Here is a 57,671-nt window from a genome sequence, read left to right as displayed (position 1 = left end):
CACGCACGCCATGCAGCGGGCGCTGCACCGTTCCCACCCAGGCGCGCTCAGGCCCCTCCGCGCCAAAGGCCATGTGGAGCAAAGGCTCCGTCTGGACGGCGCGCCCCTGCGGATGGGACGACCATTCGTCCAGGCTTCGCATGGCCGCGGCACAACCGCCCTGCTCCACGATGGAGGACTCCAGATCGCTCGCACGCCAGCCAGCGACCGCCTGGGCCGCCGACTCCCGGTCCGTCACCCCGCCGAGCACCGCCAGCGCCGCGGCCCGGTGGTGCGGCGCATTGGTGTGCAAGCGGATCCATCCATCCGCAGCTTGGTAGTCGCCTGCGACGGTATCCCACAGCGGTGCCAGGGCCCAGCCGATCGGACGCAACGATCCACCGAACCAGAAGGACGCCAGCCGCCGATCCACCCGAACCTGCGGCACCAGTGCGCGGGAAGGTGCCGCGACCTCCGCCAATGCGAGACCGGCCACCGCCATCGAGGCACTGGCCAGGTCGGTCACGGGAAAGACCGATGGCAATTGCCCAGCGCCCGTGAAAGACAGCACATCCATCGGATCCGTTGTGCCGCCCAAGCCCTTCCACAGCGTGCGCGCGAAATGGGTGAATGACGCAGAAGGGGGCAAAGGAGCGGAGGAATGGGTGGACATGGCAGGCCTCAAAAACGATGCATCAGCCTAGATCAACCCATTAAATTGTCAATATTGATTTATATTTTCAACATCAACCTATTTCTACCCGGGAGCCGTGATGCCCGTCTATCTGTCCGCCCCTGATGCTGCCGCCCGCCTTGGTGTTTCCCGACAGACGCTCTACGCCTATGTGAGCCGGGGCCTGCTGCCAGCCCACGCGGGAGACAGCACCCGGGAGAGCCGATACCTGCAGCAGGACGTGGAACGGCTTGCCGGCCAGCGCACGCGGGGCCGCAAGCCGAAGGAGGTGGTCAAGGCGGCGCTGGACTGGGGCTTGCCGGTGCTGGAGTCCTCCATCACATTGATTGAGGATGGGCAGCTTTACTACCGTGGAGAAAACGCAATCTCACTGGCAGCCGCCTGCACCGTGGAAGATCTCGCAGCCCGGCTGTGGCGCTGGCCCACCGCATCCGCTTTCGGCTCCGACACGCCTGCTTGGCCCCGGGCCATGGCGGCATTGCAGCCCTGTCTGGCCGGGCTGCGGCCCGAAGAAACGCTGCTGCCGCTCTTTACCGCGGGCAGCGAAGACGCCAGCACCGCTGTGTGGCAGACGTCGCCAGAGCGGCTGGCGCAAGGATGCGGTGCGCTGGTGCGGCTGCTGGCCGCGTGCCTGCTGGGCACGGCACCCCTAACGGCCCCCATCCATCGACAATGCGCCGCGGCATGGGGGCTGGACCACCACGGGGCGGACCTCGTGCGCCAGGCGCTCGTGCTTTGCGCCGACCACGAACTCAACGCTTCCAGCTTCACCGCCCGGTGTGTGGCCTCCACCGGCGCGAGCCTGCGGGCCGCGGTGATCGGCGGTCTGGCCGCGCTCACGGGTGGCAAACACGGCGGCACCACCGCACGCGTGGAAGCCCTCTGGGACGAGTTGGACAACGCCGCGCCGGAGCAACGCCTGCGCCAGCGCCTGGCACGGGGAGAGGACCTGCCAGGCTTCGGCCACCACCTTTATCCGCAAGGGGATGTGCGCGCCGAATGCCTGCTGCGCCCCCTGCTGCCGCACAACGAACGCTTGCAGCGCTGGATCGCGGAGGCCCAGGCCTTGACGGGCCAACGGCCTTCGATCGATTTTGCGCTGGTCGCCCTTCGGCGCCATCTGGCGCTTCCGGAAGGAGCGGCCTTCGGCCTGTTCGCCCTGGGGCGGTCCATCGGCTGGGTGGCCCATGCGTTGGAGCAGCGCGACAGCGGACAGCTCATCCGGCCGCGCGCTGCGTACAACGGACCGCGGCCCGCTCAGCCCACGGAGAATCGCCGCTCCAACGCGCTGTAGCCCAGGCCCACGCCCTTGTGCACGCGAATCTGCACGGGGATGCGTTCCTTGAGGGCCTCCACGTGGCTGATGATGCCGATGGTCTTTCCGCTGGCGTTGAGGGTGTCGAGCGCATCCAGGGCGGTCTCCAGTGTTTCGCCATCCAGCGTGCCGAATCCCTCGTCGAGAAAGAGCGAGTCGATGCTGGCCTTGTGGCTCACCAGGTCGGAAAGCGCCAGCGCCAACGCCAGGCTCACCAGAAAGCTCTCGCCGCCTGACAGGGTGCGGGTGTCGCGCGCCGCATCGGCCTGCCAGGTGTCGATCACCTCCAGTTCCAGTTCGCCGGCCGAGCGGCGGCCCAGCCGGTAGCGCCCGTGCAGCCGCCCCAGTTGGCGATTCGCCAGATGCACCAGGTGGTCCAAGGTGAGGCCCTGCGCGAACTTCCGGTATTTAGCGCCGTCTGCGGAGCCGATCAGGCCATTGAGGTGCTGCCACAGATCGTGGTCGGCCTCCTGGGCCTGGATCTGTGCCAACAGCGCCTGCAGGCCATCGCGGCGCTGCGCGTCGTCTTGCAGCCGGCTCGCGATGGCGCCCTGCTGCTGCTGCGCCAAGGTGAGCTCGGCCTCCCACTGCGCCATCACCGCGGCCAGATCCTCTGCACTCCGTTCGGTGAGCGGCTGGGATTGCAACTCCGCCAAGGCCGCATCTGCGGCGGCCTGCAGGGCGTTCGCCTCGGCCAGCGCCTGCTGCCGCTGCGCCAGCCGTGCGCGCAGCGCTTCGCGCTCCGGCTCGCCCATGCCTGCCGCGTGAAAAGCGGTTTCATCGGCGAAGGGGCTGAGCGACAGCGCCTGCACCCAATCCTGCTCGGCCCGGACCTGGGCCGCCTGCACCTCGGCATGCCGGCGCTGCAAGGACTCCAGCATGCCTTGCAGCGTGGCCAGTTCGTTCTCTGCCGCACGCCAGAGCGCCTCGGCTTGTTCGACCGCCTGTACCAAGTCTTCGGACCCGGATTCGGGATCTTCCCGCAGCAGGGCATCGACTTCGGCCCGCGTGCCAGGCGCTCCCACGGCCGCCCAACGCTGGGCGGCATCCCCCGCCATGTCGGCCACCTGTTTCAATGCCGATTCACTGGACGTCAATGCCTGAAGGCGCGCCTGCGCCGATTGCCACGCGCGATGTTCTTGCGCACGCTGCTGCAGCCAGTCCGCCCCATCGCTGGGCAGCGTGTAGCCCAACGTTCGCAATTGGTCCGCCAGCGCCGCTTCGGCCTCGGCGTGCTGGCTCTGCTGCTGTTGGAGGTGCCGCGCCAACTCATCCGCCCGCTCTCGGGCAGCCTGCAGATCCTTGTCCGACAGGGCCCGCTGCTGCAGGGCCGCGCGCTCGGCCTGTTCGGCCTGTTGCAATGCGGACAGCGTCTCATCGAGCCGCGTTCGTGCCTGGGCGATCTCCACCCATTGCTGTTGTGCGGCTTCCAGCGCTGCCGCGTGCCGGGCCTGGGCGTCGGCGATGACCTGGGCGTCCACGACATCCACCGGCCAGTCGCTGGCCGCGCAGCACGCCTGCCACTGCGCCAGCCACTGTGCCAAGGCCTGCTCTCCCTCGGCGATCTGCTGCGCCACCTGATCGCTCTGCGCCTGCAGCGCGGCCAGGCGGGAGCGCCGCGCCTGCCCTTGCTCGGTCACCTCGTCGCGCTGCGCGCACAGCATCTCCAGTGCGGATTGGGTCGCGGAAACGTCCAGCGCCTCGTAGGCTTCGATAGCGGGATGGGTGGTCGATCCGCACAGCGGACAGGCCTCGCCCGGCTGCAAATGGCTGCGATGCGCCTCCAGGGCCTGAATGCGTTGCTCTTGCGCCAGGAGCTTTTCCTGGTCCTGCACTTGCCGGTGCAGGCTGGCATAGCGATCGCGCAGCGACTGCACGGCCTGCGCCTCGTCCGCCTCCTGCCGCTGCCGCTCCGTCTGGGCCGCCAGCCATTGCGCTTGCCGCGATCGGGCTTGCTGCCATGCGCTCAGGCTCTGGCCCAGGCGCTCCCAGGCATGGCTGCGCTCCAGCAGTTGCAACGGGGCATCGCGCCATGCGGATTCTTCACGCCCCAACGTCAGGCGCTCATGGGCCTGGCGCACTGCCACGGCCGCCTGTTGCGCCTGGTTCAAGGCCGCAGCGGCATGTTGGCAGGCCTGCTCATACCCGGCGCGTTGTGCCTCCAGCGCCTGACACTCACTGTCTTGTTTTTCCTGGCGCGCCCGGGTTTCGGCCATCGCCTGCAACCGGTGCGCACGGGCGCCGAATTGCTCGCGCCATCCGCTCAACCATTCCCCCAATTGGGCGTGCTGGGGCACCGCTGCAAGTTCTTGGGACAGCGTCTCGCGGGCCTGCACGACATCCTGCCATTCGTTTTCGCGCAACCGGGCCAGGCGCTGGCTTTCGCGTTGCACCTGGCGAAGCGCTCGGGCGCAGCGATCCACCGCCTGACCATGCCGCGCCTGCGCGTCATCCCGTTGCCGAACCACGGCCAACGCATCGTGCCGCGCGGCCTGCCATGCGGCATGGACCGGCTGCAGCCGCGCAGCGGGCTCGCTGGCGGCAAGGCGCAGGCGTTCTTCGGCACCGGCATCCCATTCGGCCTGGGCTTGCTCCCGATGCCGCACCGCCTCGTCACGCCGCATCTGGGCGCGGTCCTTGTCCGCCAGCCACTGGCGCTCGCGGGCGGCGGCCTCTCGCTGCGCCTGCAGTGCCCGCGCATGCAAGGCAAGGCGGCCAGCTTCGTCCACCAGCGTGGCGCGCGTGGCCTCGTCCAGCAACTCCACGCCGCCGGCACGGGCCCGCAGTTGCTCCAGCACCGCGCGCGCGTCCCGCGCACTCTCGAACACCCGCTGCGAAATCTGCCCGTAGATATCGGTCCCCGTCAACTCCTCCAGCAACTCCGCACGCTTGCCAGCGCTGGCTTCGAGGAAGGCCGCAAAGCCGCCCTGCGCGAGCAGCATGGACCGGGTGAAACGCTCGAAATTGAGCCCGGTGAGCACTTCCGTCTGGCGCAGCTTGTCCTGCACCCTGGTGGTCAAGATTTCGCCTTCGCGTTCGCCGCGGACCTGGGCCACCAATTCCACCTGCACTTGCTGCAAGGCCCCGTCGGGCTTGCCGTGTGCCCTGCGCTGGCTCCAGAACGACCGGTAGCGGGCGCCGCGAACTTCAAACTCCACTTCCGCCAGGCATTCCGCGGTGTGCCGGGTCATGACTTCGTTGCCCCCTTGGGACACGCCAGCGATCCGCGGCGTCTGGTGGTACAGCGCCAGGCAGATCGCATCGAGGATGGTGGTCTTGCCCGCCCCGGTGGGGCCCGTGATGGCGAACAGGCCGTTGCCCGCAAAGGGTGCCGCGGTGAAGTCGATGCGCCATTCGCCTTTGAGCGAATTCAGGTTCTTCAGGCGCAGGCTCAAGATTCTCATGGCGCAGGCCTTTCCTGCAGGTCGGCCAGGACGGTCCGATACAGCGCCGAAAGCCGCTCCTCCAGTGCCGGTTCGAGCGATTGGGCCGCCAGCCGGCGGGCAAAGACTTCTGCGGGGCCCAGTTCATCGAGGGTTTCTCCCGCAGCGGCATCCAGCATGGTAGGAAGCACATTGCGGGCCCTGCGCACACGCAGGATCTGGATCGGCAGGCCTTCCGCCATCTGGGCCACGCGCACCTGCAGATCGGCAAGGTAGTCGTCATGGGCCACTTCCACCTCAACCCACACCGGCAATGAATCGCTTGCGCGGCTGGCGGCTTCGGCAAATGCCGCCGGCAGTTCCCCCAGGCGGCCGCGCACACTGGCCAGCGGCTGAAAGCAGGGGACCGGCAGCGGCGTCACGGACTTCAGGCCCGCCAAGTCGAAATCGACCAGCAGCACCTCCTTGCGCTGGCGTGCCTCGTCGAAGCTCAGCGGTATCGGCGATCCGCTATAGCGCACATGCTCCAGCCCTCCGACCTTTTGCGGCTGGTGGATGTGGCCCAGGGCGATGTAGTCGGCCGGTGGAAATGCGTTGGTGGGAAAGGCTTCCAGCGTGCCCACATAGATTTCGCGCACCGATTCGCTGGCGCTGGCGCCAACGGTGGTGAGGTGCCCCGTCGCCACGATGGGCAAGCCGCCCAGTGCGGCGCTGCGCTCGACGGCCAGGGCATGCAAGGCCTCGTAATGGGCACGGATGGATGCCTGCAACGCCAATTGCTTATCGGCCGCGCTTTGCCCGGGCTGGCTCAGCAGCAGGTCCCGCGGGCGCAAGAACGGCACGGCGCACAGCACGGCTCCCGGCACGCCAGCCCGGGTATGAAGCACCAGCACCTGGTCCTCGGGCCGCTCCGCCATGCCCGGCACCACCCGGGTATTGAGATGCGCGAGCAAGCTGCGGCTTTCGCCGAGCACGGAAACGGAGTCATGGTTGCCGCCCAGCACGACGAATTGCGCCCCGGCGTCGCGCAACGCCAGCACGCAGCGGTTGTACAGTTCGCGCGCATAGCTCGGAGGGGCGCCGGTATCGAAGACGTCGCCTGCCACGATCACGGCGTCCACCGCTTGCGCGCGAACCTGCTGCGCCAGCCAGTCGATGAAAGCCAGGTGTTCGGCTTGTCGTGTCTGGCCCATGAAGTGTTGGCCCAGATGCCAGTCGGAGGTATGCAGGAGGCGCAATTCGTGGCTTTTGGAGAAGTTCTGGAGTGGCAATGGTCTCACTTTGGCGGGCCTATGCAATAATCGAAGGCTAATTTCCGCGGAAAGTGCGACGCAATGGGTGCGGCGTGGCTACCGCAGCAGCCCCTGAAAGGACCATGCCATGAAAGAAGGCATTCACCCCAATTACCGCGAAGTGTTGTTCGTGGACCTGTCCAACGGTTTCAAGTTCGTGACCCGCTCCTGCGTGAACACGAAGGAAATGGGCAAGACCGATGACGGACGCGAACTGCCTCTGTTCAAGCTGGACACCTCCAGCGAATCGCATCCCTTCTACACCGGTACGCAAAAGTCCGTGGACAACATGGGCGGCCGCGTGGAGAAGTTCCGCAACCGCTTCGGCAAGACGACCGCAGCGAAGTAATCGGCGGACAACGATGTGTGCAGGCCCTGGCCTGCGGTGCCGCAAGGCAGCCGGCCTGCTACCGCAAGCCGACAACACCGTTTGAAGAAAGGCAGCCCGGCTCGACCGCGCTGCCTTTTTCTTTGTCTTTTTGCCCGTATTCTCGGGCGTCCTTTTCCGCCACCAGAACGAGCCGAGTGATCCACCCCACCCCTGCCATCGTCACCCAAGGCGCAGTCCGCCCGCTGCCGCGCTGGGCGCTCTTGCTGCTGTGCCTGGCGTATGTGGTGCCCGGGTTCGTTATGCGAGACCCCTGGAAGAACGCCGACGTCACCGCGTTCGGCTACATGCTCGAGCTGGCGCACGGCACAACGGCGTGGCTGTCACCTTCGCTGGCCGGAATGCCCCCCGAAACGGAAGGCCTGCTGCCGTACTGGCTGGGGGCGCTGGCCCTGCAGATCGCTCCCTCCTGGCTCTCACAGGAAATGGCGGCGCGGCTGCCTTTCATTGCCCTGCTGGCGGCCACCCTCGTGGCCACCTGGTACGGCGTTTACTACCTGGCAAAAAGTCCGGGGGCCCAGCCGGTGGCTTTTGCATTCGGCGGCGAGGCCCTGCCCGCCGACTACGCCCGCGCCATGGCCGACGGCGGTTTGCTGGCCCTGCTGGCCTGCCTGGGACTGGCGCAACTGTCGCACGAGATCACCAGCTATCTCACCCAACTGGCCTGCACCGCCCTGCTGTTCTTTGCAGCATCGGCCCTGCCCTATCGCACCGCAATGCCCACGGCGGCCGCCGCGCTCGGGCTGATCGGACTGGTGTTGAGCGGGGCGCCCACCATGGCCGCCCTGCTCGGCGCGGGCAGCGCCTTGCTGGTGCTGCGCACAGCCGACCACGAACCGCGTTCGAGCCGCACCTGGGCGCTGGCCTTGCTGGGCCTGACGGTGGTGGCCGCCTTGCTGGCCTGGAAGCTGAACCTATGGCGTTGGCGCATCGTGGGCAGCGCAGAGGGCGCGAAGGATTGGCAAAGCCTGCTGCGCCTGCTGACCTGGTTCGCGTGGCCAGCCTGGCCGTTGGCGTTGTGGACCCTGTGGCGCTGGCGCCACCAGATCACCAGCCGCGCCATGCACCGCCATCTGTTGCTGCCGTTGTGGTTCACCGTGGTCACGCTGGGCGCCACCATCACCACCCAGCCCGCCGACCGCGCCTTGCTGCTGGGGCTGCCGGCCCTCGCGGCGTTGGCGGCGTTCGCGCTGCCCACACTGCGCCGCGCCATCGCGTCGCTGATCGACTGGTTCACTTTGCTTTTCTTCAGTGCCTCCGCCATCACGATCTGGGTGATCTGGCTGTCGCTGCAGACGGGCGTGCCGTCCAAACCGGCGGCCAACGTGGCCCGTTTGGCTCCCGCGTTCGTGCCGCACTTTTCGGCGATTGCTTTCACCCTCGCGCTGATCGCCACCGCTGCATGGTGCGCTCTCGTGTGGTGGCGTGCATCGCGCGACCGGGCCGTGATCTGGAAGAGCCTGGTGCTGCCTGCCAGCGGTGCCACGCTGGGCTGGCTGCTGCTCATGACGCTGTGGCTGCCGCTACTCGACTATGGACGCAGCTACCGCCCGCAGATCAACAACCTGATGGCCGTGCTGGGTCCGCAGCCGGGCTGCATCATCACCCATGGCCTGAGCCGCGCCCAGGTGGCGGCGCTCCAGTACCACGGAGGCCTTTCGCTGCGGCCGACCGACGGCCGCCGGCTGCCGGCCACGTCCGATTGCCAGTGGCTGGTGGCTGACAGCGAAGCCCAGCCACCCGGCGGCGATATCGCCTCGCCGCCAGAGTGGTCGCGAGTGACGCAGCTCCCCCGGCCCACCGACAAGAACGACCAACTGTTGGTGCTGCGGCGCGCGGCCACGCTGCGGTAATGTCCGAACGCGCCACCATCGCGCGGCATGCCGGCACCGTGCTGGCCGGGCAGCTGGCGGTCATGGCGTTCGGCGTCACGGACACCATCGTGGCCGGCCGGCATTCCGCCGCCGCCCTGGCGGCCCTGTCGATCGGGTCGGCGATCTACGTCAGCATCTATGTGGCGCTCATGGGCGCGCTGCAGGCCCTCCTGCCGGTCTGGGCCGAGCAGCGCGGAGCGGGAGAACGGGAAGGCATCGGCCGAACGGTGAGGCAGGCGCTGTACCTGTGCGCCATGGCCTGCGCGATGGGCATCGTGGTGCTGGTGTCGCCCGGCGCCATCCTGCGGTGGACCCAGGTGCCCGAAGCGCTGCGCGCCGTGGTGGGCAGCTACCTGGGCGTGCTGGCGCTGGCACTCCCCCCGGCCCTTCTGTTCCGGATCTACAGCACGCTCAACCAGGCGCTGGGACGCCCCCAGCTGGTCACCTGGCTGCAGGTAGGCTCGCTGCTGGTCAAGATTCCCTTGTCGATCTGGTTCACCTTCGGCGGTGCCGGGCTTGCAGCGCAGGGCGCAGTGGGCTGCGCTTGGGCCACCCTGGTGGTCAACTACGCGTTGCTCGTTGTGGCGGCTTGGCTGCTGAACACCCAGCCGCTGTACATGCCGCTCGACCTGTGGCGGCGGCTGGAAAAACCGGACTGGGCTCAGATCGGCCGCTTCGCCCAATTGGGCGTCCCGGCGGGGCTGGCCATTCTGGTGGAGGTGACGTCATTCACGCTGATGGCGCTCTTCATCGCCCGGCAAGGCAACATCGCGGCGGCGGCGCACCAGATCGCCTCCAACCTCACCGCCGTGCTGTACATGGTGCCGTTGTCGTTGTCCATTGCCACCAGCGCACGGGTGAGCTTCTGGCGCGGGTCGGGCGACGAATCCCGCGCCCGTGCGGCAGCCTGGATGGGTTTTCGCCTCTCTGCCGGGATAAGTATTGCCTTGGCAGCTATGCTTTTCATAGCAAAAGGGCATATCGCACCGTTCTACACGTCTTCGGTCCAAGTCGCCTGGCTCACAGCCTCGCTGCTGGTCTGGGTATCGATCTATCACGTCGCCGATGCGCTGCAAACGGTCTGCGTTTTCATCCTGCGCTGCTACCGCATCACGCTCGCGCCGCTGGTCGTCTATTGCGTGCTGCTGTGGGGCGGCGGACTGACCGGAGGTTACCTGCTGGCCTACGAAGGTGCCCTGGGATGGGAGGCCCTTCGATCACCGTCGGCATTCTGGGGGGCCAGTGCCGCGGCCCTCATCACGACCGCCATGGTGTTCGTCACGATGCTGGCCAGGGCGCTCAGGCCTGGGCAACCGCTCCCGCCTCCAGCACAGTGACCGGGCGACGGCTCTGCACCCGGCCCGCAGGAAAGGTGACGGAAAAAACCGAGCCCTTTCCCACCGTGCTCGAAATGTCGAGCGATGCCGAATGGCGCTGCAGGACATGCTTGACGATGGCCAGCCCCAGGCCCGTGCCTCCGGTCTCGCGCGAGCGACTGCGGTCCACGCGGTAAAAGCGCTCCGTCAAACGGGGTAGATGCACCGCCTCGATCCCCGGGCCCGTGTCGCGCACCGTAAAGCGTGCGCTGCCATCCTCCAGAGGCAGCCATTCGACGGTGATGGAGCCGCCGGCAGGGGTGTACCGGACCGCGTTGCCGATGAGGTTGGACAAAGCGCTTTGCAACTCGGCCGGCACCCCACCCAGTTGGCCTGCCGCGCGCATGGTTTCCAGCGAAGGGAACTGGATCGTGTGCGGCCGGGGCTGGTTCTGGGTGAGCAAGGCGGACAGGCCACGGGCCTCGTCCTCACAGCGACGCAGCAGCACCTCCACCGGTGTCCATTCGGTGATGCCGGGCAACGGGCTCCCTTCCAGCCGCGACAAGGTCAGCAGGTCCTGCACCACGCTTTGCATGCGTGCCGCCTGCTGCGACATCATGCCCAGGTAGCGCGAACGCTCTTCGGTGGAGAGCGGCAGCGTTTGCAGCGTCTCGACAAAGCCGGTCAAGACGGTAAGAGGCGTGCGGATTTCATGCGACACGTTGGCGACGAAATCCCGGCGCATGGCCTCTGCCTGCTCAAGCGCCGTCACGTCGCGCGACAGCAGCAGTTTGCGCCCGTCGCCATAGGGGTGGAGATGCACCGAAATGCGCACCGGCCGGGAGGCCGTGCTGTCGCGGCCTTGCAGCACGACATCGTGTGAAAAATCCTGGCTGGAATAGTAGGCGCTGAAGTCCGGATCGCGCACCAGGTTGCCGATGGATTGCATGACGTCGCGCTGCGCGTCGAACCCGAACTGGCTGGCGGCGATGTGATTGCACCATTCGATGCGCCCGTCCCCGTCCAGCAGCACCACGCCGTTGGGCGTGGCCTGGAGCGCCGCCAGAATCTCCTGCAGCCGTGCGTCGCTTGCGGCCACCTCCGCCTGGCTTTGGCGCAGCAGTCGCCGCGCGCGGTCGGCCGCCTCGCCCCACAGGCCGCGCAGGCTGGGCGCCCTGGCCAGGTCACCTTCCCGCAGCCATGCCACGACGCGCGCGCCGCGCAGCAGGTCCCAGATGAACCACACCCAGGCCGCCAATGCCGCCGCCAGCATCGCACCCCACGGTCCGCCCTGCCACCATCCCACAGCCAGACCCGCCAACTGAAAGGAGAAAAAGAAGAAAAAGCGCCAGGCCATGTCGTGCAGTACGGGTCAGAAAGCGCGGCGCATCCGGCGCCGCAAAGCGAACGTCAAGCCCGCATTAATGCCGGCGGCTGCGCAGTGAGTCGATAGCCCGCGCCACGCACCGTTTCCACCATGGCGCCGGCCACGCCCAGGGCCTCCCGCAGGCGCTTGACATGCACATCGACGGTACGCTCTTCGATGAAGACGTGGTCGCCCCACACTTTGTCCAGCAACTGCGCGCGGCTGTGCACGCGCTCGGGGTGCTTCATCAGGTAGTGCAGCAGCTTGAACTCGGTCGGGCCGATCTTGAGTTGCTGCCCCTGGAAGGTCACGCGGTAGGTGGCGGCGTCCAGCGTCAATTCACCGATGGTCACGCTGTCGCTGACCTGTTCGGGCGCACGGCGGCGCAGCACGGCGCGGATGCGCGCCAGCAGCTCCTGGGTGGAAAACGGCTTGGTGATGTAGTCGTCGGCACCGGCATCCAGGCCGGCGACCTTGTCCGGCTCATCGCCGCGCGCAGTCAGCATGAGGATGGGGATGGGCTTGGTGCGCGCATCGGCGCGCCACTTGCGGGCGAGCGTGAGGCCGCTTTGGCCGGGAAGCATCCAGTCCAGCAGGATCACGTCGGGCAGCACCGCATCCAGCTCGCGCTGGGCGGATTCGCCGTCTTCCGACCAAATGGGCTGAAAGCCGTTGTGCCGCAGGTTGACCGCAATCAGTTCGGCGATCGCGGGTTCGTCTTCGACGATGAGTACACGGGGAAGTCTCTTCATGGCTATGCACCGCCTTTCAAAGCACGGCGGACTCGATCTGGTCCAGTGCAGTATGGCGCACGTCCTTGCCTTTGACGAGGTAGATGATCAGTTCGGCAACGTTCTTGGAATGGTCACCGATGCGTTCGATCGCCTTGGCGAGGAAGAGCAGGTCCAGACTGGCCGAAATGGTGCGCGGGTCTTCCATCATGTACGTGATGAGCTTGCGCACGAAGCCGTCGAACTCCTTGTCGATGAGGTCGTCCTCTTTGAGGATCGCCACGGCCGCCTTGGTGTCCAGGCGGGCAAAGGCATCCAGCGTCTTGCGCAGCAGGCCGGAGGCCAGATCCGCGGCCACCCGCAGATCGCTGGTGGGCAGCAGCCGGGCAGAGCCGCTTTCGATGATGGACTTCACCATGCGCGCCATCTTGTTGGCCTCGTCGCCCATGCGCTCGAGATTGGCAGTGGCCTTGGAGAACGCGATCAGCAGGCGCAGGTCACGCGCGGTCGGCTGGCGGCGCGCGATGATGGACGACAGCTCGTGGTCGATCTCCACTTCCATCGCGTTCACGCGGTGCTCGGTGGCAGCCACCTGGTCGGCGGCTTCCACGCTGAACTGCGAGAGTGCGTAGATGGCCTGGCGGATCTGCGATTCCACCAACCCGCCCAGTTCCATGACGCGGGCGGAAATGCTGTTGAGTTCGCTGTCGAACTGCGAAGAAAGGTGCTTGTCGGGCATGTTGTCGCTCCTCAGCCGAACCGGCCGGTGATGTAGTCCTCGGTTTCCTTGCGCTGCGGCTTGAAGAACATCTGTTCGGTTTCGCCGAACTCCATCAAGTCGCCGAGGTACATGTAGGCCGTGTAGTCGCTGCAGCGCGCAGCTTGTTGCATGTTGTGCGTCACGATCACCACGGTGTAATCGTTCTTGAGTTCTGCAATCAGCTCTTCCACCTTGGCGGTGGAAATGGGGTCCAGTGCCGAGCATGGCTCGTCCAGCAGCAGCACTTCGGGCTTGATGGCGATGCCACGCGCGATGCACAGCCGCTGCTGCTGCCCGCCGGACAGGCCGGAGCCGCTCTGGTGCAGCTTGTCTTTCACTTCATTCCACAGGGCCGCCTTGCGCAGCGCCCACTCCACCCGGTCGTCCATGTCGGTGGCGTTCAGGCTCTCGAAGAGCTTCACGCCGAACGCGATGTTGTCGTAGATCGACATGGGAAACGGCGTGGGCTTCTGGAACACCATGCCGACCTTGGCGCGGATCAGCGCCACGTCCTGCTTGCTGGTGAGCAGGTTCTCGCCGTCCAGCACGATCTGGCCTTCGGCGCGTTGCTCGGGATACAGCTCGAACATGCGGTTGAAGGTGCGCAGCAAGGTGGACTTGCCGCAGCCCGACGGACCGATGAAGGCAGTGACCTTCTTTTCCGGAATATCGAGGTTGATGCCCTTGAGAGCGTGGAACTTGCCGTAGTAGAAATTCAGGTCGCGGACCGTGATCTTCGGCGTCTCGGACACAGCGGGCGTTGGGGAGGGCATGGTGTCTTCCTTGTATTGCTTACTTCTGGCGCGTGAGCACGCGGGCCAGGATATTGAGGCCGAGGACGGCGACGGTGATCAGGAACACCCCTGCCCAGGCGAGCTGCTGCCAGTTCTCGTAAGGGCTCATGGCGAACTTGAAGATGGTGACCGGCAGGCTGGCCATGGGCTTGCCCAGGTCGGCATTCCAGAACTGGTTGTTGAGCGCCGTGAACAGCAGCGGTGCGGTCTCCCCAGCGATTCGGGCCACTGCCAGCAGCACACCGGTGATCACGCCGGCCCGGGCAGCACGCAACGTCACCATGGTGATCACCTTCCACTTCGGCGTTCCGAGCGCATAGGCCGCTTCGCGCAGGCTGGCAGGCACCAGCACCAGCATGTTCTCGGTGGTGCGGATGACCACGGGAATCACGATGAGCGCCAGCGCCAGGATACCGGCATAGGCGGAAAAGCTCTTGAACCGTGCCACGACCACCGCGTACACGAACAGGCCGATGACGATGCTGGGCGCAGAGAGCAGGATGTCGTTTACGAAGCGGGTCGTGGAGGCGAGCCAGCCGCGCGTGTCGTATTCGGCCAGGTACACACCGGCCATGATGCCGATGGGGGTGCCGACGAACGTGGCGAGCGACACCATCACGAGCGAGCCGAAGATGGCGTTGGAGATGCCGCCGACCTCGTTGGGAGGGGGTGTCATCTGGGTGAAGAGCGCCAGGCTGAGTCCGCCGATGCCCAGGCGGATGGTCTCCCACAGAATCCACACCAGCCAGAACACCCCGAACACCATCGCGGCGAGCGAGAGCGTCAGGGCGATGTTGTTCACACGCTTGCGGCTGTCGTAGCGGCGCTGGCGCACCTGCGCCATTTCAGCGGCCGTGATGAGGGTTTGCGACGTGCTCATGCGCGGGTTCCTTCGTTCTTTTGCAGTCGGGACAGCAGCACCTTGGACAGGGCCAAGACCACGAAGGTGATGAAGAACAGCACCAGGCCCAGGTAGATGAGCGAGGCCTGATGCAGGCCTTCGCCGGCTTCGGCGAACTCGTTGGCCAGCGCGGAGGTAATGCTGTTGGCGGCTTCGAAGACCGACAGCGAATTGAGTTGGTTCATGTTGCCGATCACGAAGGTCACGGCCATGGTCTCGCCCAGCGCGCGGCCGAGGCCCAGCATCACCCCTCCCAGAACACCCGTCTTGGTATAGGGCAGCACGACCTTCCAGACCACCTCCCAGGTGGTGGAGCCCAGCCCGTAGGCTGACTCCTTGAGCAGCGCGGGGGTGACCTCAAAAACATCCCGCATCACCGCTGCGATGAACGGAATGATCATGATGGCCAGGATGATCCCGGCCGAAAGGATGCCGATGCCGACCGGGGGGCCGGACACCAGGGCGCCCAGATAAGGAATACCGCTGAACAGCGACTGCAGCGGCTGCTGGACCCAGGTGGCCAGAATGGGGCCGAACACCATCAGGCCCCACATGCCATACACGATGGAAGGAACCGCCGCCAGCAACTCGATGGCCGTGCCCAAGGGACGCTTGAGCCAGGCGGGCGAGAGTTCCGTCAGGAACAGCGCAATGCCGAAGCTCACTGGAACGGCGATGAGCAACGCGATGAACGATGTAGCGAGCGTGCCATAGATCATCACCAGGCCGCCGTAGTCGTTCTGCACGGGGTCCCACACGCTGCGCGTGAGGAAGGTCAGGCCGTACTTCTCGATCGAAGGCCAGGCACCGACCACGAGCGACAACAAAATACCCACGAGAAGCGCCAGCGTGAGCAGGGCCGCACCGCGGGCGAGAAAGCCGAAAACCCGATCGGCCATCACGCCCGACAGGAGCGGCGACCGCGGGGGCGGCGTGGTACGGGGAGCCTCGGCGCGAACCGGCATCGAGGACGACTGACGTACTGGCATGGTGCTGGACACTGCTGTGCCTTCCATAAGAAAAAACGAACTGGTGGCCCGCGTCGGCGGGCCACCATGGGATCACTTCAGCGAAACGGCTTTGCCGGAAGTGTCCTTGATGTCACCCCAGGACTTGATGATGACGTTCTTCACGGAGTCGGGCATGGGCACGTAGTCCAGGTCCGCCGCCGTCTTGTCACCCGACTTGTAGGCCCACTCGAAGAACTTGAGCGAGGTGGTTGCCTGCGTGGGCTTGTCCTGCGTCTTGTGCATCAGGATGAAGGTGGCACCCGTGATCGGCCATGCATCCTTGCCTGGCTGGTTGGTGAGGATCTGATAGAAGCTCTTGGCCCAGTCGGCGCCGGCAGCGGCGGCCTTGAAGGCGCTGTCTTCCGGCGACACGAAAGCGCCGTCCGCATTCTGCAGCTGGACGTAGTTCAGCTTGTTCTGCTTCACATAGGCGTATTCCACGTAGCCGATGGAGTTCGGCAGACGACCCACGAAAGCGGCAACGCCTTCGTTGCCTTTGCCGCCGGCGCCGGTGGGCCAGTTCACGGCGGTGCCCTCACCCACCTTGGACTTCCACTCGGCATTCACCTTGGACAGGTAGTTCGTGAAAATGAAGCTGGTGCCCGAGCCGTCCGCACGGCGGACGGGAGCGATGGCAGCGTCCGGAAGGTTCACGCCGGGGTTCAGCGCCTTGATGGCCGCATCGTTCCAGTTCGTGACCTTGCCCAGGTAGATATCGCCCAGCACTTGCCCGCTCAGCTTGATCTGGCCGGGCGAGATGCCCTTGATGTTCACCACGGGAACCACGCCACCGATCACGGTGGGGAACTGCAGCAGGCCCTTCTTGGCCAGTTCGTCGTCTTTGAGGGGCGCATCGGACGCACCGAAATCCACCGTCTTGGCTTCGATCTGGCGCAGGCCGGCACCCGAGCCCACCGACTGGTAGTTGATCTTGACGCCGGTGGCCTTGTTGTAGTCGGCAGCCCACTTGGAATACAGCGGTGCGGGGAAACTCGCGCCAGCACCCGTGGCTTCCTGCTGGGCCCAGGCGCTGGAAAAAGCGCCGGCCGCGACCACACCAGACACCAGAATCCGAATCACAGACAGTTTCATGTAGGAACCTCTTGGTTGAAAGAATCAGTGAGGCGACTCTAGAAGCGCTTTATGACACCATCGTGACATCCCCTGCAAGCTGTCATTCACGATTTTCAGAGGGGCAGCTGCCCGTACTTGTCACGCAATCGTCATCATTGCTGCGTAGCCTCCGGCGCACCGACCCCGTCGGCAACCCTTCGGAGAACCAACATGTACCGCCGCTACGTCTTTCCTTTTCTGCTTGCTGCCCTGACTGCCGCGACGCTGAGCGCTTGTGCCACGGGCCCCAGCGCCTCCAGCCCCATTCCCGCCACGCTGGCGGCAACCCCCTCCATCAGCACATTCCGCACGCTGGCCACGCAAGCCGGTCTGGCGGATACGCTGGCTGCCAACGGCCCTTACACGGTCTTCGCCCCTTCCGATGAAGCATTCAAGGCTGTGCCAGCCAAGACGATGGCAGAACTCCAGGCCGATAAATCCAAGCTCCAAGCCGTCTTGAACTACCACATCGTTCCCAAGCGACTGACTGCGGCCGACATCCAGCCTGGCTCGGCGAAAACCCTGCAAGGCAGCGAAATCACCCTTTCGCGCGCCGGCACCTTCGTGACCGTGGAAGATGCGATGGTCGTTCAAGCCGACATTCCCGCCAGCAATGGGGTGGTGCACGTGGTCGACCGCGTGCTGATGCCACCGGCCAAGAAGTAACTGAATCGACATTGCAGGAGGGGCGGCATCCCCCGCCCTTCCTGGCACAGCTCCGATGCGCCATCGACTGGAGAGGCAGGTGCTATGCTGCCCCGCCTGAAAACCAGCGCGCCTTGCGCAACAACATGCACGACGGAACACTGCTTGCCGCTGTGGATCTCGGATCCAACAGCTTTCGCCTGGAAATCGGGCGTTTCGAACACGGCCATATCCAGCGTGTGGAATACCTCAAGGAAACGGTTCGTCAGGGCAATGGCCTGGATGAAGACCGCAACCTGACCCCCGAGGCCATGCAGCGTGGTTGGGACTGCCTTGCCCGCTTTGCCGAACGCCTGACCGCCTTCGAACCCCATCACGTCCGTGCCGTCGCCACGCAGACCCTGCGCGAAGCGCGCAATCGCGAGGTGTTTCTCCAACGCGGCAGCGACATCCTGGGTCACCGGATCGAAGTGGTCTCGGGCCCCGAAGAAGCCCGCCTGATCTATCAAGGGGTTGCGCGGCTGCTTCCACAGTCCGACGAGCGTCGGCTGGTCGTGGACATTGGCGGAAGATCCACCGAACTGATCCTGGGACAGCAATTTTCGGCGCGTGCCGTCGCGTCCTATCGGGTGGGCAGCGTGGCCTGGTCCAGCCGGTATTTTCCGGAAGGCATCTTCACGCCCCAGGCATTCCGAACGGCAGAGATCGCGGCCCAGGCCGTGCTGGACGAAGCACTCAACGTCTACCGTCCGGACACCTGGGACGTGGCTTACGGGTCCTCCGGCACGGTCGGGGCAGTGGGGGATGTGCTGGCCGCTGCAGGCCATCCCAGTGGACTCGTCACACGCCAAGGGCTGGATTGGCTGCAGGAGCAGTTGCTGCGTGTCCGATCGGCAGACCGCCTGCGCATGGAGGGGCTCAAGGAAGAACGCCGCAGCGTGATCGGCGGCGGACTCAGCGTGCTGCGTGCCATTTTCGAGTTGTTGCAGATCGATCAGATGCAGGTGGCTCAAGGGGCATTGCGCCAAGGGGCCCTGTACGACCTGCTCGACCGTGAACTACCGGAAACGGACTTGCGCTCTTCCACGGTGCGGGGATTGATGCACCGGTTCGCGGTGGACATCGAGCACGCTGAGCGGGTCGCAAAGACGGCCTGTTCGTTGTTCACACAGGCGTGCCGCAAAAACTGCGAACGCGCCGAGCGAAAACTGGCGTGGGCCGCGCAGTTGCACGAAGTGGGCTGCCGCATTTCGCACAGCGAGTACCACCACCATGGCGCGTACATCCTGGACCATACCGATGCTGCCGGCTTTGCGGTATGGGAACTGCACCGGCTGGGCCTGCTGGTGAAAGGCCATCGGGGGAAGGTCCGCAAGCTCGAAGCCGACCTTGACGATCCCGACCTGGCGCTGCAGCTGGTCTCCCTGCGGATCGCCGTGGCGCTGTGCCACGCCCGCCGCACGCCCGACATGCAAGGGTTGTCGCTTTCCCAGCAAGGCAATCGATTCGCTTTGTCCACACGCCCCGGATGGTCGGCCGCGTATCCACAGTCCGCTCATCTTCTCCGGGAAGAGAGCACGGCATGGATCAAAACGCCTTGGGAGTTCGCAGCAGAGCTGCAGTGATGGACAAATCGTCGGATGAAACGGTATAAACTGTATATACCGTTTTTTCATTCGACTCATATGCCCAATACGTCAGACGTTTCCACCACTTCTGCCTCGAACACCGCAGCAACCTCTGCTCCCGCAGCGAGTGCCGCCCCTTCGGCCAAGCCCGCCGCACGCAGCAAGGCTGCTGCGTCCAAGAAAGCCCCGGCCCGCAAGGCAGCGGCCAAGCCCGCTGTGGCCAGCCCGGCCCGCGACACCAAGGCCAAGAAGCCCAAGCTCGTGCGTGACAGCTTCACCATTCCCAAAGACGAATACGCCGCCATCGAAGCATTGAAGCTGCGCACCGGGCAACTGGGCACAACAGCCAAGAAGAGCGAATTGCTGCGTGCGGGCCTCAAGCTGCTCTCGGCGTTGGGTGACGATGCATTGGCGAAGGCACTGCAGGCCGTTCCGTCCATCAAGACCGGCCGCCCTAAGGCGCAAGCGCCTGCGCAGCCTGCACCCGTCGCCAAGAAGGCTGCCAAGCCGGCGAAAACGGCGCGCAAGTAAGCCAAGGGCATCGAGCGCCGGTTGGCCCTGGCGCTCATGGTGGTGCTGGTCTCAGAGAAAATCCGGGGACTGCACCGCCAGCAGGATGGTTTCCGTGGTTTCCGGCCGTTGCCGCTGACGCAGCCACCACACCGCCCCTTTGCGGATGGCGCATTCAGGCGCCTGCAAGGCCAAAAGGCTTGCCACGGCTTGGCCCAACACTGGCTGATGCCCCACCACCAGCACGGCACCGCGGGACTTCGGCCATTGCGCCAGTTCAAGCAGTTCCTGCGGGGTGCCGCCAGGCAGCAATTCGGCGCGCAGTTTGTACTTGCGCCCCAGGGCCTTCGCGGTGGCCTCGGTGCGACGCGCGGGGCTGGACAGCACGCGCAACCCATCGGGCAGCTGCCGATCCAGCCAAGCCGCCATGCGCGCAGCTTGTTTCTCTCCGCGCGCGGTCAAAGGACGATCCAGATCGTCTTCTCCCTCACGAAGCTCTTCAGCCTCCGCATGGCGCCAGAGGATCAGATCCATCATGCCTTGGAGCTGCCGCCGTGGGCCATTGTTCGGCCTGCCGCCGCAGCATAGCGGTCCATCAGCGCTTTTTGCGCACCTTTGCCAGACACGGGATGCGGCGCGCGCTCATACGTACCATCGGGCTGGAGAGTCCAGGCATCCCGATCGTCCTGCAGGTAAGCCACCAGACATTCATCGATGATGCGCTGCCGCAGTTCCTTGTCCGTGATGGGCCAGGCCAGTTCGACACGCCGCAGCATGTTGCGGTTCATCCAGTCTGCGCTGGACAGATACAGATCCTCTGCCTTGCCCGCCCGGAAATAGAACACCCGGGTGTGCTCCAGAAAACGTCCGATGACCGAGCGCACCCGAATGTTGTCCGTGGTGCCCTTGCGTTGCGCCGGCAGCATGCAGGCACCCCGGACGATGAGATCGATGCGCGCACCTTGCTGCCCCGCCTTGATGAGCGCGCGCATCAGCACATCGTCCGTCAGGGCATTCATCTTGGCCACAATGCGAGCATCGTCGCCCTTGGCCGCAGCCTCCCCTACCCGCTCGATCATGTCCAACATGTGCTGCTGCAAATGGAAAGGCGCGAGCACCAGCTTGCGCAACTTGGGCAGCTTGTTCTGGCTCGCCAGATGATTGAACACCGCATCCATGTCGGCGGTGACTTCGGCATCGGCCGTGAAATAGCTCAGATCGGTATACAGGCGTGCGGTCCGCGGGTTGTAGTTGCCCGTGGAAAGATGGCCATAGCGGCGCAGGTGCCGCCCTTCGCGGCGCGTGACCAGCAGCATCTTGGCGTGTGTCTTCAGGCCCACCACACCGTACACGACCTGCGCCCCGATGGACTCCAGGGCTTCCGCCCAATTGATGTTGGCCTCTTCGTCGAAGCGCGCCTTCAGCTCCACCACCGCCATGACTTCCTTGCCGCGCCGGACGGCCTCCCGCAGCAACTCCATCAACTCCGAATCGGCCCCCGTGCGATAAATGGTTTGCTTGATGGCAAGCACCTGAGGGTCGTTCACCGCCTCGCGCAGAAAGGCCAGCACCGCGTCGAAACTCTCAAAAGGCTGGTGGGCCAGCACATCGCGCCGCCCGATCTGTTCGATGAGCGAGCTTCCCGACTGGATTTGACGCGGCCAGACCGAACGCCATGGAGGAAACAGCAGTTCCGGATCGTTCACCAGGTCCACCAACTGCGAAAGCCTCACCAGATTCACGGGGCCGTGCACGCGGTACAGCGCCGCATCGGGAAGGGCAAACTGCAATTGCAGAAAATCGGACAAGAACCGCGAGCAGCTCGATGACACTTCCAGCCGCACCGCTTGACCATAGTGGCGATGCTCCAGACCCTGGCGAAGGGCCGTGCGCAGGTTGCGCACATCGTCTTCATCCACGGCCAGATCGGAATGGCGCGTGACACGGAACTGGGAAAACTCCGTCACTTCGCGCCCGGTGAAGAGCTCCGCCAGGTGTGCCCGCACAATGCTGGACAGACTGACAAATTGCGCTCCCGTCACAGCCACTTTGGCGGGCATGCGTATCAGGCGCGGCAAGACGCGAGGCACCTTGACGATGGCAATCTCGTTCTCGCGTCCGAAGGCATCGTTGCCTTTCAAACGCACGATGAAGTTCAGTGACTTGTTGGCGACCTGTGGAAACGGATGCGAAGGGTCCAGGCCGACCGGAATCAGCAAAGGCCTGACTTCCCGATCAAAGTATTCGTTCACCCAGCGTCTCTGTGCCCCGGTACGGTCGCCGTGGGACACGATGTGGATGTTCTGGGCCGCGAAGGCCGGGGTGAGCGATTCGTTGTACAGCGCATATTGCCGCGCGACGAGGTCATGGGCCTTGGCGGCCAACTCCTCGAACGAAGCGACGGTATACGGGCCTTTGGTATCGCCGTTCTGGGCGGCGGTCAGATGGGCCGCGGCACGCACCTCGAAAAATTCATCGAGATTGGAAGAAACGATGCAGAGGTATCGCAGGCGCTCGAGCAGCGGCACATCGGTCCGCGCGGCCCAGTCGAATACCCGCTCGTTGAAAGCAAGGATGCTGTGGTCGCGGTTGAGAAAATCAGGATCGGAGTTCAACGATTTCTCTGGCAAAGGGGGCGCATTGGCCTCCTCGACTTCCCCGGTAGGCACAGCAGATTGAAGAGGCGATTCGGGGAGGGGCTCTGAAGGCGACGGCATGACTGCTTTGAAAGGGATGGGTTCCACCCCAGTATTGGCAGTCACCATGACATTTTCATGACAATCCGGTGGAGGTGTCACGGAAGGTTTACTGAGGTTCATGACAGATAAAGCGCCGTCACACTCCGAGGAAGTGCTTTCGGTATCGCGAAGGCAAATCCGCAATGCGCATGAGCATCGGCAAATCGGCTGAGTTGAAATCGGGGTCCCAGGCCGGCGCACCGAGAACGCGCGCACCCAAGCGCAAATAGCCCTTGATGAGGGCGGGCGGCTCGATCGCCAGCGACCCGTCCAGTTGGTCCACAGGCAGCGGCAGCCGCGGGCGCACATGGAACTCGATGGGCGCTAGATGCGACTTCTGCACTTGGCTCCAGATGCTTGCAGCCGCATCGCCGCTCACCACCCCGTTGTGCAGCATGGGAATGCTGGCGCAACCGATCATGGTGTCGAGTTGATTGCGCACCATGAAGTCCGCCAGGGCGCTCCAAAGCGCCAGAATCACGCCCCCGTGCCGGTAGTCCGGGTGGACACAGCTGCGTCCCAGTTCGACCATGCGAGAGCGAAGCGTGCGCAGCCGCGTCAGGTCGAATTCGGTATCGCTGTAGGTACCGCCGACCCGGCGCGCTTGAGCGGGAGTGAGTACGCGGTAGGTACCAATGACCTGACGCGTAACCGTGTCCCGAACCAGCAGATGCTCGCAATATTCGTCGAAAAGGTCCACGTCATGGCCGGCCACCGAGGTATTGAGGCGCGCCCCCATCTCCGACGCGAACACCTCGAACCTCAGGCGCTGGGCTTCCCGGACTTCGTCGAGGTGCCGCGCCCAAGCCACTTCCACCCCGCCCTCGGTGGACAAACGGCTTGCCACATCGCCCGAATGGCGAGGGCGATGAAGTGACCCCCTGGGCAATGAGTCTGGACACAAGGGCATCGTCGGGATGGGTAGTTCGTTCACTCGTCTCTCCCTGCAAGGGTGGTTGGATCACAGCTTGAAGGAGCGTTGCCCTTCCCGCTTGGACGAGACTGTGGCAAACGGTGGTGACGCCGCCATGTCCAGGCCATGACAGCTTCATGACGTGGAAAGGAGAACGCCAGCCCTCCCAGGAAAAGGCATCCATCGCGCTTTTGATCGAGACAATCCCGAACTCAGGATTTCAGGGGCGACTGCTACACTTTCGTACAACTTGCCGCCCGCCAGGGCTTCACTCATTTCCATGTGCCCCACGCTTGATGCGCCCGTGCTTTCTCAGTCCGGGCCGACTTTGCAACGCATCCTTCGCGAGCAGCAGACTTTGTTGGACAGCGCCGGCGTGGGCATCGTGTTCATACGCCAACGGCAGATCGTTCGCTGCAACCAGCGCTATGCCGATATCTTTGGCTATGAAACGGTCGAAGAAACCATCGGGCTGAGCAGTCAGGCCCTGTATCCCACCCTCGACGCGTTCCGGGAACTGGGGCGCAATGCCTATCCGGTTCTCGCGCGCGGGGACACCTATCGCACCGAATGCCAGATGCGTCGCTGCAACGGCCGCTTGTTCTGGAGCAGCTTGGCCGGTCGACTGATCAACCCAGACGACACGGCGGAAGGATCCATCTGGATCATCGACGACATCGATGAGCAGCGGCATGCGCAAACCCAGCTCCATGCCGTGGTGCAGGAAAAGCAAGCCCTTTTCGACCAGGCCATGGTGGGCATCGCCTTCATCTCCAACCAGCGCATGACGCGCTGCAACCAGCACTTCGAACAGATGCTGGGCTATGGTCCTGGAGAGCTGGCCAACGCAGCGACGCGGCAGTGGCATTTCAGCGACGCGGACTGGGAAGACGCGAAAAAGCGCTGCTATGAACCGCTGCTGGACGGCAAGATCTTCGTGGGCGAGATGACCTTGCGCGGCAAGGATGGCCGCGCCGTGGTGTGCGAGGTACGTGTCAAGGCCATCGACCCCGCCCGCCCGGCCAATGGATCGGTTTGCATTGCCATGGACGTCAGCGAGCAGCGGCAGGCACAGGCAGAGCTGGCCCGGATGCACGCCGACCTGGAGCTTCAGGTGCACCAGCGCACCCGGCAGCTCAGCGAGACCGTGGAAAACCTGCACCGCGAGATCAACGATCGCAAGCACGACCAGGAACGCATCTATTGGCTGGCCCACTACGACCCCTTGACCGGCCTGCCGAACCGCACGCTCCTGGCTGAGCGCAGCCACCACGCGATCCGCGCCGCCAGCGAAGGGGGCACGCCACTGGCCGTCATCTTCCTCGACCTCGATCACTTCAAGCACGTGAACGACTCGCTGGGCCATCGGGTGGGTGACGCGCTGCTGGTGGAAATCGCCAAAAGGCTGCGGGCCGTCGTCCGCGACAAGGACACCGTGTCGCGCTTAGGGGGCGACGAATTCATACTGCTGCTGCCCGGGGCGAACGCGCATGGGGCGGCACGGGTCGCAGGCAAGCTGCAGGAGGCGTCGCGCCAGCACTACCAGATCGGGCACCACGAACTCACGATGGCACCTTCGATGGGCATCGCGCTGTTTCCACAGGACGGTGCGGATTTCGACACCCTGACCCAGTCCGCCGATGTGGCCATGTACCGGGCAAAGCTGGACGGACGCAACACCTACCGCTTCTTCACCCCGGAAATGCAGGCCCAGTCGGTGCGCGCCCTCCTGCTGGAGAATGCCCTGCGCCGCGCTTTGGAGCGCAACCAGCTACACCTGCACTACCAACCACAAATCACCATCGCGACAGGGGAAATCCGCAGCGTGGAAGCGCTGCTCCGCTGGGAGCACCCCGACCTGGGCAGCATCTCCCCTGCGGAGTTCATTCCCATCGCAGAAGACAGCGGCCAGATCCTGCAGATCGGTGAGTGGGTCATGCAGACAGCCCTGGACCAGTTGCAGCACTGGCACACCATGGGCATGGACTGGCTGGCCATGGCGGTCAATCTATCGGCACTGCAGTTCAGGCAGCCGCAGTTGCCCGAACTGGTCAGCCGGCTCCTGGACAGCACCTCGCTGCGGGCCAACCGGCTGGAGCTCGAACTGACCGAAGGCGTCGCGGTGGACGACCCCCGTTCCGCCATTGCCACCATGGACCAGCTCCATGCCCGGGGCGTGCGCATGTCCATGGACGATTTCGGAACGGGATATTCTTCGCTGAGCCAACTCAAGCGCTTCCAAATCTACAAGCTCAAGATCGACCAGTCGTTCGTCCGGGACCTGGGCAACGACAGCAACGACCGGGCCATCGTCAGCGCCATCATTCGCATGGCCCAGGCACTGGGCATCCGGACCACGGCCGAGGGCGTGGAAACGAGCGAGCAGCTGTCATACCTGCGCGAGCAAGGGTGCGATGAAGCACAGGGCTATTACTTCAGCAAGCCTTTGCCCGCCCACCAGATCACCGCCCTGCTGCAGCGGCAGCATGCGACGCAATAGGGTCGGATCAGACCCTGCGCCGAGTCAGCCCCCGGAGCCCGCTGCAGGTGGGCTCATCCCGCACGCGCCGCGTCGGCCAGCTGCTGCGCGAAGTGATTGGCATGGTCGGCATTGCTGGCCTCCACCATCACGCGCAGCAGAGGTTCGGTTCCGCTCGCGCGAATCAATACCCGCCCGGTTTCGCCCAACGCCGCCTCGACGGAGCGCAAGGTGTCTGACAAAGTGGTGTTGCTCTTCCAATCCTGCCCCGGTGCGAGCCGGACATTGAGAAGCACCTGCGGAAAGAGCTGCACATTCGCCAGCATGTCCGGCAAACCGCAGGCGTTGCGTACACACGCCTGAAGCACCTGGAGGGCGCTGATGAGGCCATCGCCCGTGGTGTGGCGGTCCAGGGCCAGCAGGTGTCCCGAACCCTCTCCGCCCAAAAGCCAGCGATGGCGGGCCAACTCTTCCAGCACGTACCGGTCACCGACTTTGGCACGCACGAACTGCACGCCCTGGGCCTTGAGCGCGAGCTCCACCGCCATGTTGGTCATGAGCGTGCCGACCACGCCCGGCACCGGCTCGCCCCGGCCCAAACGGTCCGAGGCCATGAGATACAGCAGTTCGTCGCCGTTGTAGAGCCGCCCTGCTGCGTCCACCATCTGCAGCCGGTCCGCATCCCCGTCCAGCGCCACGCCGAAGTGCGCATGGTTGGCGCGGACCGCCCGCACCAAGGCTTCGGGGTGGGTCGCTCCGACCTGGTGGTTGATGTTCAGACCATCGGGCGAGCAGCCGATGGCCAGCACTTCCGCACCCAACTCATGGAACACCTTGGGCGCAATGTGATACGCCGCGCCGTGGGCCGCATCCACCACGATCTTCACCCCCTTGAGGGTCAGATCCTGCGGGAACGTGCTCTTGCAAAATTCGATGTAGCGGCCCGCCGCGTCCTCCAGGCGCCTCGCTTTGCCCAAAGAGGCAGAGTCCGCCCAGACGGGGGCTTCATCCAGCGCCGCCTCCACCGCCATCTCCCACTCGTCGGAGAGCTTCGTGCCTTGCGCGCTGAAGAACTTGATGCCATTGTCCGGATAGGCATTGTGGCTGGCGCTGATCACGACACCGAGGCTTGCGCGCTGGGCACGGGTCAGGTACGCCACGCCGGGCGTGGGCAAAGGGCCCAGCAGCACCACATCCACCCCTGCAGAGTTGAAGCCGGACTCCAGCGCGCTCTCCAGCATGTAGCCGGAAATGCGCGTGTCCTTCCCAATCAACACCGTGGGCCGCTCCTCCTTGCGGCGCAAAACCCGGCCCACCGCATGCGCGAGCCGCAGCACAAAGTCGGGAGTGATGGGCGCCTGCCCTACGGTGCCGCGGATGCCATCCGTACCGAAATATCGACGTGTCATGATTTTTTGCCTCCGCCTGAAGGATATCCGCAGGCTAGAGTGAGGGTGGGGGAATTTGAGAGGCCTGCCAGACTTGCAATGCGGCGACGGTTTCGCGCACATCGTGCACACGCACGATGCGCGCGCCACGCTCCACGGCCAACAACGCCGCTGCCACGCTCGGGACCATGCGCTCTGAAACCGGCCACTGCGTGACCGCACCGAGCGACGATTTGCGCGACCAGCCAGCCAGCCAGGGGTAGCCCGCGCGGGACAGCAAAGGCTGGCAGGCAAGGAGCGCGAAGTTCTGCTCCACCGTCTTGCCAAAGCCAATGCCGCAGTCCAGCACGATGCGACTCTTTTCGACCCCCAGCGCATGTAAATCTAGGGCACATTGCTCTAAAAAAGATAGCACTTGAGAGACCACGTCTCCCTCCATCGGAGCTGCCTGCATGGTTTGGGGGTCGCGGTGCATGTGCATCAGGCACACCCCGCATGCAGGATGGCCGGCCACCACGGCTATGGCTCCGGGTTGCCGAAGGGCCCAGATGTCGTTGATGATGTCAGCGCCCAAATCCAGCACCGCACGCATCACCTCGGGCTTGTAGGTGTCGATGGACAACGGCACGCCCAGGCCCACCGCCGACCGGACCAGCGGCAACACCCGCGACAACTCCTCGTCCAGCGAGACGGCGGGACTGCCTGGGCGGGTGGATTCCCCCCCGATGTCCAGAATGTCAGCCCCCTGCGCCAGCAGGCTTTCGCAGTGGCGCATCGCGTCCGCGGTGGTGGCGTGCCGTCCGCCATCGGAGAAGGAATCCGGAGTGGCATTCACGATCCCCATGACCCGAGGCCGTGAGAGATCGATCTGGAATCGGCTGGTCTGCCAGTGCATCGACACGTGGAATGATTTAAACGAGAAGAACACAAAAACGGGGCACACAGGCCCCGTTGTTGGTTGCAGCGTTCCGCCGCAGGCTCAAGCGGCCGAAGGAGCAGGTTCGGTCGTCACGGCCGGCGTGCCGCCACCCGAGTTATCTCCACCCGACGATGGCGTGCGAGGCGTCCAGTCCTTGGGAGGACGAGGAGGCTTGCCTGCCATGATGTCGTCGAGCTGCTCGGTGTCGATCGTTTCCCACTCCAGCAGCGCCTTGGCCATGGCATGCATCTTGTCGCTGTTGTCTTCGATCAGCTTGCGTGCCAGCGCGTATTGCTCGTCGATGATGCGGCGAACCTCGCCATCGACCTTTTCCATCGTCTGCTCGCTCATGTTGTTCGTCTTGGTCACCGAGCGGCCGAGGAAAACCTCGCCCTCGTTCTCGGCATAGACCATCGGGCCCAGGGCCTCCGTCATGCCGTAGCGCGTCACCATGTCGCGGGCGATCGATGTGGCACGTTCGAAATCATTGCTGGCACCGGTGGTCATCTGGTTCATGAACACCTCTTCGGCAATCCGTCCGCCGAACAGCATGCTGATCTGGTTCAGCATGTACTCGCGGTCGTAGCTGTAGCGGTCCTTTTCAGGAAGGCTCATGGTCACGCCCAGTGCACGGCCACGGGGGATGATGGTGACCTTGTGAACCGGATCGCACTTGGGCAGCAGCTTGCCGATCAGCGCGTGGCCGGACTCGTGGTAGGCCGTATTGCGGCGCTCTTCCTCGGGCATGACCATGCTCTTGCGCTCGGGGCCCATGATGATCTTGTCCTTGGCCTTCTCGAAGTCCTGCATCTCCACGGTGCGCGCATTGCGGCGGGCCGCCATCAAAGCCGCTTCGTTGCAAAGATTGGCAAGGTCCGCACCCGACATTCCAGGGGTTCCGCGTGCGATCACACTCGGGTTCACGTCCTGGCCCACGGGCACTTTTCGCATGTGGACGTTCAAGATTTGCTCACGGCCGCGGATATCGGGCAGCGTCACATACACCTGGCGGTCGAATCGACCTGGGCGCAGCAAGGCGGCATCCAGAATGTCAGGGCGGTTGGTGGCGGCCACCACGATCACCCCGAGATTGGTCTCGAAGCCGTCCATCTCGACCAGCATCTGGTTCAAGGTCTGTTCGCGTTCGTCATTGCCACCACCCAGGCCGGCGCCGCGCTGGCGGCCCACCGCATCGATTTCATCGATGAAGATGATGCAAGGCGCGTTCTTCTTGGCGTTCTCGAACATGTCGCGCACGCGGGCTGCGCCCACGCCAACGAACATTTCCACGAAATCGGAGCCGGAAATGCTGAAGAAAGGAACCTTGGCTTCGCCAGCAATGGACTTCGCCAGCAGCGTTTTACCCGTGCCGGGAGGGCCGACCAACAGAAGGCCCCGTGGAATGCGGCCACCGAGCTTCTGGAATTTCTGCGGGTCTTTCAGGAAGTCGACGACTTCCTTGACTTCTTCCTTGGCTTCGTCGCACCCTGCCACGTCGGCAAAGGTCACCTGATTGCTGTTCTCGTCCAGCATGCGGGCCTTGCTCTTGCCAAAGCTGAAAGCCCCGCCCTTGCCGCCACCCTGCATCTGACGCATGAAGTAAACCCACACGCCAATCAGCAGCAGCATGGGGCCCCAGCTGACGAGCAGAGTCATCAAAAGCGAGCCCTCTTCCCGTGGCTTGACGTCGAACTTGACGTTGTTGTTGATCAGATCGCCCACCAATCCGCGGTCAAGATAGGTCGCGGTAGTGCGCAATTTGCGGTCATCGGTGGTGGTGGCGACGATCTCCGTGCCACCCTGCCCTTCCTGAATGGTCGCGCTCTTGATCCGGTTGCTGCGGACCTCCTCCAGGAATTCGGAGTACCCCACAGAGCCCGCGCTGGCGCCTGAACGGGTGTCGAACTGTTTGAACACCGTAAAGAGCACCATGGCGATGACCAGCCACACGGCAATTTTTGAAAACCACTGATTGTTCAAGCGGGGCTCCAGAAGCAAAGGGGATAACGCCACGAACGTGTCATGGAGACGTCCTAGCGCATTTAGGGCGCATTTTAGGCGTTTCAAGGTGGAAGGCGGTGCGATTTACCCCAGCAGAGGCCATGGTCAACCCATAGGAAGAATGCATTGGCATGGGTCGGAACCGCTGACGAACCGCATTCATACTGCTCAAGCCTGCTTTTTCAAGCCGATTCCCACCAAAAAAGTCTCGGAAGATTTGTCCCGCGAGGCTTTGGGCTTGATCGGCTTGACCACCTTGAATGTTTCCTTGAACAACTGCACCAGCTGCGCATACCCACTGCCATGGAACAGCTTGACCACGAGCGCCCCTTCGGGTTTGAGGTGCTGCACGGCGAATTCGACGGCCAGCTCGATCAGGTGGGAAATGCGCGCCGCGTCGGCGGACTCAATTCCGGACAGATTGGGGGCCATGTCGGAAACCACCACGTCGACAGCCCGCCCCTGGACGGCTTCCTGCAACTGCGCAAGAACGTCGTCCTCCCGGAAATCGCCCTGAAGAAAGCCGACCCCCTCGATCGGCTCCATGGGCAGTAGATCCAGGGCGATGATGGTGCCGTTGAGCTGGCCGACTGCCGCGCCTCCTGGCGACATGCGCCGCCGCAGGTACTGGCTCCAGGCACCGGGCGAGGACCCCAGGTCCACCACGACATGCCCTGGCTTGATCAGCCCCAGTTGTTCGTCGATCTCCTTGAGCTTGTAAGCGGCACGGGCGCGGTAGCCCTCTTTCTGGGCGAGCTTGACGTAGGTGTCGTTGACATGGTCGTGGAGCCACGCCTTGTTCACCTTCTTGCTTTTCGTGTTTGTTTTCATCCTGCCTCGATAATACGGCCATGCCCCAAATTCAATTGACTCCCGCAGAGCGCCGGGAACACCGCGCCAATGCCCACCATCTGGACCCCGTCGTCCTGATCGGCGGCGATGGGTTGACCCCCGCTGTCCAAAAAGAAATCAACGCTGCCCTCAATGCCCACGGATTGATCAAAGTCCGCGTCTTCAGCGACGACCGGACATCGCGCGAACAGATTTACCAGACATTGGCGGCAGAACTCAACGCTGCGCCGATCCAACACATCGGCAAGTTGCTGGTGCTCTGGCGCCCGCAGCCTCCCAAGGAGCGCACCGTCGACGAAGACCGCATGCCTGGCCCGCGCGATGTGAAAGTGCTCAAGTTCAGCAAGCGCGGCGGCCAGCGGCCCGAGATCAAGCAGTTGCGCGTCCTTGGCAACCAGCGATTGACGCCCGGCGGCCAGATCAAGCGGGCCAAGAAGCCCAAGCAGAAATCCGTCAAGAAGCGCCAGGCCGATTGATGGGCTCCAGCACGGCGCGAACGCGCCACGTGATCTGCATGAAATGGGGCACCAAATACGGCCCCGAATATGTGAACCGGCTTTACGCCATGGTCCGGCGTCATCTCACTGGCGATTTTCGCTTTGTCTGCCTGACGGATGATTCGACGGGCATCCGGGCCGAAGTGCAATGCCTTCCGATTCCCGCATTGGACCTACCCGCCGGCATTCCGGAGCGCGGCTGGACCAAGCTCGCCACGTTCAGCGCCGATCTGCATGGCCTGTCAGGCACCGCACTGTTCCTGGACGTGGATGTCGTCGTCACAGGCGGTCTTGATGCCTTTTTCGAAGCGCCGGGCGAGTTCCTGATCATCCATGACTACAAACGGCCCTGGCGCATCACAGGCAACTCATCGGTATATCGGTTCGAGATCGGTTCACACCCCGACGTACTCGAATACTTTCGCGGGCACTTCGATGCCATCCGCCGGAAGTTTCGCAACGAACAGGCCTACCTTTCGGACTTCCTGCATCAGCAGGGCAAGCTGAGCTACTGGCCCGCAGGCTGGTGCCCCAGCTTCAAGTACCACTGCATCCCTGCATGGCCTTCCAATTATTGGAAGCCGCCAATCGTTCCGGCCGACGCGCGCATCGTGATCTTTCACGGTGAGTGCAACCCGCCGGATGCCCTGGCAGGCCGGCGCAATCGCCGCTTTCGCCACATCCAGCCTGCCACCTGGGTGGCCGAGCACTGGAAAGAGTGAAAGGGCAGTGAAAGGACCGCCCCTGCGCCGAGAAATTAGCGCCGGGACGTTCGCCACAGGACGGCCAAAGCGCACCCCCACTGCAACGCGTACATCACGGTGCCCAAGCTGTGCCACAGCCGTAGATTCTGGCGAGCGACGATGCGGGGCGATACGCCGTACTGCACCAGCAACGCCAGTAAAAGCCCACCGATCACGAAGACCAGCGCGGCCTGGGCCCAGTCCTCCTGCGTCTCCGCATGCCGTCGTTTGGACAACAGGAGAAGGCACACGCAGCAAGCGATAGAGACGAAGGTTTGCGCCTCAAAAAGGCGTGCGGCCATGTTGCCTGCCAGCGCCGGTGTGGGCAAATGCACGAACAGGAGCGGTACGGCCAGGAACCCGATGGCCGACAAACTCCCCCACCACAATGCGGCCGCCAGAACGGGCACGCGGTCATACATGGCAGCGTCTTTCGATCAGATGTAGCTCACGCCCACCACTTCATAGCGGCGCAGGCCGCCAGGGGCCTGGACCTCGGCCGTGTCGCCCTCTTCCTTGCCAATCAGCGCGCGAGCGATGGGGCTGGACACATTGATGAGGCCCAGCTTCAGGTCGGCCTCGTCCTCGCCCACGATCTGGTAAGTAACGGCATCGCCGCTTTCTTCGTCTTCCAGCTTCACGGTGGCACCGAACACCACTTTGCCGCCCGCGTCCAGCGCGGTGGGGTCGATGATCTGCGCAGCGGACAACTTGCTCTCGACTTCCTGGATGCGGCCTTCGATGAAACCCTGCCGGTCCTTGGCGGCCTCGTACTCGGCGTTTTCGCTCAAATCGCCCTGGGCACGCGCCTCGGCGATGGCATTGATCACCGCAGGGCGTTCGACGGTCTTCAGGCGGTGCAACTCTTCCTTGAGCTTTTCAGCGCCGCGCTTGGTGATGGGAATGGTGGCCATTGAATCAGTCTCCACGTTCAATTCGACGCCGCGCAACGCGCGGCCCTCCTGGCGTCTTGCACACCCGTGGATGCACAAACGGACGCCCCAAAAGGAAACCGCCGCGCGTTGCCGCGCGGCGGTCTCTGGTCAGTGGCGATTATGCCGCGTTTGAGGCGGCCGGACGCTTAACCTGACTGTGCCGTTCAGGCCGTCAATTGCGCGTGCAGTTCCTGCACGGAATAAACGTCCAGATGGTCCAGATGCTTCATGCCTTCCACGGCCGCCTCGGCACCGAAGATGGTCGTGAAGGTGGTGACCCGGGCCTGCAGCGAACTCGTGCGGATCGCGCGGGAGTCGGCAATCGCATTGCGCCGCTCTTCCACCGTATTAATGACCATGACGATTTCGTCGTTCTTGATCATGTCCACGATGTGCGGGCGGCCTTCGGTCACCTTGTTCACCACGGTCACCGGCACGCCGGCCTCCGAGATCGCGGCAGCCGTGCCCTTGGTCGCCACCAGGTCGAAGCCCAGGGCGACCAGTTGCCGGCCGATTTCCACCGCGCGCGGCTTGTCGCTGTTCTTCACGGTGAGGAACACCTTGCCGGACGTCGGCAGCTTGGTGCCCGCCCCCAGCTGGCTCTTCACGAAAGCCTCGCCAAACGTCTTGCCCACCCCCATCACTTCGCCGGTGGACTTCATCTCCGGGCCAAGGATCGTGTCCACACCCGGGAACTTGACGAAGGGGAACACCGCCTCCTTCACGCTGAAATAAGGCGGCGTGACTTCCCGCGTGATGCCTTGGCTCGCCAGCGACTGCCCCGCCATGCAGCGGGCCGCCACCTTGGCCAACTGGATGCCCGTGGCCTTGCTGACGAAGGGCACCGTGCGGGATGCGCGCGGATTCACTTCGAGCACGTAGATCACGTCCTTGCCATCCTTTTCCTGAATGGCGAACTGCACATTCATCAAGCCCACCACGCTCAGGCCCTCGGCCATGGCCGCGGTCTGGCGCTTGAGTTCATCCACCGTGGCCTTGCTCAGGTAGTAAGGCGGCAACGAACAGGCCGAGTCGCCGCTGTGCACGCCGGCTTGCTCGATGTGCTCCATCACGCCCCCGATGAAAACCTTTCCCTCGGGGTCGCGCAGGCAATCCACATCGCACTCGATCGCATCGTTCAGGAAACGGTCCAGCAGCACGGGCGAGTCGTTGCTCACCTTGACGGCTTCGCGCATGTAGCGTTCCAGATCCCGCTGTTCGTGGACGATTTCCATGGCACGGCCACCCAGCACATAGCTAGGGCGTACGACCAGTGGATAGCCCAACGCAGCCGCCTTCTCCAGGGCCTCCGGCTCGGTGCGGGCCGTGGCATTGGGCGGCTGGCGCAGCCCCAGGTCGTTGAGCAGTTTCTGGAAGCGCTCACGGTCTTCCGCAGCATCGATCATGTCCGGGCTGGTGCCGATGATCGGCACACCCTCGGCCTCCAGGCCGAGCGCCAGCTTCAGAGGCGTCTGACCACCGTACTGCACGATCACTCCCGTGGGCTTTTCCTTGTCGACGATTTCCAGCACGTCTTCCAGCGTGAGCGGCTCGAAATACAACCGGTCCGACGTGTCATAGTCGGTCGAAACCGTTTCCGGGTTGCAGTTGACCATGATGGTTTCATAGCCGTCCTCGCGCATGGCGAGTGCGGCGTGAACGCAGCAGTAGTCGAACTCGATGCCTTGGCCGATGCGGTTGGGGCCACCGCCGAGCACCATGATCTTCTTGTTGGTGGTGGGCGCGGCTTCGCACTCGTCCTCGTAGGTCGAGTACATGTAAGCCGTGTTGGTGGCGAACTCGGCGGCACAGGTGTCCACCCGCTTGTAGACAGGGCGCACATTGAGCGCCCGGCGCGCCTCCCGCACGGCCTTTTCCTGCGTCCTCAGGAGTTTGGCCAGACGGCGATCGGAAAAGCCCTTCTTCTTGAGCGCTCGCAGCGTATCGGCGTCAATGGCAGCCAGCGCGCCATCACCCTTTTCATCGGTCAGCTTGTCCAGATCCAGCTCGATCTTCACGATCTCTTCGATCTGCACCAGGAACCATTTGTCGATCTTGGTGAGGTCATGCACCTCGTCGACCGACAGGCCCATGGCGAAGGCATCACCCACATACCAGATGCGCTCGGGACCGGGTTCGCCCAGTTCCTTTTCCAGCAGTTCGCGGTCCTGCGTCTTTTCATTCATGCCGTCCACGCCGACTTCCAGGCCGCGCAGCGCCTTCTGGAAAGACTCCTGGAACGTGCGGCCCATGGCCATGACCTCGCCCACTGACTTCATCTGCGTGGTCAGGCGGCTGTCGGCCGTGGGGAATTTCTCGAACGCAAAACGCGGAATCTTGGTGACCACGTAGTCGATCGAGGGCTCGAAAGACGCGGGCGTGGCGCCGCCCGTGATCTCGTTCTTCAGCTCGTCGAGCGTGTAGCCCACCGCGAGCTTCGCCGCGACCTTGGCGATCGGAAAGCCCGTGGCCTTCGATGCCAGGGCCGACGAACGCGATACGCGCGGATTCATCTCGATGACGATCATGCGACCGTCTTTCGGATTCACCGAGAACTGCACGTTGGAGCCACCGGTATCCACGCCGATCTCGCGCAGCACCGCGAGAGACGCATTGCGCATGATCTGGTATTCCTTGTCGGTCAGCGTTTGCGCAGGCGCCACCGTGATCGAGTCGCCCGTGTGCACACCCATCGGATCGAGGTTCTCGATCGAGCAGATGATGATGCAGTTGTCCGCCTTGTCGCGAACCACTTCCATCTCGTACTCTTTCCAGCCGAGCAGCGATTCTTCGATCAGCAGTTCGTTGGTGGGCGAAGCCTCCAGGCCGCGCTTGCAGATGGTCTCGAACTCTTCAGGGTTGTAGGCAATGCCGCCGCCGGTGCCACCCAGCGTGAAGCTGGGACGGATCACCGTGGGAAAGCCCACGGTCTTTTGCACCGTCCACGCTTCGTCCATGCTGTGGGCGATGCCCGAGCGGGCCGAGCCCAGGCCGATGCGGGTCATCGCATCCTTGAACTTGAGGCGGTCTTCCGCCTTGTCGATCGCCTCGGGCGTGGCGCCGATCAGCTCCACCTTGTACTTGTGCAGCACACCATTGCGCCACAGGTCGAGGGCGCAATTGAGCGCCGTCTGCCCACCCATCGTCGGCAGGATCGCATCGGGGCGTTCCTTGGCGATGATCTTCTCGACGGTCTGCCACGTGATGGGCTCGATGTAGGTCACATCGGCGGTGGCCGGGTCGGTCATGATCGTCGCAGGATTGCTGTTGATCAGGATGACTTTGTAGCCCTCCTCGCGCAGGGCCTTGCAGGCCTGCACGCCGGAATAGTCGAACTCGCAGGCCTGGCCGATGATGATGGGGCCGGCGCCGATGATGAGGATCGATTTGAGGTCTGTGCGCTTCGGCATTATTTCTTCTCCATCAGCGCGGTGAAGCGGTCAAACAGGTAGGCGATGTCGTGCGGGCCGGGCGAGGCCTCGGGGTGGCCCTGGAAACAGAACGCGGGCTTGTCCGTGCGCTCCAGGCCCTGCAGCGTGCCGTCGAACAGGCTGATGTGGGTGGGGCGCAGGGTTGCCGGCAGCGACTCCATCGCCACCGCAAACCCATGGTTCTGGCTGGTGATGCTGACACGGCCGTTGTCCAGGTCCTTCACGGGATGGTTCGCGCCATGGTGGCTGTTGTCCATCTTGAAGGTTTTTGCGCCGCTGGCCAGGGCCATGATCTGGTGGCCCAGGCAGATGCCGAAGGTGGGCACGCCGGCATCGATGATCTGGCGCGTGGCTTCGATGGCGTAGTCACACGGCGCCGGATCGCCAGGGCCGTTGGACAGGAACACCCCATCGGGCTTCATGCCCAGCACCTCGGCTGCCGGGGTCTTGGCCGGAACCACCGTGAGGCGGCAGCCGCGCTCGGCCAGCATGCGCAGAATGTTCTTCTTCACGCCGTAGTCGTAGGCCACCACGTGAAAGCGCGGCGCGGCAAGGGTGCCGTAACCCGAACCGAGCTTCCACTCGGTCTGGTCCCACGGATAGGCCGCGGAGGTGCTCACCACCTGGGCCAGATCCAGGCCCTTCATGCTGGGCGCCGCTTTGGCGGCGGCCAGGGCTTCGTCGATGCGCGCCTGGGTCACCGCTTCGCCGGCCGCAAGCCCGACGATGGCGCCGTTCTGCGCTCCGTGGGTGCGCAAGATGCGCGTGAGCTTGCGGGTGTCGATGTTGGCGATGGCAACGGTCTTCTCGCGCACGAGGTACTGCGAGAGGGTTTCGGTGCTGCGGAAATTGCTGGCCAGCAACGGCAGGTCTTTGATGATCAAGCCTGCGGCATGGACCTTGTCGGCTTCGATGTCCTCGGTATTGACACCGTAGTTGCCGATGTGCGGATACGTCAGGGTGACGATCTGCTGGCAGTAGCTCGGGTCGGTGAGGATTTCCTGGTAGCCGGTGATCGCGGTGTTGAACACCACTTCGCCGACCGTGGTGCCGGTGGCACCAATCGAATTGCCGATAAAGACCGTGCCGTCTGCGAGCGCCAGGATGGCGGGCGGGAAGGATCCCTGTAGAGACAAAAGCACTGGGTTCTCCGAATGGTTACGGGTCGCCCGGAGTCCGCAGGAAGACATTCCTGAAGACTGCTGCTTGTTGGGGGATTGCTTTGGTTGCTGCCGGGCGACGTTTTTGCGGGAAAGCCTCCAATTGTAGCCTCACTGAAAGAGCATGCCGGCTTCCTCGGCCCATTCAGCCCATGCCACCCTGGTCCCTCGAAGCCAAAGATCGTGAGCCAAGCAGTCTCTTTTGTCCTACACCGCGGCTGCCAACGCCTCCTGAAAGATCACGGCGATTGGCATCCCGCAGCGCGCGTGCCCCCTCACCGCCTGCTCCCCTCCTTCCTGTTTGCACGGCCTCTTGCCAAACCCGATGAAAGCATCCACAACGCGGTCTGTCGAACAAAGCCTTCAACGGCTCGGGCAGTGGCTTGCGGCTGCTGGCTACCGGTTCGTCACGGTAACACCGCTCACGCACCAACGGGTGCTCGCGAGGCCGCACGACCCTGAAAGGTCGGATCTGCGCGATGCATTCGGATGGAACCGGCTGTTTTCGAAAGACCGGCTTCCTGCCGATCTCACCCCATGCCTGCTGGACGATGGCTGGCTGCAGTCCACAGCAACCGGCCTTTTACAGGGCAATGTCCGGTTCAGTTCGCTTGACGGACTGCTCTTCGCGCACTCCCCCTTCCCGACGGCACAAGAAGATGCTGTGTTTTTCGGGCCGGATACCTACCGGTTTGCCAGTTTCATTCGCCATCAGTTGCGGATGCAGCCTCTGCCTCGATCCCCACGCATTGCCGACATGGGGTGCGGCGCCGGGCCGGGAGGCCTTGTTGCGGCGAGGGCCTGGCAGGCACAGCCTAACGGATGCGAAATCGTGCTGGCGGACATCAATCCCCGCGCGCTTTTGCATGCCACAGCCAATGTGGCCGTCGCTGGCTACCGCAACGTGCAGTGCGTTCAAAGCGACCTCTTTTCCAATGTGGCCGGCAGGTTCGATCTCATCGTCGCCAACCCGCCCTACCTGATGGACGACGCGAGCCGCACGTACCGACATGGGGGTGGCCAGTTCGGAGAGGCCCTGTCTGAGCGCATCTTGAAAGAGAGCCTCGACCGCTTGACGCCCGGCGGCCGCCTGCTGCTCTACACCGGCTCCACCATCGTCGAAGGACGCGACGCTTTCCGAGACTCCGTCATGGCCTACGCCACGGCCCACGACTTCGCAGTGCACTATGAAGAACTGGACCCCGATGTCTTCGGAGAGGAGTTGCAGGGGCAGGCCTACGCCGAGGCGGATCGGATCGCGGCCGTCGGCGTGGTGGTGCAAAGGCGGGCTGCATGAGATTTCTGGGCATTGGGCAGACCAACGACCTGGCGGCCATGTACGGCGGCCTCCAGCGCCGCGGCCACGAGGTGCGGGTCGTGATTGAAGACCCTGCGTGCCACGACGTCTTCCAGGGCATCCTGCAGCGCGTCGAAGGATGGGAAAGCGAACTGGGATGGATCAAGGCGGCTGGAAACGAAGGCGTGATCCTCTTCGAATCCGCGACACAGGGCGACCTGCAGGATGCGCTGCGCGCCGAAGGCTTTCATGTCATCGGCGGCAGTGCCCTCGGCGATCGCCTGGAGGCGGACCGCGCATTCGGGCAGAGTGCCTTGCAGGCCTCAGGACTGCAGGTAGCGGGCTGCCACCGTTTCACCGGCTATGGCGAAGCGATGGCCTTCCTCGATGACCATCCCGCAAGGTATGTACTCAAGTTCAACGGGGCCTCCAGCGAGCGCACACGCAACTACGTCGGCCAGTCCGGCGACGGCGCCGACGTGCGCGCCCTGTTGAGCATGCACGCGGGCAAGGCCCGCGCGGACCAAGCCGACGCGCCGGACTTCATCTTGATGGAGTTCATCCATGGGATCGAGATCGGGGTCGGCGGATACTTCAACGGCCATGACTTTCTGTCGCCAGTGTGTGTCGATTTCGAGCACAAGCGGTTTTTCCCGGGCGACTTGGGCGAACTCACCGGAGAGATGGGCACCATCGTCAGCTACCGGGAAAGCGCCTGCCTGTACGACACCGTCCTGCGCCCCCTCACGCCCCTGCTGCGTGATGGCGGCTATTGCGGTTACATCAACGTGAACCTCATCGCCAACGAAAGCGGGCTGTGGCCTCTCGAGTTCACCTGCCGGTTCGGCTATCCGGGGTTCGCGATCTGCGAAGCCCTTCACAACGATCCATGGGAAACCATCTTTCGCAGAATGCTGCACCGCGACACGTCGGACTTCGGCACGAAAAGCGGTTTTGCCTGCGGCGTGGTTCTCACCGTGCCACCGTTCCCCTACCGGCACGGGTATGAAGAACTATCCAAGGGGTTGCCGGTTTTCTTGAATCCCTCCATGACGCAGTCGCAGCGCGACAGCCTGCATTTTTCAGAGGTGGCGCTGCACCAGGGGCAGCTCGTGGCAAGTGGCTCGTGCGGCTACCTGGGCGTTGCTACCGGCGTGGGCGCAACGGTGCGCGCCGCCCACCTGGCCGCCCTGGATTGCGTTCGCCACGTGATCGTGCCCAATCTGCGGTATCGCAACGACATCGGCGAGCGGCTAGACGGGGGCGAGCTGCAGCAGTTGCGCTTGTGGGGCTGGCTGCAAGCGAGACCATCGGCGGCGTAGGACCTTGCCGACCGGGGTTCGCGCCATCTGGTGGCTTCTGCCCCCCATTGCAGCACCGCAGCATGGAGCCATTCCTACAGTACATCGCCAACGATGCTCGCACAAAAAATTCATCCGTCCGTCGATCTGCATGGCAGCCCAACGCCTCGCACTTCAGATGCGCAACGCCCGAATGCAGTCGGCCCCTATCGCCGCCTGTACGAGGCGCTGCTGACCCCCTCTCCCACGCCACGAGCCCGGCAGCAGGCCGCCCAGTGGCTGCAGCGGCTGATGGACGAAAGCGAAGACGTCCCCAGCGAATTGTGCGAAGCACCTGAGGACCTGCATGCGTGGGCCCGCGAAAACGCACAGGCCGTGGCGCAGCGTTATCGAACCTACCTGGACGGGCGGCGCGCAGGCGGCGAGCGCCATTACTTTCGCAACCGCGCCCATGCGCTGAACTTTTTGGCATCGGTGGCGCCGACCAAGCTGGTGGATGGATCGTGGCTGTACGGGTTGGCACGACATACATCGACCGAACGGCTGCGGCCTTTGCTCCAGACCTACCTGGAAGAACTCGGAGACGGCGTGGCCCACAAAAACCACGTCACGCTCTATCGCCAATTGATGCGGCGGCACGGCCTTCAGCAAGACCTGCAACTGGACGATGCGAACTATCTGCAGGGCGCGGTGCAGCTGGCATTGGGATGGAATGCTGAGCAGTTCCTGCCGGAGGTCATCGGCTTCAACCTAGGTTATGAACAGCTCCCCCTGCACCTGCTGATCACGGCATACGAACTCAATGAGCTCGGGATCGACCCCTACTATTTCACGCTTCACGTCACGGTCGACAACGGAGACAGCGGCCATGCCTGGCAGGCCTGCGAGGCCGTACTTCAAATGCTGGAAGTGCAGCAAGACCGCGATCAATTCTGGCAGCGTGTGCGCGCTGGAAGCAAGCTGGCGGATGCCGGGCGCGGCACCCAGGAGGTCATCGCATCGTTCGACGCCAGGACCGAAGTGGTGAAAATCTTCCAACGGAAGGCACTGGCCGGCGCGGGCATGCATTCCGACTATTGCCGCATTGGCGGTCGCACCGTCAACGATTGGCTGGGACCCCAGGGCGACATCGATGCCATGCTGGACGCGCTGGTGGACAATGGTTGGATCCAGTTGGGAGCGCCGGTGTCTCAAAGCCGGTTCTGGAACCTGCTTCAAGGGGAACGCGCGGAGATGTTCGGTGTTTTCACGGGATATGAATTGCAGGTGATCCACGATTGGATCCGCGGCGAAGACAGTCGCGACGGACAGGACCATGCCCAGCCCGCCTCCGCTAACCAAACGCGCAGGCTGCCCTCGTTCAGGGCCTTGGCACGTCACCGCTCTAATGCCAACCCCATCGGCAGTGCGGAGCCTGCATTGGACCCCGAACTGCATCAGTTCAAAGAGCAGTTGCAGCCCCTGGAAGGAGAGCAACGCCGGCAGTTCCTCAGTGCCGCGCTGTCTCCTGCGACCCATTGGACTTCGACGGGGTTGTTCGCCACCCGGCTCTTCATCAGCGAAGGCTGGGCAGCCTGAACCGGTAAAGCGGCCCCTCCCACGCTGGCGGTGGATCGCAAAAATTCATACGGGCGACGGCGCTTGCAGAGATGAAGGGTCGCTTCCGATGGCATTCAACTGCCCGTTCCCTCCGATGCGAAAGTGCGTGTTCTGCCCGGCCGCAATCGCCACATAGGCCGCAAAGCAATGGGCCGGCAAGATCAATGTGCCAATGGCGTCTGTGGCCGTGACTTCAAAGCCAGCGGATGCTGGCTGCTCGCTGAGGGTGAAGCCGATCAGAAGCATCTGCCCCAGCCCCGCCACTTTGGCGCCGATCAGTTCAATACAACCCACCGCCTGCTCCACCACCCATCCCGAGGCGCTGTAGGGTGCATGCCCGCCAAGGGCGATGGTGCGCACTCCCCGTGCTTTGACAACGCTGTATTGCTCCCAGGCAGGCGCGAGATTGAGCGGAGAAAACTGCTGAAAGAGTCCGCGATGGCGTTGGGCCCGAGTGGGGTAATTGGTGCTCATGGATTGCCTCATGGAATGGGTTCTGGTGCGCCAGCCCATGCTGGATCAGCCACCGAAACGAATGCCCGGGGCCGTGCAGCAGAAAGGATTCGACACCCGTGCCACTGTTGATGGCAATCGGCGTGCCAGCACTGTCCGTCAATGCACCCACCGAGGGGCGCATCTCGCTGGCACCGCTGCTTTCTTGATTTGCAAAAGGGGAGGCCTGAACGGACACTGTCATGCGCTCTACGCGCGGCGTGCAACGGACACATTGCGCGTACGCCCGTTCAGGCGCTGGAATCAACGGCTTTGGGGATTTGGATCGCCACCGGCCACCTGCTGCTGGCCGGTTCCCGTCTTGGGTTTTGCTTTGGGGGCGCTGCCCGACGCACCGCCCTCGGAACTGGCTACCTCAACCGCCTTGGCAACGGCAGAACTGCGGCTGCTATGGCTCTTGGCGCCTGCTGCGCGGGCTTCTTCGGAGGTGAACTGATGCGCCGTGCCCTTTTGATGCGCTGCCTGCCCACCCTTGCTTGAGATTTCGCGTTGTTTTGCCGCGTCCATGGCGGCGAAGCCACGATTGCTACCGGATGGATTGCCTTGGTTGGCCATTTCGATACTCCTTCAATGTGCTCCCGTGGAGGGGAACGGCCCAGGCCCGGCCATGAAACCGGGCTTGCCAAGGCAGAGGCAATCGACATGCCCATTGCGAACGCGCGCCCTTGCGCGGCTAACGCGCGGTGTCCGGCTGGCTCGCCCGCGCCACCCAACGCGCAGCCTCTTGCCGTGCATGTCTGCGACGGGCAACGCCCGCATAGAGCGTCTGCACCAAGTCGATCGCATCGGAATCCGCTTGTGCGGCACTGGCCCGCACCTCTGCGCAGGCCACGGTCGTGATCTGGGGTTGCATGCCCTGCAGCACATCGACCAGCCCACACCAATGGCCTTCTACCGCCGAGGTGCGGGAAAACAAGGTCAATCCGTCGATGGAAGCCCAGGCGAAAGCCATGATTGATCTTTGGTGAATGGGGTCTCCGCCCGCCGGGTGGAGGCGGTTGGCTCAAAGGTTCCTGTGCCGTTCCGGCGCCGCCGAAATGCGAAGCGCCTGACGGTATTTGGTGACCGTGCGCCGAGCGACCGAAAACCCTTGCTGCGCCAGCAGGCTGGCAATCGCCGCATCGGACAAAGCATGTGAGGGCGACTCGGCCGCAATCAACTCCGAAACCAGTTCCTTGACGGCCGCGGGCGCACAGGTAGTGCCATTGCGCGTGGACAGCCCGCGTGAGAAAAAATACTTGAGCTCATGCAGGCCGAACGGGGTCGCCATGAACTTGTTGTTGGTGACACGGGACACGGTGGATTCGTGCACCCCCACCTCCTGCGCAATCTGTCGCAGCTTCAGCGGCTTGAGCGCCAGCGGGCCGTGCTCGAAAAACGCCTGCTGATGCCGCCCGATGGCTCGCGCCACCGCCAGGATGGTGGCAAAGCGTTGCGCCACATTGCCCACCAGCCAACGCGCTTCCTGCAGGCAGGCGCTCAACGCCGCACTTTCACCATTGCGCTTGCGCTGCTGAAACATCCGCGCATAGGCGGAATGCACCCGAAGACGGGGCATTACGGCATCGTTGAGCACCATCTGCCACCCTCGCCCGCCCTTCACCGCAACGATGTCAGGCACCGCGAACGGCACATCGTCTTGCAGGAAGGCTCGACAAGGACTGGGATCAAGCGTGCGAATCTGCGCGCAAACCGCTGCCGCCGCCTCGCGCGACACTCCCAGCGCCTCGGACAGCCGTGTGGGATCGCGCAGGGCCACGGCTTTCAGGTGGCTTTCAATGGCACGGCGCACCAGATCCCGGCTGGTGCCGCACTTCAGGGTGTGCAATTGCAATAACAGGCAATGCTGAAGGTCCACTGCGGCAACGCCTGCAGGGTCCAGTCCCTGGACCCGGCGCCACGCCATGCGGATTTCCTGTTCGTCCGGCTTCGGAGACAGGGCCATGGTGTGCACCGCCTGTTCGATCTCTTCGACTCCGCCGCGCAGGTAGCCATCGTCGTCCAGGGATTCGATGACCGCCCTTGCCAAAAGAAGATCGCGCTCCGGCAGACGAAGCAGGTCCAGTTGTCCATGCAAATGGGCGCGCAATGTGACGGGGGCTGCCGACCGCTCCCAAGCCCCTTCCCCATCGCTGTCGGAAGATTGGATCCGGCTGCTGCCGGACGACAGATTCCAATCGCTCAACGGCGCGTCTTGCGTGTCCTGCTGCGCATCCCCCTCGTCGGCTTCCAGCAGCGGATTGCTCTCCAAAGCCTCCCGCACCGCACGCGCAAAATCCTGCGACGACATCTGCAGCAGGCGCACGGCTTGCTGCAAGCGGGGCGAAGCATTCTGGGTGAGCGCTGCGGAAGTGTTCAGACTAAGCTGGCTCATCGAAGGTCCGTTGATGGGGGGCTCATCCCATGCAACACAGCAAAGCATGTGCCACGCAACCTTTTGCCTTGAAAGCGCTTGCCCAGCCTTGAAAACCAGCACCCGGCGCTATCCTTCAATGCATGGCATGTCGCTCAACCGGTAGAGATTGCCGCAATTCCTGCCGGTTTCAGACTCAGGTGGGCTCCATGGCCCGGTTCTTACCGGCATTGACTGGCACGCGGCATGCTGCGGCACTTGGCACCCGGCAACACCATCACGAGCGGAACGCCCCTGCCTCACCATGAACAACACCTCCACACCCATCCCGACGACAGCGCCTCGCCCATCCGACGAAGCCCCCGGCGGGCATGGCGCAGGTGGGCAGCCTCCCCCTGCAGCAGCCCCTGCTGCGGTGCCGCAGTGGCTTTCCATGGCTGGTGTGGGGCACGAATTGCGCACCCCGCTGGGCGCCCTGTCCGCAGCGCTGGAGGTGATTGCGCTCACACCCCACCCGATGCCCATCCAGAGCGAAGCATGCGCGGTGGCCGCGCGGCAGACGCGGCATCTGTCATCACTGCTGGAAGATCTGCAGGACGTGCTGGCAGCGCGCGAAGGTCGCATGGAACTGCGGCGCGTGGCACTGGACTTCTCGGAGCTGGCGCGGCAGGCCTGGGGGGCACTGGTGAACTCCAACGGGGGCTATGCCTGCACCCAGCAGATCGCTCCAGGCCTGCGGGTCATGGCCGATCCCCGCCTGATGCGCCGGGCGATCGATCAGCTTCTTTGCCGGGCGTGCAAAGCGGGAGCGCCGGGAATGCGCATGGACCTGACCGTGTCCACGCAAGGGGGCGAGGTGCGCGTGGAAGTTCACGGCCTGCCCAGAGACGACATGGGGCGGCCCTCGGGAACTGCATGCCCGCTGAATCTGGATGTGCGCATTGGTGTGCCCGCCACCTTGGCAGACCTTCTTGCCGACCACGTCATTCAATTGCATGGGGGGCGCATCGCTCCGTTGGCCGACGAAGAGGGTCGCTATCTTGCCCTGCCCTGCCTTGCAGAGGCGCCGCCACCGCCTGCCAGACTGCGGCGCCAGAAAGTGCTGGTCGCGCTGCACGACGGGCAAGACCGCCAAGCGGCAGGGCAAACCCTGGAGCGGCAGGGATACCTCGTGATGGAAGGCACAGCGATGCAGCCAGCGCTGGACCTGTTGCTGCAGAACGTGCCGGATCTGGTGCTGGCAAGCGCCCAGCCGGCTGCAGCGGCACGCCATCTCGCAACCGCAGCCCGAGAAGCAGGCTACGCCGGGTGCATGGTGGCCGTGGCACCCGCCATGCACTGCGCGCAAGAGACACTGGACGCGGCCGGCGCACGGCGCGCAGGCTTCGACGCATGGGCAGCCTGGGCCGACTGGCCCCAGGTGCTGACGGACGCGCTGGAATCCCGAAGCGGCTGACCGCTGTACGTTCGTTTACACCAGCAACCGCAATCGCCGCAAATAATTCTTCTTTTTCAAATTCTTACTCGGGGAGACTTTGCATGGCCCATGCCCTGGTAGTTGAAGACGATGCCGACTCCGCGCGCATGCTGGCGAGCTTATTGCACACTGGCGGATTCACGGCAGCCACGGCCTCTTCGCTCCGGGATGCGCGCCGCCAGATCGCCCTGCAGCGCCCCGACATCGTGCTGCTCGACCTGCAGTTGCCAGACGGCAATGGCCTTTCCCTGTGCGAGGAGGCCGAGTTGCTCTCCTATTCGGAAGTGGTGCTGATCACCGGCCACGCCAGCCTGGACACCTCGATCCAGGCCCTTCGCCTGGGCGCCGCGGACTACCTCATCAAGCCGGTGGACACGCGGCGGCTCAATGCCGTGCTGTCCCGTGCACGCTCTCCTTCCACCCTGCTGGCCGAGATCCAGGACATGCGCCTGCAGTGGGAATCGACCGGCCGCTTCGGCCACCTGCTGGGCCGGTCGTCCATCATGCGCGAGGTGTACGAGCAGATCGCCTGCGTGGCCGGCACGTCGGTTTCGGTGTTCGTGACAGGAGAGAGCGGCTCCGGCAAGGAATTGGTTGCTCGCTCCCTCCATGACCTCAGCCGGCGGCGCGACGGGCCTTTTCTGGCGGTGAACTGCGGCGCGATCTCCCCCCAGCTGATCGAGAGCGAAGTCTTTGGCCACGAGCGGGGCAGTTTCACGGGGGCGGACCGGCAGCACCTGGGGTTTTTCGAGCGTGCCAATGGCGGCACCCTCTTCCTGGACGAAATCACCGAGATGCCGCTGGAGCTGCAGGTCAAGCTCTTGCGGGTGCTGGAGACCGGCACCTTCATGCGCGTCGGGTCCACCGAAGCGCGGCACACAGATGTACGCATCGTGGCCGCCAGCAATCGCGAGTTGGCCCAGGCCGTGGTCGATGGCGCGTTGCGGGAAGACCTGCTTTACCGCCTCAACGTGTTCCCCCTTCACCTGCCGCCCCTGCGGGACCGGCTGGAAGACCTGCCCCTTCTGGCCCAGCACTTTCTGGACGACATCGCTGCGCGCGAGGGCGGGCGCAAAACGCTGACCACTGCCGCCCTGGATCGCCTGGCGGAGTACCGATGGCCCGGCAATGTGCGCGAATTGCGCAACGTGCTGCAGCGCGCCTTCGTGATGACGCAGGAAGGGCCGGTCACCGAGCGCTGGCTGCCCCGCGACCTCGTGCCTTCGCAGCCGCAGCTTCCGATCCAGCCGCTTGCGCCGCAGCAGCCGGAGGTGGCACCGCCAGCCACCGGCGCTGCCACCCCCACCGAACTGCGCCTGCCGCTGGGCAGTTCCCTGGCGGAAGTAGAGCGGGCACTGATCCTGGCCACCTTCGCCCACTGCGGGCAACGGCGCGAGCAGACTGCCGCCATGCTGGGCATCAGCATGAAGACGCTGTACAACCGGCTGAAGGAATACGGCGCCGGCGCTTGACCAGGCGCACAGTGGCGCTGTCGCGGCCCCGTGCAATCGCAGGCACGGCCCTTCACGCGGGCCCAGGGCCTGCGGAGGTGCGCCGAAGCGGTTCGTTGCCAAGGCCCTGAATCCTGAACCCGCCACGTGCCAGGCACACTGGGCCTGCACGCCATTGCCCGCTCCGGCGGTCCGCCCCCATCCCCCAGCGCAGCGCCTCCCGTCCCATCGCCGGAAACGCCCCACCAGGACACGGCTCCGACCGGGCCCCATGCATGCTTTCCGCCATCGCCTGCCAGACCACGCCTTCGACCGCCAAGGCCCACGATCAATAATCGGTATTCATTAGAAAGACGCCAACATGGATGACTCGCTGACCACCCCCGACGAAGCCGAAGAGCATGTGGGAGAGGCGCTGGACAGCGTGGCGCCGGCACGGGCCTATCACATGCTGCCGCTGATCGGTCTGGGGGGTTCGGCGGGCAGCATCCCGGCCCTGCAGACCTTTCTGCAGTCCATGCCCGAAGACCCCGGGCTGGCTTTCGTCGTGATCCTGCACCTGTCGCCCGACCACGACAGCGAGCTGGCCGATATCCTGCAGCGCTCCACCTCCCTGCGGGTGCTGCAGGTGCGCGAGACCTGCAAGGTCCAGGTCAACACCGTCTATGTCATCCCGCCCGGCAAGGTCTTGCGCACCTATGACGGCTTTCTGCAGTTGGCCGATCTGCCGAGCCCGCGCCATGGCCAAGTGACCGTGGACCTGTTCTTTCGCATGCTGGCAGACACCCATGGGCCGCATGCCACGGCCATCGTGCTGTCGGGCATGGATGGCGACGGTGCCATCGGCATCAAGCGCATCAAGGAGCGCGGCGGTCTCACCATCGCCCAGGACCCGGACGAGGCGGAGCACAGCAGCATGCCCCGCTCGGCGCTGGCCACCGGCATGGTGGACTGGACGCTGCCCGCGGCGGCCATGCCCGGTCGGCTGCTGGAGTACTACCGGCTCGAGCACCGCCTGAAGCTGCCTTCGGAGAAGGGACCCCCGCCCATGGAAAACCCGATTCCCCATGGCATGGCCACGGAAGCAGCCCTGCGCGACGTGCTGATCTTCCTGCGGACGCGGACCGGACGGGACTTCGCCTACTACAAGCGGGCCACCATCCTGCGGCGCATCGGCCGTCGCATGCAGGTCAACGGCATCGCCGAGCTGCCGGGCTATCTGGATTGCCTGCGCACGCGGCCCGGCGAAGCCGGAGCGCTGCTGCAGGATCTGCTCATCAGCGTGACCAACTTTTTTCGCGACGGCGAATGCTTCAGTGTGCTGGAGGCGCACATCGGGGCGCTGTTTGCCGGCAAGGGGCCAGGGGATTCGCTGCGCGTTTGGGTGGCGGCCTGCGCCACGGGCGAGGAGGCCTACTCCATCGCCATCTTGCTCAGCGAATACGCCCGCAAGGTGGATGCGGCGCCGGTGATCCAGGTCTTCGCCAGCGACCTGGACGACGAGGCCATCGGCATCGCCCGCGAGGGGCTCTATCCCACGACCATCGAGGCCGATGTGTCGGAAGAGCGGCTGCGCCGGTATTTCGTGAAGGAGCACCGCGGCTATCGGCTTCGCCGCGAAATTCGCGAAATGGTGCTGTTCGCGGTGCATGACGTGCTCAAGGATTCGCCGTTCTCGCGGCTCGACCTCGTCACCTGCCGCAACCTGCTGATCTACCTGAACCGCAACGCCCAGCACCGCGTGTTCGACACCTTCCATTTCTCGCTCAAGCCCCGCGGGCTGATGTTTCTGGGCTCGTCGGAATCCGTCGAAGACAACAGCCCCCTGTTTGCCGTACTCGACAAGAAGCACCGCATCTACAGCCACCGCCCCGCCTCGCGCTCGGGCATGCCGGGGCACTCCGCGCCCGGCACCGTCTCGCTCGCCATGGAGGCGCAGCATGCTGCGCGGTCCGGTCCGGTGCTGGCCGGCCCGGCCTTTACCTCGACGCCCCCGGCCTCGCGCGATCTGCCTCCTCTCGAGGGCCGCAGCCACAACTGGGGCGAGCTGCATTTCCGGCTGCTGGAGAAGATCGCGCCGCCCTCCGTGCTGATCGATGCCGGCCACGACATCGTGCACCTGTCGCCCAATGCCGGCGAGTTCCTGCGCTTTCAGGGCGGCGAGCCCAGCCGCAACCTGCTGCGCGCCATCCACGAGGACCTGCGCATCGAGGTGCGCGCGGCGCTCTACCAGGCAGCGCAGCGCAAGACGGCCGTGGAGACCCCGCCTTTGGCCTTCACCCATGCCGGCGGCGAAATGGTGCTGGTGGTCCGCATCGTCCCGTTCCACGAGGCGCCGGGCTTTTATCTGGTGATCATTCAGCCCGCGTCGGCGCTGCAGCCGCTGCTGCCCATGCCGGTGCGCCCCATGGCGGTCTCCGAGCCCCTGGCGCAGCACCTGGAGCAAGAACTCGAGCGCATGAAACTGCACCTGCGCGACACGGTCGAGCAGTACGAGGTCTCCACCGAGGAACTCAAGGCGAGCAACGAAGAATTGCAGGCCATGAACGAAGAGCTGCGCTCGGCCACCGAGGAACTCGAAACCAGCCGCGAAGAACTGCAGTCGATCAACGAAGAGCTGACCACCGTCAACCACGAGCTCAAGAGCAAGGTCGATGAACTCGGCCACTCCAACAGCGACATGCACAACCTGATGGACGCCACCGCGATCGCGACGGTGTTCCTGGACCGCGATCTGTGCATCACCCGCTTCACGCCCTCGGCGATCACGCTGTTCAAGCTGATTCCCACCGACATCGGACGCCCGCTGTCCGACCTGGCGACCCACCTCGACTACCCGGAAATGACCTCCGATGCCCGCCGCGTGCTGGAGCGGCTGGTGCCGATGGAGCGCGAGGTCGGCAAGGGCGGCGGCCAGTGGTTCCTGGTCAGGGCCCTGCCCTACCGCACGCTGGACGACCGCATTGCCGGGGTGGTGCTCACCTTCGTGGACATCACCGAGCGCAAGCACAGCCAGGAAGCCTTGCGTGTCTCGCAGGACCGATTCAGCCTCATCGTCAGCCAGGCGACGGCCGGGGTGATGGAGGTGTCGCTGGACGGGCGCATCGAATTCACCAACCGCAGCTACCGGGAGCTGCTGGGCTACTCCGAGGCCGAAATCGTGGGCATGTCGATGCTCGATCTCGTCCACCCCGACGACCGGGCCGAGAGCGCGCGGCTGTTCGACAAGCTCGCCCGCCACGGCGAGCCCTTCCAGGTCGAAAAGCGCTGCCTGCGCAAGGACGGCTCGGTGATCTGGACCTTCAACAACGTGAGCCGCCTGTCGAACGTGCAAGGCCGAGCCGACGCCGCGCTGGTGATGTGCACCGACGTGACGGAGCGCAAACGGGCAGAAGAAGCCCTCAGCCGCAGCGAGGAGCAACTGCGGCTCATCGTGGAGAACGCGGTCGAGTTCGCCATCTTCTCCACCGATCCGCAGATGCGCGTGACCCGCTGGAACGTGGGCGCCGAGCGCCTGCTCGGCTACCCCGAGGCCGAAGTGCTCGGACAGCCCGCCGACATCATCTTCACCGACGAAGACCGTGCCCTGGGCGCGCCGCAGATCGAGGTGCGCCAGGCACTCACCGATGGCCGCGCCATGGACGACCGCCTGCACCGCCGCAAAGATGGCAGCACCTTCTGGGCCAGCGGGGTGTTGATGCCGATGCTCGACGATGGCGCCGTGGTCGGCTTCGTCAAGATCCTGCGCGACCAGAGCCGTGCCCGCCAGGCCCAGGAAGACCTGGAGACCAGCCGGGCCGAACTGGTCGAGGCCCTGCGGCAGAAAGAAGCTGCGCACTCGGCGCTGGAGGCTGCCGACGCCGCCAAGGACCGGTTCCTGGCCGTGCTGTCGCACGAGCTGCGCAACCCCCTCGCCTCCATCCGCAATGCCGCCGAAGCGCTGCAGTCGGGGCAGTTGAACGACCGGGAGCGGGCCCAGTCGTCCAACATCCTGGACCGGCAATCCGCCGCCATGAAGACGCTGCTGGACGACCTGCTGGACGTCTCTCGCCTGCGGCTGGGACGCCTGACCCTGCACCGCCGCCGCATCTTGCTGTCCGAGGTGGTGGACATGGCCATCGAAACCACGAAGCCCGCCATCGAAGCCGGCGCGCACCGGCTGGAGGTGGTGCTGCCGCACACGCCGGTGGTGCTCGATGCGGACCCGGTTCGGCTCAGCCAGGTGCTGTCCAACCTGCTGGCCAACGCCGCCAAATACACCCCGCAGGGCGGCCACATCGGGATACGGGCCCACGTGGACCAGCGCACCGCCGTGATCGCCGTGACGGACAACGGCATCGGCATGGAAGCGGGCAACATCCACAGCATGTTCGGCATGTTCGTGCAGGAAACCTCCGACCTGCCCGGCGCACGGGGCCTGGGCATCGGGCTGGCGCTCGTGCGCAGCATCGTGGAACTGCACGGCGGCCTGGTGGAGGGCAGCAGCTCGGGCCCCGGCCAGGGCAGCACCTTCACCGTGCGCCTGCCGCTGGCGCAGGCGGAGCCCCTCACCCCGCTGCCGGAGCCCGAGCCGCCCGCCCCGCTGCGCAAGCTGTCCACCACGGCGCCCAAGGTGCTGGTGGCCGACGACAACGCCGATGCGGCCTGGAGCATCTCTACCCTGCTGCAGATCTCCGGGTGCGAGGTGAGCACCTGTTCCGACGGCCCCGCAGCGCTCGAGGCTGCCCGCCAGGCCATGCCGGACGTGGCCGTGCTCGACATCGGCATGCCCGGCATGAGCGGGCACGAGGTGGCACGCCAGATGCGTGCCCTGCCTGGCGGTGAGGACGTGCAACTGATCGCGCTGACCGGCTGGGGCCAGGAGGCGGACCGCAACGCAGCCGCCGAGGCGGGTTTCGACGCCCACATGGTCAAGCCCGTGGAGGTCCAGAAACTAGTGGCGCTCATCGAGGCACGGCAGCGAGGCAAGGCATCGCACTAAGCTCACAATCATTTGCTATATTTTTTATAGCACAATGCCCTAGTACTTATTGCGGCAGAGGCCTTTTTGACCCATGGTGCCTCGGTGGCATCCGAAATGGACGGGGTGGGCCGCCCTGCCGGACCGTGCCTCCCTCGTGCGCTCCCATCCCTTATCGGGCAACGCGCAGCGGCATGCCAACACCCTCCGACAACCGCGCCCGGCCGCTTGGCTGCCCAATGGTGCTTTTGCGGACTGGCGACGTCCGCGCCGCGCCGCCCCCGCCCAACCACCACCCATCCTTGAGGAGCGAATGCACATGAGCGAAAGACCCAGCCAATCACAGATTCTGGAATCCCTGTCGGTGGTGCGCGAGTTCGATGTGGAGTCCGAACTGGAGCGCCGTGTCGATTTCCTAGCCCAGTACCTTGTTCGCACCGGACGCCAGACCTACGTGCTCGGGATCAGCGGCGGCGTGGATTCGCTCGTCGCCGGCTGCCTGGCGCAGCGGGCCGTGGCCCGCCGGCGAGCCTCCGGAGAAAGCGTCCGTTTCATCGCCATGCGGCTGCCGTATGGACAGCAGCGGGACGAGGCCGAGGCCGCCAGGTGCCTCGACTTCATCGCGCCGGATGAGGTGCGCACCGCCGACATCCGCGCGTCGGTCGATGCCATGCAGCAGGCGCTGATCGCTGCCGGCGTGGACCTGGGCGATGCCGCGTCGCAAGACTTCCTGGTCGGCAACATCAAGGCGCGGGCCCGCATGGCGGCGCAATACGCGGTGGCCGGCGCCACGGCCGGGCTGGTCATCGGCACCGATCATGCCGCCGAGGCGCTGATGGGATTTTTCACCAAGCATGGCGACGGAGCGGCCGACGTGCTCCCGCTGGCGGGCCTGAACAAGCGCCGTGTGCGCGCGGTGGGCTTCGCGTTGGGCGCGCCCCGCGATCTGGTGATGAAAGTGCCCACGGCCGATCTGGAAACGCTGGCACCGCAGCGGCCCGACGAAGACGCATTCGGTGTGAGCTACGAAGCCATCGACGATTTTCTGGAAGGCCTGCCCATCGACCTCGAGGCCGAGCGGATCATCGTGAAAACCTACCTCGCCAGCGCCCACAAGCGCCACGCCGCCGTGGCGCCGCCCATCGCTCGGCCAGGGCTCTAGACAGGCTTCACTTCCCTAGACAGCGGCCGTTCGCTACCGAGGGAACAGAAAAAACCGCTGCAAAAGTTACCGCGCGGCATCTAGCAAGCAATTGCTCTCCTGCCACAGAGCCTGCCGGTGGCGATGGCTGAATGCACTGCCAAGCGTCACCGGCACTGGCGCGGGTGGCTCGAGCCATGGGCCTCACAGGGTGCATGGCGTGTTCCGCTGAGCCTCCACCAGCAACGCGGGACAGCGCAGATGCAGGGGATCTGCTCGCCCACACCACCGCTCTGCAATGCCATCGGCCCGGGCCCGCTCCTGCGGCACACCGCTTGCCCTGACCCCATCGACGCCGCATGGCGTCGCCTGTCGGTGAACCCGCTGGCTCAACCCCACAAGGAGCATTCATGTTTTCTCATAACAAGCGGCTGCAATACACCGTACGAATCAGCGAAACCAATCCCGGCCTCGCCAACCTGCTGCTGGAGCAGTTCGGCGGACCCCAGGGCGAACTCGCCGCAGCCTGCCGCTATTTCACCCAGGCACTGGGCGAGGACGACCCCGGCCGCAAGGACATGCTCTTCGACATCGCCACCGAGGAACTGAGCCATCTGGAGATCATCGGCACCATCGTGGGCATGCTCAACAAGGGCGCCAAGGGCCGGCTGGCGGAAGGCGTTGAAAAGGAAGGCGACCTCTACCGCTCCATCACCGGCGCGGGGAACGACAGCCACCTCACCCAGGTGCTGTACGGGGGTGGCCCGGCGTTGATCAATTCGGCAGGCGTGCCCTGGACCGCTGCCTACATCGACACCATCGGCGAGCCCACCGCCGACCTGCGGTCGAACATCGCCGCCGAATCCCGCGCGAAGATCGTGTACGAACGCCTCATCAATCTCACGGACGACCCGGGCGTGAAGGACGCGCTGACTTTCCTCATGACGCGCGAGATCGCCCACCAGAAGTCGTTTGAAAAAGCGCTCTATGCCATCGAACCGAACTTCCCTCCCGGCAAGCTGCCAGGCGATCCGCGCTTCACCAGCGTGTACTTTCGCACCTCGCAGGGAGAGCCCGAAGTGCGGGGCGCATGGAACGAAGGGGACCGCTGGAACGTCGTTCCCCTGCCCCAGGGCGCGGAAGCGGTGGATGGCGGCGATGGCCTGGCGACCGTGACCCTGAACGAGCTGGAAGCGCCCGCCGTGGAGCAGATGGCTGAACGCACGGCATCGCAGCCCGACATCGATCCCACCACGGGTGCCGAACTGGGCATGGGAGAGGATCTGGACCCTGTGGGTGATGCGGGCGGTTTGCGCAACGTACCGAAAACGCTCGAAGACTGATGCGCCTGAGCGCGTTCCCGCGGCCGTGGTGATGTCCCGATGAGGTACTTTCCGCAGCCCGGGGGCAAGCCCCGGGTGGTTTTTGGTTCGCACGCGCAGTCAATGGCATCCTGTAGCGCAAAAGCCATCGCGCCGATCATCAAGTTAGCGTGATGGTGCACGGTGGCGGTCATGACCGCGCACGTGCTCCGATCGCCATCTATGCGTTTTCTCGACGGCTGCGTTGACCTCGGCGCGCCACGGCGCAGCCCACGGCAAGACCCGCCGCGAAAGTCGCACAGATCGTTGCCATGGACCGCTGGGAGCGGTCATCGCCAAGGCGTGGAGTGCCATCGGACGGTTCGACCCAACGACCCACCGTGCCGGTAGTGCCCACCTCATGGCGCCACCATGCGAGCACCACTGTCGATGCGAAGCTGGCCAAAGTCCCTGCCATCAGCCCCACGCTCATCACGGAGCGTGCCGTTGCCTCCTGCCCTTTCTGAGCATGCGGCAGGGATTGCAAATCCAATGGCGGTAGAACGTGAACCTGAGTCACAGCGATCGACAACGGATCGCTGGCAGGAAACGACTCCTCGATCCCATGGTCGAGAGCCGGCTCCGTGTGTGCCGGATCGGCTGCCGCTCTCAACGCCGGAGCAGTGCCTTCCGGCGCAGGAGAAGGATGGCTTTCAGACGTCGGGAAGGGAAAGGCATCAGGGCTGCGGGTGTTCATGAGAGATTTCCTTCCAGAGACCACGGCGGGATGAATGAAGGGGCGGCGGAGCACGGAGGGCCGTCCGGCTAGCCATTTCGAAGGGGGTCTGATGGCTTGCCGGAGTCCGCAGCAACATCGCGCCCTCTTCCCCCTCCTTTTGCGATGCAGGCCGTTTCTGCGGCATGCGCTGCATTGCGGGATCTGTTTCGACCAATGCCGGGCTGGGACGATCGGGGTCCTTGCGCGGCTTGCCGTCCGGGGAATCGACCTGATTCACCATGGCTTCACCTCCGACATGTCGATAACCGCAACTTGGCAGGACTGCGTTCCTGTAGCAATGCGCGTCATGGCAGGTGCCGCGTTGGCGGTGTTTGAAATACCGGCTGGTCTGGTGGTTTGCATGAATTTCTTTTCCAAGGAGGAATCAGTTTGCGAACCACCGTTCGGCGCAGGTGTAGGACTGCAGCGCTCATGCCGCAGTGGCGCTACAGGCCGCGATGCCGAGGAAAAACCGGTTTTAGATGCAAGGCCCTGGAGTCGATGCGGGCCATGGTGGCCACCGCCACATTCGATGATGAAGCGTGTCGGGCAACGGCAGGAATCGGCAAGTCCGACTCGCGGGCGATTTCGGCGCGACGGGCGCAACACTCCGCGAAGCGCTCGGGCAAGAAAAAACCGCCACAGCCTGACGTTGTCAGAGTGTGGCGGTGTTTTGAGTGGTGGAGCTGGCGGGAATTGAACCCGCGTCAGGCCTATAGCTGGCGCGGCTTTCTGCCGTATGGTGTGAATTCAGTGTGAATCTTGCTGGTCTTCTGCACCGATCTCGGCCAACGTCAGCCAACAAACACAACGCTCCGCGACCCGGCAAAATATGCCGATGAGCAGCATCCACCAGAGCATCACCGACGCCATCCGGGCCCATTGGCAGGCCCACAACAACGCATATCCCCAGAAGATCATCCTCTCGCCCGCTCAGAACCTTGAGCTGCGCGAGATGCAGCGGATCGCCGGCATCGGCCAGGGCAAGCCTGCCGACGCTCCGCTGCGCACCGACAAGTTCCTCGGCGTCATCATCGAAGTCGAGGCTTCGTCCACCGGCGTGCTGATCGCGCACGACGGCACCCAACACCCCCTCCCCCAGTAAAAAAGCCCGCGCACGGCGGGCATCCTTTCCGCGGCGGCCGGTCAGCCGGCGGCCAGTTTGCTGCGCAATTCGTAGCCCATCAGCGGCCAGATTTTTTGCTCGGCGTTTTGGCGCGCGATCTTGCGGCCGATCTCGGCATCGAAGTTCTCCGGGCTGGCGCAAGCCGACTCGCCCGTCACCGTGAAGCCGTTGCGAAGCACCAGGACGCAGAATGTCAGCAGGCGCAGTGGCGAGCCAGCATGCACTGGCGGCTGGTCCTCGTACGGCGTGCCATCCGCGGCGGCGCCTTCACAGCCCTGCGCAGCGGTGAAGTACCAGAAACTTTCGATGTTCGCTTGAAGGTCTGCCGGCGTCACGCGCGCGGCGGTCTTGCCCTTGGCCTGAATATCTTGCTCAACAGAAAGCGGGCCGGGAGCAATTTCGTAGGTTGCCTCGAAGATTTCACGTTTGCAGGGATAGATTTCGCCTTTCACCCCAGTAATCAGCATATCGTCGCGCCCCATTCTCATGACGCCCTCCAGAGTAGGGATCAGGTAGCAGTTATCGTCCTCATGTGTGATTTGCTGGCCCGCGTAGGTAAAGGACCACGGCAGACCATTGGCGACGGCAGGGACTTGCTTGAGCCCGTGTGCTACGAGCT

At 64.4% G+C, this 57,671-nt stretch carries 47 protein-coding genes (2 of these 47 only partly in view); 19 read left to right on the top strand and 28 right to left on the bottom strand.

The features are described 5' to 3' along the window. Window positions 1–652: the 5' portion of a CoA transferase gene (locus AVTE2539_RS18230; RefSeq protein WP_502868939.1), read on the bottom strand. 758 nt of this gene lie to the left of the window's left edge; 652 of the gene's 1,410 nt are visible here — the first part of the coding sequence; it begins with the start codon at window positions 650–652; the stop codon falls past the left edge of the window. Between the two features lie 100 nt (window positions 653–752). Between AVTE2539_RS18230 and AVTE2539_RS18225 the strand changes: the two genes are divergently transcribed. Then, a complete protein-coding gene (locus tag AVTE2539_RS18225) occupies window positions 753–1,967 on the top strand; it encodes a citrate synthase family protein (RefSeq protein WP_284412733.1) in 1,215 nt (404 codons plus the stop codon). Here AVTE2539_RS18225 and AVTE2539_RS18220 read toward each other — a convergent pair. Both AVTE2539_RS18220 and sbcD read right to left on the bottom strand, forming a co-directional pair. After that, window positions 1,931–5,392 (bottom strand): AAA family ATPase, encoded by a 3,462-nt coding sequence (locus AVTE2539_RS18220; RefSeq protein ID WP_284412731.1) that lies wholly within the window; start codon window positions 5,390–5,392, stop codon window positions 1,931–1,933. The two genes, AVTE2539_RS18225 and AVTE2539_RS18220, sit on opposite strands and share 37 nt — an antisense overlap. Continuing rightward, window positions 5,389–6,609 (bottom strand): exonuclease subunit SbcD, encoded by a 1,221-nt coding sequence (sbcD, locus tag AVTE2539_RS18215; protein ID WP_284412729.1) that lies wholly within the window; start codon window positions 6,607–6,609, stop codon window positions 5,389–5,391. The genes AVTE2539_RS18220 and sbcD overlap by 4 nt, the downstream gene beginning before the upstream one ends. Window positions 6,610–6,751: 142 nt before the next feature. Here sbcD and AVTE2539_RS18210 point away from each other — a divergent pair, with 142 nt between their 5' ends. From AVTE2539_RS18210 to AVTE2539_RS18200, 3 genes are all read left to right on the top strand, one after another. Then, window positions 6,752–7,012: a type B 50S ribosomal protein L31 gene (locus AVTE2539_RS18210; protein WP_272568968.1), complete on the top strand. Its 261-nt coding sequence runs from the start codon at window positions 6,752–6,754 to the stop codon at window positions 7,010–7,012. A 176-nt stretch (window positions 7,013–7,188) separates the two neighbouring features. After that, on the top strand, window positions 7,189–8,904 hold the full coding sequence (locus tag AVTE2539_RS18205; RefSeq protein ID WP_284412727.1) for a hypothetical protein: 1,716 nt from the start codon (window positions 7,189–7,191) through the stop codon (window positions 8,902–8,904). Beyond that, window positions 8,904–10,262 carry an MATE family efflux transporter gene (locus AVTE2539_RS18200; RefSeq protein WP_284412725.1) on the top strand — a complete coding sequence of 453 codons (1,359 nt, stop codon included), beginning with the start codon at window positions 8,904–8,906 and terminating at the stop codon, window positions 10,260–10,262. Before AVTE2539_RS18205 ends, AVTE2539_RS18200 begins: the two co-directional genes overlap by 1 nt. Here AVTE2539_RS18200 and phoR read toward each other — a convergent pair. The 7 genes from phoR to pstS all read right to left on the bottom strand — a co-directional run bounded on the left by phoR (window position 10,225) and on the right by pstS (window position 16,895). Further along, a complete protein-coding gene (gene phoR / locus AVTE2539_RS18195; protein WP_284400984.1) occupies window positions 10,225–11,598 on the bottom strand; it encodes a phosphate regulon sensor histidine kinase PhoR in 1,374 nt (457 codons plus the stop codon). The genes AVTE2539_RS18200 and phoR overlap by 38 nt on opposite strands. Window positions 11,599–11,651: 53 nt before the next feature. Continuing rightward, complete coding sequence (phoB, locus tag AVTE2539_RS18190; protein WP_272568962.1) at window positions 11,652–12,359, bottom strand: phosphate regulon transcriptional regulator PhoB; 708 nt, start codon at window positions 12,357–12,359, stop codon at window positions 11,652–11,654. Window positions 12,360–12,375: 16 nt separating this feature from the next. After that, on the bottom strand, window positions 12,376–13,077 hold the full coding sequence (gene phoU / locus AVTE2539_RS18185; RefSeq protein WP_272547863.1) for a phosphate signaling complex protein PhoU: 702 nt from the start codon (window positions 13,075–13,077) through the stop codon (window positions 12,376–12,378). Between the two features lie 11 nt (window positions 13,078–13,088). Continuing rightward, window positions 13,089–13,871, bottom strand: a complete 783-nt coding sequence (gene pstB, locus AVTE2539_RS18180) for a phosphate ABC transporter ATP-binding protein PstB (RefSeq protein WP_272547864.1) — start codon at window positions 13,869–13,871, stop codon at window positions 13,089–13,091. 19 nt (window positions 13,872–13,890) lie between these two features. Next, a complete protein-coding gene (gene pstA / locus AVTE2539_RS18175) occupies window positions 13,891–14,772 on the bottom strand; it encodes a phosphate ABC transporter permease PstA (RefSeq protein ID WP_272568960.1) in 882 nt (293 codons plus the stop codon). Continuing rightward, window positions 14,769–15,782, bottom strand: coding sequence for a phosphate ABC transporter permease PstC (pstC, locus tag AVTE2539_RS18170; RefSeq protein ID WP_272569680.1), 1,014 nt, complete (start codon window positions 15,780–15,782; stop codon window positions 14,769–14,771). The genes pstA and pstC overlap by 4 nt, the downstream gene beginning before the upstream one ends. 72 nt (window positions 15,783–15,854) lie before the next feature. Beyond that, a complete protein-coding gene (gene pstS, locus AVTE2539_RS18165; protein ID WP_272568958.1) occupies window positions 15,855–16,895 on the bottom strand; it encodes a phosphate ABC transporter substrate-binding protein PstS in 1,041 nt (346 codons plus the stop codon). 192 nt (window positions 16,896–17,087) lie between these two features. Between pstS and AVTE2539_RS18160 the strand changes: the two genes are divergently transcribed. The 3 genes from AVTE2539_RS18160 (at window position 17,088) to AVTE2539_RS18150 (ending at window position 19,720) form a co-directional block, all read left to right on the top strand. Next, the gene (locus AVTE2539_RS18160; protein WP_284412723.1) at window positions 17,088–17,582 is read left to right on the top strand and encodes a fasciclin domain-containing protein; all 495 of its coding nucleotides are present in this window, start codon (window positions 17,088–17,090) and stop codon (window positions 17,580–17,582) included. Between the two features lie 125 nt (window positions 17,583–17,707). Then, complete coding sequence (locus tag AVTE2539_RS18155; protein WP_284413239.1) at window positions 17,708–19,186, top strand: Ppx/GppA phosphatase family protein; 1,479 nt, start codon at window positions 17,708–17,710, stop codon at window positions 19,184–19,186. A 60-nt stretch (window positions 19,187–19,246) separates the two neighbouring features. Beyond that, window positions 19,247–19,720 (top strand): hypothetical protein, encoded by a 474-nt coding sequence (locus tag AVTE2539_RS18150; RefSeq protein WP_284412721.1) that lies wholly within the window; start codon window positions 19,247–19,249, stop codon window positions 19,718–19,720. 51 nt (window positions 19,721–19,771) lie between these two features. Here the strand turns inward: AVTE2539_RS18150 and AVTE2539_RS18145 are convergent, their stop codons facing one another. The 3 genes from AVTE2539_RS18145 to AVTE2539_RS18135 all read right to left on the bottom strand — a co-directional run bounded on the left by AVTE2539_RS18145 (window position 19,772) and on the right by AVTE2539_RS18135 (window position 23,371). Further along, window positions 19,772–20,236 (bottom strand): SixA phosphatase family protein, encoded by a 465-nt coding sequence (locus tag AVTE2539_RS18145; protein ID WP_272568952.1) that lies wholly within the window; start codon window positions 20,234–20,236, stop codon window positions 19,772–19,774. After that, window positions 20,233–22,416, bottom strand: coding sequence for a polyphosphate kinase 1 (gene ppk1, locus AVTE2539_RS18140; RefSeq protein WP_502868950.1), 2,184 nt, complete (start codon window positions 22,414–22,416; stop codon window positions 20,233–20,235). Before ppk1 ends, AVTE2539_RS18145 begins: the two co-directional genes overlap by 4 nt. Before the next feature lie 118 nt (window positions 22,417–22,534). Next, window positions 22,535–23,371 (bottom strand): GNAT family N-acetyltransferase, encoded by an 837-nt coding sequence (locus AVTE2539_RS18135; protein ID WP_284412716.1) that lies wholly within the window; start codon window positions 23,369–23,371, stop codon window positions 22,535–22,537. Between the two features lie 259 nt (window positions 23,372–23,630). On the opposite strand from AVTE2539_RS18135, the gene AVTE2539_RS18130 reads away from it, so the two are divergent. Continuing rightward, entirely contained in the window at window positions 23,631–25,850 is a 2,220-nt protein-coding gene (locus tag AVTE2539_RS18130; RefSeq protein ID WP_284412715.1) for a sensor domain-containing protein, read from the top strand. 53 nt (window positions 25,851–25,903) lie between these two features. Here the strand turns inward: AVTE2539_RS18130 and glmM are convergent, their stop codons facing one another. The 4 genes from glmM to AVTE2539_RS18110 form a co-directional block, all read right to left on the bottom strand. Beyond that, entirely contained in the window at window positions 25,904–27,238 is a 1,335-nt protein-coding gene (gene glmM, locus AVTE2539_RS18125) for a phosphoglucosamine mutase (RefSeq protein WP_272568945.1), read from the bottom strand. 34 nt (window positions 27,239–27,272) lie between these two features. Continuing rightward, window positions 27,273–28,112: a dihydropteroate synthase gene (gene folP / locus AVTE2539_RS18120; RefSeq protein WP_284413237.1), complete on the bottom strand. Its 840-nt coding sequence runs from the start codon at window positions 28,110–28,112 to the stop codon at window positions 27,273–27,275. 84 nt (window positions 28,113–28,196) lie between these two features. Continuing rightward, window positions 28,197–30,116: an ATP-dependent zinc metalloprotease FtsH gene (gene ftsH / locus AVTE2539_RS18115; RefSeq protein ID WP_272568943.1), complete on the bottom strand. Its 1,920-nt coding sequence runs from the start codon at window positions 30,114–30,116 to the stop codon at window positions 28,197–28,199. 189 nt (window positions 30,117–30,305) lie between these two features. Beyond that, a complete protein-coding gene (locus AVTE2539_RS18110) occupies window positions 30,306–30,968 on the bottom strand; it encodes an RlmE family RNA methyltransferase (RefSeq protein WP_272568942.1) in 663 nt (220 codons plus the stop codon). A gap of 20 nt (window positions 30,969–30,988) precedes the next feature. Between AVTE2539_RS18110 and AVTE2539_RS18105 the strand changes: the two genes are divergently transcribed. After that, window positions 30,989–31,465: a YhbY family RNA-binding protein gene (locus tag AVTE2539_RS18105; protein WP_272568941.1), complete on the top strand. Its 477-nt coding sequence runs from the start codon at window positions 30,989–30,991 to the stop codon at window positions 31,463–31,465. Continuing rightward, window positions 31,465–32,208, top strand: a complete 744-nt coding sequence (locus AVTE2539_RS18100) for a glycosyltransferase (protein ID WP_284403787.1) — start codon at window positions 31,465–31,467, stop codon at window positions 32,206–32,208. Before AVTE2539_RS18105 ends, AVTE2539_RS18100 begins: the two co-directional genes overlap by 1 nt. A 35-nt stretch (window positions 32,209–32,243) precedes the next feature. Here AVTE2539_RS18100 and AVTE2539_RS18095 read toward each other — a convergent pair whose 3' ends face one another. From AVTE2539_RS18095 to carA, 4 genes are all read right to left on the bottom strand, one after another. Further along, window positions 32,244–32,651 carry a DUF4149 domain-containing protein gene (locus AVTE2539_RS18095; protein WP_284412713.1) on the bottom strand — a complete coding sequence of 136 codons (408 nt, stop codon included), beginning with the start codon at window positions 32,649–32,651 and terminating at the stop codon, window positions 32,244–32,246. Between the two features lie 15 nt (window positions 32,652–32,666). After that, window positions 32,667–33,143, bottom strand: a complete 477-nt coding sequence (gene greA, locus AVTE2539_RS18090) for a transcription elongation factor GreA (protein ID WP_272568938.1) — start codon at window positions 33,141–33,143, stop codon at window positions 32,667–32,669. A gap of 185 nt (window positions 33,144–33,328) precedes the next feature. After that, window positions 33,329–36,574: a carbamoyl-phosphate synthase large subunit gene (carB, locus tag AVTE2539_RS18085; RefSeq protein WP_284401005.1), complete on the bottom strand. Its 3,246-nt coding sequence runs from the start codon at window positions 36,572–36,574 to the stop codon at window positions 33,329–33,331. Further along, on the bottom strand, window positions 36,574–37,737 hold the full coding sequence (carA, locus tag AVTE2539_RS18080) for a glutamine-hydrolyzing carbamoyl-phosphate synthase small subunit (protein WP_284412711.1): 1,164 nt from the start codon (window positions 37,735–37,737) through the stop codon (window positions 36,574–36,576). The genes carB and carA overlap by 1 nt, the downstream gene beginning before the upstream one ends. A gap of 343 nt (window positions 37,738–38,080) precedes the next feature. Here carA and AVTE2539_RS18075 point away from each other — a divergent pair, with 343 nt between their 5' ends. The 3 genes from AVTE2539_RS18075 (at window position 38,081) to AVTE2539_RS18065 (ending at window position 41,931) form a co-directional block, all read left to right on the top strand. Then, complete coding sequence (locus tag AVTE2539_RS18075) at window positions 38,081–39,052, top strand: methyltransferase (RefSeq protein ID WP_284412708.1); 972 nt, start codon at window positions 38,081–38,083, stop codon at window positions 39,050–39,052. After that, a complete protein-coding gene (locus tag AVTE2539_RS18070) occupies window positions 39,049–40,374 on the top strand; it encodes a phosphoribosylamine--glycine ligase (protein WP_284412706.1) in 1,326 nt (441 codons plus the stop codon). Before AVTE2539_RS18075 ends, AVTE2539_RS18070 begins: the two co-directional genes overlap by 4 nt. A gap of 93 nt (window positions 40,375–40,467) precedes the next feature. Continuing rightward, a complete protein-coding gene (locus tag AVTE2539_RS18065) occupies window positions 40,468–41,931 on the top strand; it encodes an iron-containing redox enzyme family protein (RefSeq protein ID WP_284412704.1) in 1,464 nt (487 codons plus the stop codon). A gap of 45 nt (window positions 41,932–41,976) precedes the next feature. Here the strand turns inward: AVTE2539_RS18065 and AVTE2539_RS18060 are convergent, their stop codons facing one another. From AVTE2539_RS18060 to rpoN, 4 genes are all read right to left on the bottom strand, one after another. After that, window positions 41,977–42,426, bottom strand: coding sequence for a hypothetical protein (locus AVTE2539_RS18060; protein ID WP_284412702.1), 450 nt, complete (start codon window positions 42,424–42,426; stop codon window positions 41,977–41,979). Window positions 42,427–42,708: 282 nt separating this feature from the next. Then, on the bottom strand, window positions 42,709–43,020 hold the full coding sequence (locus tag AVTE2539_RS18055; RefSeq protein WP_284412700.1) for a KGG domain-containing protein: 312 nt from the start codon (window positions 43,018–43,020) through the stop codon (window positions 42,709–42,711). Between the two features lie 118 nt (window positions 43,021–43,138). After that, window positions 43,139–43,417, bottom strand: a complete 279-nt coding sequence (locus tag AVTE2539_RS18050) for a hypothetical protein (protein ID WP_284412698.1) — start codon at window positions 43,415–43,417, stop codon at window positions 43,139–43,141. 51 nt (window positions 43,418–43,468) lie between these two features. Then, window positions 43,469–44,839, bottom strand: coding sequence for an RNA polymerase factor sigma-54 (gene rpoN / locus AVTE2539_RS18045; protein ID WP_284412696.1), 1,371 nt, complete (start codon window positions 44,837–44,839; stop codon window positions 43,469–43,471). Window positions 44,840–45,122: 283 nt separating this feature from the next. On the opposite strand from rpoN, the gene AVTE2539_RS18040 reads away from it, so the two are divergent. The 5 genes from AVTE2539_RS18040 (at window position 45,123) to AVTE2539_RS18020 (ending at window position 55,190) form a co-directional block, all read left to right on the top strand. Continuing rightward, window positions 45,123–46,274 (top strand): sensor histidine kinase, encoded by a 1,152-nt coding sequence (locus AVTE2539_RS18040; RefSeq protein ID WP_284412694.1) that lies wholly within the window; start codon window positions 45,123–45,125, stop codon window positions 46,272–46,274. Window positions 46,275–46,357: 83 nt separating this feature from the next. Beyond that, a complete protein-coding gene (locus AVTE2539_RS18035) occupies window positions 46,358–47,767 on the top strand; it encodes a sigma-54-dependent transcriptional regulator (RefSeq protein WP_284412692.1) in 1,410 nt (469 codons plus the stop codon). Between the two features lie 340 nt (window positions 47,768–48,107). Next, window positions 48,108–52,727, top strand: a complete 4,620-nt coding sequence (locus AVTE2539_RS18030; RefSeq protein WP_284412690.1) for a PAS domain S-box protein — start codon at window positions 48,108–48,110, stop codon at window positions 52,725–52,727. A 292-nt stretch (window positions 52,728–53,019) separates the two neighbouring features. After that, window positions 53,020–53,868 (top strand): NAD(+) synthase, encoded by an 849-nt coding sequence (gene nadE / locus AVTE2539_RS18025; RefSeq protein WP_284412688.1) that lies wholly within the window; start codon window positions 53,020–53,022, stop codon window positions 53,866–53,868. Window positions 53,869–54,257: 389 nt separating this feature from the next. Then, the gene (locus AVTE2539_RS18020) at window positions 54,258–55,190 is read left to right on the top strand and encodes a manganese catalase family protein (protein ID WP_284412686.1); all 933 of its coding nucleotides are present in this window, start codon (window positions 54,258–54,260) and stop codon (window positions 55,188–55,190) included. Window positions 55,191–55,389: 199 nt separating this feature from the next. On the opposite strand, the gene AVTE2539_RS18015 is transcribed toward AVTE2539_RS18020, so the two are convergent. Continuing rightward, entirely contained in the window at window positions 55,390–55,905 is a 516-nt protein-coding gene (locus tag AVTE2539_RS18015) for a hypothetical protein (RefSeq protein ID WP_284412683.1), read from the bottom strand. 255 nt (window positions 55,906–56,160) lie between these two features. Then, window positions 56,161–56,304: a hypothetical protein gene (locus AVTE2539_RS18010; RefSeq protein ID WP_284412681.1), complete on the bottom strand. Its 144-nt coding sequence runs from the start codon at window positions 56,302–56,304 to the stop codon at window positions 56,161–56,163. Between the two features lie 460 nt (window positions 56,305–56,764). Between AVTE2539_RS18010 and AVTE2539_RS18005 the strand changes: the two genes are divergently transcribed. Beyond that, complete coding sequence (locus AVTE2539_RS18005; RefSeq protein ID WP_284412678.1) at window positions 56,765–57,031, top strand: hypothetical protein; 267 nt, start codon at window positions 56,765–56,767, stop codon at window positions 57,029–57,031. Window positions 57,032–57,072: 41 nt separating this feature from the next. Here AVTE2539_RS18005 and AVTE2539_RS18000 read toward each other — a convergent pair whose 3' ends face one another. Then, window positions 57,073–57,671, bottom strand: the 3' portion of a protein-coding gene (locus tag AVTE2539_RS18000) for a Gp49 family protein (protein WP_284412676.1). It continues 52 nt past the right edge of the window; 599 of the gene's 651 nt are visible here — the last part of the coding sequence; its start codon lies off the right edge, out of view; its stop codon occupies window positions 57,073–57,075.

This window comes from Acidovorax sp. SUPP2539, from assembly GCF_030158975.1.
Taxonomy (GTDB): domain Bacteria; phylum Pseudomonadota; class Gammaproteobacteria; order Burkholderiales; family Burkholderiaceae_C; genus Paracidovorax.
Note: the sequence above shows the minus strand (reverse complement) of the source record. Positions and strands in the feature narration are given on the sequence as shown.

Bases quoted from the DNA above. Each gene is read 5' to 3' on its own strand.
- AVTE2539_RS18225 (WP_284412733.1), top strand. From the start codon at position 753: ATGCCCGTCTATCTGTCCGCCCCTGATGCTGCCGCCCGCCTTGGTGTT.
- AVTE2539_RS18220 (WP_284412731.1), bottom strand. From the start codon at position 5,392: ATGAGAATCTTGAGCCTGCGCCTGAAGAACCTGAATTCGCTCAAAGGC.
- AVTE2539_RS18210 (WP_272568968.1), top strand. From the start codon at position 6,752: ATGAAAGAAGGCATTCACCCCAATTACCGCGAAGTGTTGTTCGTGGAC.
- AVTE2539_RS18200 (WP_284412725.1), top strand. From the start codon at position 8,904: ATGTCCGAACGCGCCACCATCGCGCGGCATGCCGGCACCGTGCTGGCC.
- phoR (WP_284400984.1), bottom strand. From the start codon at position 11,598: ATGGCCTGGCGCTTTTTCTTCTTTTTCTCCTTTCAGTTGGCGGGTCTG.
- phoB (WP_272568962.1), bottom strand. From the start codon at position 12,359: ATGAAGAGACTTCCCCGTGTACTCATCGTCGAAGACGAACCCGCGATC.
- phoU (WP_272547863.1), bottom strand. From the start codon at position 13,077: ATGCCCGACAAGCACCTTTCTTCGCAGTTCGACAGCGAACTCAACAGC.
- pstB (WP_272547864.1), bottom strand. From the start codon at position 13,871: ATGCCCTCCCCAACGCCCGCTGTGTCCGAGACGCCGAAGATCACGGTC.
- pstA (WP_272568960.1), bottom strand. From the start codon at position 14,772: ATGAGCACGTCGCAAACCCTCATCACGGCCGCTGAAATGGCGCAGGTG.
- pstC (WP_272569680.1), bottom strand. From the start codon at position 15,782: ATGCCAGTACGTCAGTCGTCCTCGATGCCGGTTCGCGCCGAGGCTCCC.
- pstS (WP_272568958.1), bottom strand. From the start codon at position 16,895: ATGAAACTGTCTGTGATTCGGATTCTGGTGTCTGGTGTGGTCGCGGCC.
- AVTE2539_RS18160 (WP_284412723.1), top strand. From the start codon at position 17,088: ATGTACCGCCGCTACGTCTTTCCTTTTCTGCTTGCTGCCCTGACTGCC.
- AVTE2539_RS18155 (WP_284413239.1), top strand. From the start codon at position 17,708: ATGCACGACGGAACACTGCTTGCCGCTGTGGATCTCGGATCCAACAGC.
- AVTE2539_RS18150 (WP_284412721.1), top strand. From the start codon at position 19,247: ATGCCCAATACGTCAGACGTTTCCACCACTTCTGCCTCGAACACCGCA.
- AVTE2539_RS18145 (WP_272568952.1), bottom strand. From the start codon at position 20,236: ATGATGGATCTGATCCTCTGGCGCCATGCGGAGGCTGAAGAGCTTCGT.
- ppk1 (WP_502868950.1), bottom strand. From the start codon at position 22,416: ATGCCGTCGCCTTCAGAGCCCCTCCCCGAATCGCCTCTTCAATCTGCT.
- AVTE2539_RS18130 (WP_284412715.1), top strand. From the start codon at position 23,631: ATGTGCCCCACGCTTGATGCGCCCGTGCTTTCTCAGTCCGGGCCGACT.
- glmM (WP_272568945.1), bottom strand. From the start codon at position 27,238: ATGACACGTCGATATTTCGGTACGGATGGCATCCGCGGCACCGTAGGG.
- folP (WP_284413237.1), bottom strand. From the start codon at position 28,112: ATGCACTGGCAGACCAGCCGATTCCAGATCGATCTCTCACGGCCTCGG.
- AVTE2539_RS18110 (WP_272568942.1), bottom strand. From the start codon at position 30,968: ATGAAAACAAACACGAAAAGCAAGAAGGTGAACAAGGCGTGGCTCCAC.
- AVTE2539_RS18105 (WP_272568941.1), top strand. From the start codon at position 30,989: ATGCCCCAAATTCAATTGACTCCCGCAGAGCGCCGGGAACACCGCGCC.
- AVTE2539_RS18100 (WP_284403787.1), top strand. From the start codon at position 31,465: ATGGGCTCCAGCACGGCGCGAACGCGCCACGTGATCTGCATGAAATGG.
- AVTE2539_RS18095 (WP_284412713.1), bottom strand. From the start codon at position 32,651: ATGTATGACCGCGTGCCCGTTCTGGCGGCCGCATTGTGGTGGGGGAGT.
- greA (WP_272568938.1), bottom strand. From the start codon at position 33,143: ATGGCCACCATTCCCATCACCAAGCGCGGCGCTGAAAAGCTCAAGGAA.
- carB (WP_284401005.1), bottom strand. From the start codon at position 36,574: ATGCCGAAGCGCACAGACCTCAAATCGATCCTCATCATCGGCGCCGGC.
- AVTE2539_RS18075 (WP_284412708.1), top strand. From the start codon at position 38,081: ATGAAAGCATCCACAACGCGGTCTGTCGAACAAAGCCTTCAACGGCTC.
- AVTE2539_RS18070 (WP_284412706.1), top strand. From the start codon at position 39,049: ATGAGATTTCTGGGCATTGGGCAGACCAACGACCTGGCGGCCATGTAC.
- AVTE2539_RS18065 (WP_284412704.1), top strand. From the start codon at position 40,468: ATGCTCGCACAAAAAATTCATCCGTCCGTCGATCTGCATGGCAGCCCA.
- AVTE2539_RS18060 (WP_284412702.1), bottom strand. From the start codon at position 42,426: ATGAGCACCAATTACCCCACTCGGGCCCAACGCCATCGCGGACTCTTT.
- AVTE2539_RS18055 (WP_284412700.1), bottom strand. From the start codon at position 43,020: ATGGCCAACCAAGGCAATCCATCCGGTAGCAATCGTGGCTTCGCCGCC.
- AVTE2539_RS18050 (WP_284412698.1), bottom strand. From the start codon at position 43,417: ATGGCTTTCGCCTGGGCTTCCATCGACGGATTGACCTTGTTTTCCCGC.
- rpoN (WP_284412696.1), bottom strand. From the start codon at position 44,839: ATGAGCCAGCTTAGTCTGAACACTTCCGCAGCGCTCACCCAGAATGCT.
- AVTE2539_RS18040 (WP_284412694.1), top strand. From the start codon at position 45,123: ATGAACAACACCTCCACACCCATCCCGACGACAGCGCCTCGCCCATCC.
- AVTE2539_RS18035 (WP_284412692.1), top strand. From the start codon at position 46,358: ATGGCCCATGCCCTGGTAGTTGAAGACGATGCCGACTCCGCGCGCATG.
- AVTE2539_RS18030 (WP_284412690.1), top strand. From the start codon at position 48,108: ATGGATGACTCGCTGACCACCCCCGACGAAGCCGAAGAGCATGTGGGA.
- nadE (WP_284412688.1), top strand. From the start codon at position 53,020: ATGCACATGAGCGAAAGACCCAGCCAATCACAGATTCTGGAATCCCTG.
- AVTE2539_RS18020 (WP_284412686.1), top strand. From the start codon at position 54,258: ATGTTTTCTCATAACAAGCGGCTGCAATACACCGTACGAATCAGCGAA.
- AVTE2539_RS18015 (WP_284412683.1), bottom strand. From the start codon at position 55,905: ATGAACACCCGCAGCCCTGATGCCTTTCCCTTCCCGACGTCTGAAAGC.
- AVTE2539_RS18005 (WP_284412678.1), top strand. From the start codon at position 56,765: ATGAGCAGCATCCACCAGAGCATCACCGACGCCATCCGGGCCCATTGG.